This window comes from Pseudotabrizicola alkalilacus (genome assembly GCF_003443995.1).
Classification (GTDB): domain Bacteria; phylum Pseudomonadota; class Alphaproteobacteria; order Rhodobacterales; family Rhodobacteraceae; genus Pseudotabrizicola; species Pseudotabrizicola alkalilacus.
The window spans coordinates 54,965-112,318 of record NZ_QWEY01000004.1 but is presented as its reverse complement, the minus strand read 5'-3'; the positions used below and the strand labels follow the sequence as shown (position 1 = coordinate 112,318).

At 60.6% G+C, this 57,354-nt stretch carries 55 protein-coding genes and 1 tRNA gene (2 of these 56 only partly in view); 31 read left to right on the top strand and 25 right to left on the bottom strand.

Annotated features, from left to right (window positions below):
- Positions 1 to 314: the 3' portion of a L,D-transpeptidase gene (locus tag D1012_RS09305; protein ID WP_118151423.1), read on the top strand. The gene continues 292 nt to the left of window position 1, outside the view; the window shows 314 of its 606 coding nt (coding positions 293–606); its start codon lies beyond the left edge, outside the window; it ends in the stop codon at positions 312 to 314.
- Positions 315 to 461: 147 nt separating this feature from the next.
- Positions 462 to 641, top strand: a complete 180-nt coding sequence (locus tag D1012_RS09300) for a hypothetical protein (RefSeq protein WP_118151421.1) — start codon at positions 462 to 464, stop codon at positions 639 to 641.
- A 94-nt stretch (positions 642 to 735) separates the two neighbouring features.
- Here the strand turns inward: D1012_RS09300 and hemH are convergent, their stop codons facing one another.
- Together hemH and D1012_RS09290 are read right to left on the bottom strand one after the other, a co-directional pair.
- Positions 736 to 1,836: a ferrochelatase gene (hemH, locus tag D1012_RS09295; RefSeq protein ID WP_118151419.1), complete on the bottom strand. Its 1,101-nt coding sequence runs from the start codon at positions 1,834 to 1,836 to the stop codon at positions 736 to 738.
- A 59-nt stretch (positions 1,837 to 1,895) separates the two neighbouring features.
- Positions 1,896 to 2,714: a methyltransferase domain-containing protein gene (locus D1012_RS09290; protein WP_118151417.1), complete on the bottom strand. Its 819-nt coding sequence runs from the start codon at positions 2,712 to 2,714 to the stop codon at positions 1,896 to 1,898.
- 24 nt (positions 2,715 to 2,738) lie between these two features.
- Between D1012_RS09290 and D1012_RS09285 the strand changes: the two genes are divergently transcribed.
- The 13 genes from D1012_RS09285 (at position 2,739) to infB (ending at position 16,717) form a co-directional block, all read left to right on the top strand.
- Positions 2,739 to 3,464 carry a double zinc ribbon domain-containing protein gene (locus tag D1012_RS09285; RefSeq protein WP_118151414.1) on the top strand — a complete coding sequence of 242 codons (726 nt, stop codon included), beginning with the start codon at positions 2,739 to 2,741 and terminating at the stop codon, positions 3,462 to 3,464.
- 45 nt (positions 3,465 to 3,509) lie between these two features.
- Positions 3,510 to 3,767 carry a glutaredoxin 3 gene (gene grxC / locus D1012_RS09280; protein ID WP_118151412.1) on the top strand — a complete coding sequence of 86 codons (258 nt, stop codon included), beginning with the start codon at positions 3,510 to 3,512 and terminating at the stop codon, positions 3,765 to 3,767.
- Positions 3,767 to 4,597, top strand: a complete 831-nt coding sequence (locus D1012_RS09275; RefSeq protein ID WP_118151410.1) for a carbon-nitrogen hydrolase family protein — start codon at positions 3,767 to 3,769, stop codon at positions 4,595 to 4,597. Before grxC ends, D1012_RS09275 begins: the two co-directional genes overlap by 1 nt.
- Positions 4,594 to 5,043 carry a MarR family winged helix-turn-helix transcriptional regulator gene (locus tag D1012_RS09270; protein ID WP_118151408.1) on the top strand — a complete coding sequence of 150 codons (450 nt, stop codon included), beginning with the start codon at positions 4,594 to 4,596 and terminating at the stop codon, positions 5,041 to 5,043. The genes D1012_RS09275 and D1012_RS09270 overlap by 4 nt, the downstream gene beginning before the upstream one ends.
- Positions 5,044 to 5,085: 42 nt before the next feature.
- A complete protein-coding gene (locus D1012_RS09265; RefSeq protein WP_118151406.1) occupies positions 5,086 to 5,718 on the top strand; it encodes a sugar transferase in 633 nt (210 codons plus the stop codon).
- A 166-nt stretch (positions 5,719 to 5,884) separates the two neighbouring features.
- On the top strand, positions 5,885 to 7,741 hold the full coding sequence (locus D1012_RS09260) for a polysaccharide biosynthesis protein (protein WP_435530912.1): 1,857 nt from the start codon (positions 5,885 to 5,887) through the stop codon (positions 7,739 to 7,741).
- A 105-nt stretch (positions 7,742 to 7,846) separates the two neighbouring features.
- Positions 7,847 to 10,069: a YjbH domain-containing protein gene (locus tag D1012_RS09255; protein WP_158569285.1), complete on the top strand. Its 2,223-nt coding sequence runs from the start codon at positions 7,847 to 7,849 to the stop codon at positions 10,067 to 10,069.
- Positions 10,066 to 10,725, top strand: a complete 660-nt coding sequence (locus D1012_RS09250) for a YjbF family lipoprotein (protein ID WP_158569283.1) — start codon at positions 10,066 to 10,068, stop codon at positions 10,723 to 10,725. The genes D1012_RS09255 and D1012_RS09250 overlap by 4 nt, the downstream gene beginning before the upstream one ends.
- A gap of 78 nt (positions 10,726 to 10,803) precedes the next feature.
- Positions 10,804 to 11,025: a hypothetical protein gene (locus D1012_RS22395; protein WP_147335654.1), complete on the top strand. Its 222-nt coding sequence runs from the start codon at positions 10,804 to 10,806 to the stop codon at positions 11,023 to 11,025.
- A 194-nt stretch (positions 11,026 to 11,219) separates the two neighbouring features.
- The gene (gene rimP, locus D1012_RS09245; RefSeq protein WP_118151397.1) at positions 11,220 to 11,825 is read left to right on the top strand and encodes a ribosome maturation factor RimP; all 606 of its coding nucleotides are present in this window, start codon (positions 11,220 to 11,222) and stop codon (positions 11,823 to 11,825) included.
- A 16-nt stretch (positions 11,826 to 11,841) separates the two neighbouring features.
- The gene (nusA, locus tag D1012_RS09240) at positions 11,842 to 13,458 is read left to right on the top strand and encodes a transcription termination factor NusA (protein WP_118151395.1); all 1,617 of its coding nucleotides are present in this window, start codon (positions 11,842 to 11,844) and stop codon (positions 13,456 to 13,458) included.
- 23 nt (positions 13,459 to 13,481) lie between these two features.
- Complete coding sequence (locus D1012_RS09235) at positions 13,482 to 14,126, top strand: RNA-binding protein (RefSeq protein ID WP_118151393.1); 645 nt, start codon at positions 13,482 to 13,484, stop codon at positions 14,124 to 14,126.
- Positions 14,123 to 16,717, top strand: a complete 2,595-nt coding sequence (infB, locus tag D1012_RS09230; RefSeq protein WP_118151391.1) for a translation initiation factor IF-2 — start codon at positions 14,123 to 14,125, stop codon at positions 16,715 to 16,717. Before D1012_RS09235 ends, infB begins: the two co-directional genes overlap by 4 nt.
- 320 nt (positions 16,718 to 17,037) lie before the next feature.
- On the opposite strand, the gene D1012_RS09225 is transcribed toward infB, so the two are convergent.
- Genes D1012_RS09225 through D1012_RS09215 form a run of 3 tightly spaced genes read right to left on the bottom strand, consistent with a single transcriptional unit; the run spans position 17,038 to position 19,685 of the window.
- Positions 17,038 to 17,436, bottom strand: coding sequence for a (deoxy)nucleoside triphosphate pyrophosphohydrolase (locus D1012_RS09225; RefSeq protein WP_118151389.1), 399 nt, complete (start codon positions 17,434 to 17,436; stop codon positions 17,038 to 17,040).
- Positions 17,433 to 18,824 (bottom strand): bifunctional glutamate N-acetyltransferase/amino-acid acetyltransferase ArgJ, encoded by a 1,392-nt coding sequence (gene argJ / locus D1012_RS09220; protein ID WP_118151386.1) that lies wholly within the window; start codon positions 18,822 to 18,824, stop codon positions 17,433 to 17,435. Before argJ ends, D1012_RS09225 begins: the two co-directional genes overlap by 4 nt.
- A gap of 15 nt (positions 18,825 to 18,839) precedes the next feature.
- Positions 18,840 to 19,685, bottom strand: a complete 846-nt coding sequence (locus D1012_RS09215; RefSeq protein WP_118151812.1) for a peptidylprolyl isomerase — start codon at positions 19,683 to 19,685, stop codon at positions 18,840 to 18,842.
- A 184-nt stretch (positions 19,686 to 19,869) separates the two neighbouring features.
- Here D1012_RS09215 and secA point away from each other — a divergent pair, with 184 nt between their 5' ends.
- From secA to D1012_RS09200, 3 genes are all read left to right on the top strand, one after another.
- On the top strand, positions 19,870 to 22,584 hold the full coding sequence (secA, locus tag D1012_RS09210; RefSeq protein WP_118151384.1) for a preprotein translocase subunit SecA: 2,715 nt from the start codon (positions 19,870 to 19,872) through the stop codon (positions 22,582 to 22,584).
- Between the two features lie 143 nt (positions 22,585 to 22,727).
- On the top strand, positions 22,728 to 23,720 hold the full coding sequence (locus D1012_RS09205; RefSeq protein ID WP_147335653.1) for a hypothetical protein: 993 nt from the start codon (positions 22,728 to 22,730) through the stop codon (positions 23,718 to 23,720).
- A gap of 18 nt (positions 23,721 to 23,738) precedes the next feature.
- Entirely contained in the window at positions 23,739 to 25,247 is a 1,509-nt protein-coding gene (locus D1012_RS09200; RefSeq protein WP_118151380.1) for a phosphate ABC transporter substrate-binding/OmpA family protein, read from the top strand.
- Here D1012_RS09200 and radC read toward each other — a convergent pair.
- From radC to dnaK, 3 genes are all read right to left on the bottom strand, one after another.
- Positions 25,219 to 25,986 carry a RadC family protein gene (radC, locus tag D1012_RS09195; protein WP_118151378.1) on the bottom strand — a complete coding sequence of 256 codons (768 nt, stop codon included), beginning with the start codon at positions 25,984 to 25,986 and terminating at the stop codon, positions 25,219 to 25,221. The genes D1012_RS09200 and radC overlap by 29 nt on opposite strands.
- 225 nt (positions 25,987 to 26,211) lie before the next feature.
- Entirely contained in the window at positions 26,212 to 27,363 is a 1,152-nt protein-coding gene (gene dnaJ / locus D1012_RS09190) for a molecular chaperone DnaJ (RefSeq protein WP_118151376.1), read from the bottom strand.
- Positions 27,364 to 27,438: 75 nt separating this feature from the next.
- A complete protein-coding gene (dnaK, locus tag D1012_RS09185; protein WP_118151374.1) occupies positions 27,439 to 29,346 on the bottom strand; it encodes a molecular chaperone DnaK in 1,908 nt (635 codons plus the stop codon).
- Positions 29,347 to 29,633: 287 nt separating this feature from the next.
- Between dnaK and D1012_RS09180 the strand changes: the two genes are divergently transcribed.
- Entirely contained in the window at positions 29,634 to 30,755 is a 1,122-nt protein-coding gene (locus tag D1012_RS09180; protein ID WP_118151371.1) for a baeRF11 domain-containing protein, read from the top strand.
- 45 nt (positions 30,756 to 30,800) lie between these two features.
- On the opposite strand, the gene D1012_RS09175 is transcribed toward D1012_RS09180, so the two are convergent.
- Both D1012_RS09175 and D1012_RS09170 read right to left on the bottom strand, forming a co-directional pair.
- Entirely contained in the window at positions 30,801 to 31,406 is a 606-nt protein-coding gene (locus D1012_RS09175; RefSeq protein ID WP_118151370.1) for a COG3650 family protein, read from the bottom strand.
- Entirely contained in the window at positions 31,403 to 32,224 is an 822-nt protein-coding gene (locus D1012_RS09170) for an ABC transporter permease (protein WP_118151368.1), read from the bottom strand. Before D1012_RS09170 ends, D1012_RS09175 begins: the two co-directional genes overlap by 4 nt.
- Before the next feature lie 143 nt (positions 32,225 to 32,367).
- Between D1012_RS09170 and cysQ the strand changes: the two genes are divergently transcribed.
- The 6 genes from cysQ to D1012_RS09140 all read left to right on the top strand — a co-directional run bounded on the left by cysQ (position 32,368) and on the right by D1012_RS09140 (position 39,595).
- Positions 32,368 to 33,177 carry a 3'(2'),5'-bisphosphate nucleotidase CysQ gene (gene cysQ / locus D1012_RS09165; RefSeq protein WP_118151366.1) on the top strand — a complete coding sequence of 270 codons (810 nt, stop codon included), beginning with the start codon at positions 32,368 to 32,370 and terminating at the stop codon, positions 33,175 to 33,177.
- A 139-nt stretch (positions 33,178 to 33,316) separates the two neighbouring features.
- A complete protein-coding gene (gene galU / locus D1012_RS09160) occupies positions 33,317 to 34,210 on the top strand; it encodes a UTP--glucose-1-phosphate uridylyltransferase GalU (RefSeq protein WP_118151364.1) in 894 nt (297 codons plus the stop codon).
- A gap of 9 nt (positions 34,211 to 34,219) precedes the next feature.
- Entirely contained in the window at positions 34,220 to 35,266 is a 1,047-nt protein-coding gene (locus D1012_RS09155) for a glycosyltransferase family 2 protein (protein WP_233517069.1), read from the top strand.
- A 180-nt stretch (positions 35,267 to 35,446) separates the two neighbouring features.
- Positions 35,447 to 36,457 carry a glycosyltransferase family 2 protein gene (locus tag D1012_RS09150; protein WP_118151362.1) on the top strand — a complete coding sequence of 337 codons (1,011 nt, stop codon included), beginning with the start codon at positions 35,447 to 35,449 and terminating at the stop codon, positions 36,455 to 36,457.
- Between the two features lie 13 nt (positions 36,458 to 36,470).
- Complete coding sequence (locus D1012_RS09145) at positions 36,471 to 38,168, top strand: DUF5927 domain-containing protein (RefSeq protein WP_118151360.1); 1,698 nt, start codon at positions 36,471 to 36,473, stop codon at positions 38,166 to 38,168.
- Between the two features lie 8 nt (positions 38,169 to 38,176).
- A complete protein-coding gene (locus D1012_RS09140) occupies positions 38,177 to 39,595 on the top strand; it encodes a nodulation protein NodH (RefSeq protein ID WP_118151808.1) in 1,419 nt (472 codons plus the stop codon).
- On the opposite strand, the gene D1012_RS09135 is transcribed toward D1012_RS09140, so the two are convergent.
- From D1012_RS09135 to D1012_RS09065, 15 genes are all read right to left on the bottom strand, one after another.
- Positions 39,580 to 41,028 (bottom strand): mannitol dehydrogenase family protein, encoded by a 1,449-nt coding sequence (locus D1012_RS09135; RefSeq protein WP_118151358.1) that lies wholly within the window; start codon positions 41,026 to 41,028, stop codon positions 39,580 to 39,582. The two genes, D1012_RS09140 and D1012_RS09135, sit on opposite strands and share 16 nt — an antisense overlap.
- 1 nt (position 41,029) lies before the next feature.
- Positions 41,030 to 41,800, bottom strand: a complete 771-nt coding sequence (locus D1012_RS09130) for an L-iditol 2-dehydrogenase (protein ID WP_118151356.1) — start codon at positions 41,798 to 41,800, stop codon at positions 41,030 to 41,032.
- Positions 41,797 to 42,795, bottom strand: a complete 999-nt coding sequence (locus D1012_RS09125; RefSeq protein ID WP_118151354.1) for an ABC transporter ATP-binding protein — start codon at positions 42,793 to 42,795, stop codon at positions 41,797 to 41,799. The genes D1012_RS09130 and D1012_RS09125 overlap by 4 nt, the downstream gene beginning before the upstream one ends.
- A 23-nt stretch (positions 42,796 to 42,818) precedes the next feature.
- Positions 42,819 to 43,649, bottom strand: a complete 831-nt coding sequence (locus D1012_RS09120; RefSeq protein ID WP_118151352.1) for a carbohydrate ABC transporter permease — start codon at positions 43,647 to 43,649, stop codon at positions 42,819 to 42,821.
- A 1-nt stretch (position 43,650) separates the two neighbouring features.
- Positions 43,651 to 44,523 (bottom strand): carbohydrate ABC transporter permease, encoded by an 873-nt coding sequence (locus D1012_RS09115; RefSeq protein WP_118151350.1) that lies wholly within the window; start codon positions 44,521 to 44,523, stop codon positions 43,651 to 43,653.
- Positions 44,524 to 44,631: 108 nt separating this feature from the next.
- The gene (locus tag D1012_RS09110) at positions 44,632 to 45,945 is read right to left on the bottom strand and encodes an ABC transporter substrate-binding protein (protein ID WP_118151348.1); all 1,314 of its coding nucleotides are present in this window, start codon (positions 45,943 to 45,945) and stop codon (positions 44,632 to 44,634) included.
- A 106-nt stretch (positions 45,946 to 46,051) separates the two neighbouring features.
- On the bottom strand, positions 46,052 to 47,005 hold the full coding sequence (locus D1012_RS09105) for a sugar-binding transcriptional regulator (RefSeq protein ID WP_118151346.1): 954 nt from the start codon (positions 47,003 to 47,005) through the stop codon (positions 46,052 to 46,054).
- Positions 47,002 to 47,670, bottom strand: a complete 669-nt coding sequence (locus D1012_RS09100; RefSeq protein WP_118151344.1) for an HAD family hydrolase — start codon at positions 47,668 to 47,670, stop codon at positions 47,002 to 47,004. The genes D1012_RS09105 and D1012_RS09100 overlap by 4 nt, the downstream gene beginning before the upstream one ends.
- A gap of 7 nt (positions 47,671 to 47,677) precedes the next feature.
- Positions 47,678 to 48,142 carry a PTS sugar transporter subunit IIA gene (locus D1012_RS09095; protein ID WP_118151342.1) on the bottom strand — a complete coding sequence of 155 codons (465 nt, stop codon included), beginning with the start codon at positions 48,140 to 48,142 and terminating at the stop codon, positions 47,678 to 47,680.
- A 35-nt stretch (positions 48,143 to 48,177) separates the two neighbouring features.
- Positions 48,178 to 48,753, bottom strand: a complete 576-nt coding sequence (gene hpf / locus D1012_RS09090; RefSeq protein WP_118151340.1) for a ribosome hibernation-promoting factor, HPF/YfiA family — start codon at positions 48,751 to 48,753, stop codon at positions 48,178 to 48,180.
- Between the two features lie 231 nt (positions 48,754 to 48,984).
- Complete coding sequence (gene lptB / locus D1012_RS09085; protein ID WP_118151338.1) at positions 48,985 to 49,746, bottom strand: LPS export ABC transporter ATP-binding protein; 762 nt, start codon at positions 49,744 to 49,746, stop codon at positions 48,985 to 48,987.
- Positions 49,743 to 50,231 (bottom strand): lipopolysaccharide transport periplasmic protein LptA, encoded by a 489-nt coding sequence (gene lptA, locus D1012_RS09080; protein WP_118151336.1) that lies wholly within the window; start codon positions 50,229 to 50,231, stop codon positions 49,743 to 49,745. Before lptA ends, lptB begins: the two co-directional genes overlap by 4 nt.
- Positions 50,232 to 50,259: 28 nt before the next feature.
- Positions 50,260 to 50,865: a hypothetical protein gene (locus D1012_RS09075; RefSeq protein ID WP_118151334.1), complete on the bottom strand. Its 606-nt coding sequence runs from the start codon at positions 50,863 to 50,865 to the stop codon at positions 50,260 to 50,262.
- A gap of 84 nt (positions 50,866 to 50,949) precedes the next feature.
- Positions 50,950 to 51,564, bottom strand: a complete 615-nt coding sequence (locus D1012_RS09070) for a ribonuclease D (RefSeq protein WP_118151332.1) — start codon at positions 51,562 to 51,564, stop codon at positions 50,950 to 50,952.
- Positions 51,565 to 51,652: 88 nt separating this feature from the next.
- Positions 51,653 to 51,737: transfer RNA gene (locus tag D1012_RS09065), tRNA-Leu, on the bottom strand.
- A gap of 166 nt (positions 51,738 to 51,903) precedes the next feature.
- On the opposite strand from D1012_RS09065, the gene D1012_RS09060 reads away from it, so the two are divergent.
- The 6 genes from D1012_RS09060 to gltB form a co-directional block, all read left to right on the top strand.
- Entirely contained in the window at positions 51,904 to 52,890 is a 987-nt protein-coding gene (locus D1012_RS09060) for a complex I NDUFA9 subunit family protein (RefSeq protein WP_118151806.1), read from the top strand.
- A gap of 4 nt (positions 52,891 to 52,894) precedes the next feature.
- A complete protein-coding gene (locus D1012_RS09055; RefSeq protein WP_118151330.1) occupies positions 52,895 to 53,695 on the top strand; it encodes an undecaprenyl-diphosphate phosphatase in 801 nt (266 codons plus the stop codon).
- 159 nt (positions 53,696 to 53,854) lie between these two features.
- Positions 53,855 to 55,291, top strand: coding sequence for an NAD(P)-dependent oxidoreductase (locus D1012_RS09050; protein WP_118151804.1), 1,437 nt, complete (start codon positions 53,855 to 53,857; stop codon positions 55,289 to 55,291).
- Between the two features lie 119 nt (positions 55,292 to 55,410).
- Positions 55,411 to 56,124 carry a hypothetical protein gene (locus tag D1012_RS09045; RefSeq protein ID WP_118151328.1) on the top strand — a complete coding sequence of 238 codons (714 nt, stop codon included), beginning with the start codon at positions 55,411 to 55,413 and terminating at the stop codon, positions 56,122 to 56,124.
- Complete coding sequence (locus tag D1012_RS09040; RefSeq protein WP_233517068.1) at positions 56,121 to 56,591, top strand: GFA family protein; 471 nt, start codon at positions 56,121 to 56,123, stop codon at positions 56,589 to 56,591. Before D1012_RS09045 ends, D1012_RS09040 begins: the two co-directional genes overlap by 4 nt.
- A 3-nt stretch (positions 56,592 to 56,594) precedes the next feature.
- Positions 56,595 to 57,354 carry the beginning of a glutamate synthase large subunit gene (gene gltB, locus D1012_RS09035; RefSeq protein WP_118151326.1) on the top strand. It continues 3,779 nt past the right edge of the window, so 760 of the gene's 4,539 nt are visible here — the first part of the coding sequence; its start codon is at positions 56,595 to 56,597; the stop codon falls past the right edge of the window.

Sequence of the window (57,354 nt, the reverse complement as noted above, 5' to 3'; positions counted from 1 at the left end):
CGCTGTCAGAAGATCTGACGCGCCGGGGCCGGACGGAGGTGGTGCAAAAGGTGGTTGCCCCAAGCTGGCGACCGACCCCGTCAATGAAAGAGCGCAACCCGGAATGGCCGGATGTGGTCGAAGGCGGATCGCCTGATAACCCTTTGGGATCACACGCACTTTACCTGTCCTGGACCTATTACCGAATCCACGGCACGCATGATACGCGCAAGATCGGCCGCCGGTCATCGAACGGATGTGTCGGACTTTATAATGAACACATCTCGGAACTGTTCGCGATGACAAAAGTTGGAACTCAGGTGTTGCTAATTTGACGACAAGTCGGTGAAGCGAGACCCGCTTCAACAAGCCAGATTGCAAATACTGCGCCAAGCTGGTTATGAAGTCGATACGAGGTACAGTCTTGGGTGCATGCCGTCGCCTCTGCAACATTCGGCGGTATGCGATAACTGGAGGTTACTATGAAGAAACTTGCGCTCGCTGCCGCTCTGACGGTTGCTGCTTCCACCGCTTTCGCTGGTGGTATGGTTGAACCGGTTATGGAGCCGGTTGTTGTTGCTGCTGAGACATCGTCTTCGGCTGGCGGCATCGTTGTTCCGCTGCTGCTCCTGCTGATCATCGCAGCTGCTGCTTCGAACTGATCTCAGGATCATTTCAAGGAAAGGCGGTGGGTTCTCCCACCGCCTTTTTCTGTTTCTGACGCCCGGCTGTGCCGGGCTTTTTTGTGGCGGCTGCTTAGCGCAGCCAGCCCAAAAGATTCTCTGAAATGACAGCCATCAGCGCGGTGATATGCGCATCATCGTCGTTCAGGCATGGAATATAGGTAAAGCTTTCCCCGCCCGCATGTTCAAATGCTTCGCGGATCTCGCCGTTAATCTCTTCCAGCGTTTCAATGCAGTCGGCGGAAAAGGCCGGGGCCATGACGGCGATGTTCTTTTTGCCCTGCTTTGCCAGTTCTGCCACATGCTCGACCGTATAGGGCTTCAGCCATTCTTCGGGGCCAAAGACCGACTGGAAGGTGGTGTCGATGCTGCCCTGGTCCCAGCCCAGTCGCTCGCGCAGCAGGCGCGAGGTTTTGGCGCATTGGCAGTGATAGGGGTCGCCCTGCATCAGATACCGCTTTGGCATACCGTGATAGCTGGCCACCAGCACATCTGGCTTTGTCTCCAGCGTCGCATAGACCCGTTCCACCGATTGCGCGAGCGCGTCGATATAGAGCGGATGGTCAAAATATTCCGGTACGGTGCGGACCGAAGGCTGGCGCTTTTCCTTCATCAGGGCACGGAAAAATTCGTCATTCGCTGTGGCCGATGTGGCGCCTGCGTAATGCGGGTAAAGCGGGAAAAACAGGATCTTTTCACACCCGGCCTCGACCATCGCGCGGACCTTTGATTCCGTCGACGGGTTGCCATAACGCATGCAGAAATCAACCATGACACCCTCGCCGTATTGTGCGGCGACGCTTTCAGCCAGCTTGCGCGTCTGATCCTTGGTGATGGTCATCAACGGGCTTTCGTTGCGGTCGTGATTCCAGATCAGCTTGTAATTGGCACCCGAGGAAAACGGCCGCTTCGACAGGATCACCAGTTGCAACAGCGGCTGCCAAAGCCATGCGGAATAATCGATCACGCGTTTATCCGACAGAAACTCATTCAGATAGCGACGCATCGACCAGTAGTCGTAATTGTCCGGCGTGCCGAGGTTGGCCACCAGAACGCCGATCTTTGCCTGCCGCACGGGTGGGTGATCCGCCGGTGCATGGGCAAGGCGGCCCTGACCGGGCACAATGACAGAGGCCTGCGGGGCATGGGGCAGTCCGTGCTTGGCATCGAGCATTGCGTGGCATCCTTGGCTGATCAGAAGTTAAGCGGGACATATAGGCTTATGCGCGCGGGTCAACCTTTGCGCAGGTCGGTTGGCAGCGGCATTTCCGCCGCATTCAGCGCATCGGCCAATCTTTGAGCCGCAGAGCCGGGTTTCAGCGGCTTTGGCTGGCTGGCGTCCGGGGCCCAACCGGTCAGGCAGATGATCTCGAACGTGGCGGGAATGCGCCCTTCGGCATCGGCATACTGTGCCTGATAGATCTCTGCGGCGCGCATCAGAACGCTACGTCGCGTCGGACGGCGCAGGCGGGCGGCAAGCGCATTTGCTTCGCCCATCAGGCGCAGGTCGCGCATCAGGTGCAGGGCGTCACGGTAGCGCACGGTTTTGGTAAAGCTGTCGGCGACGGGCAGCGCAAACCCGGCCCGCTGCAACAACCCGCCCAGATCGCGGATTTCCCCCATCGGCAGCACGCGCGGCGACAGGCCGCCCGTAACTTCGGCCTCGGCCTCCGCAAGACAGGCGCGCAGTTCCTGCAGGGTCTGGCCACCGAACATCAGGGCCATAAACAGACCGTCAGGGCGCAGGGCGTGGCGGCATTGCACAAGCTGGCCAACCGGATCATTGGCCCAGTGCAGGCATAGCGCATGGATCACCAGATCATGCGCAGCGGGAGTCAGCGGCAGCAGGTCGTCATCGGCGACAGGGGGGCCGATATCCTGCCAGGTGTCAGGAAAACCGGTGACAACAGCGGGCGACGTAAACCGTCTGTTAACCTCGATCAGTCTTTCCTGAACCTCGGCATGCGCTTCATCGTGCAAAAAGTACTCGGTGGCCCGGTTGCGGTTGCGCAACAGGGCAGGGCGGTCGGTCAGGATGGGCGGGGTTTGCATGACGCGGAAGATGGTGCGATGCGGATGAGAATGCAAGCTGCCCTGCTGCACATGGTCTATCCACCGCAATGCGTGGCCTGTGATGCGATGGTTTCCACCGATTTCGGGCTGTGTGGCGCGTGCTGGCGTGAGACGCCGTTTGTAACCGGGCTGGTCTGTGACACATGCGGTGTCCCCTTGCCCGGGCAGGACCCCGGCCATCCGGTGCATTGTGATGAATGCCTGACCATAGCGCGCCCATGGTCTCGCGGGCGGGCGGCGATGCTGTACCGCGACCGGGCGCGGAGCATGGTTCTGCAGCTGAAACACGCCGACCGGATTGATCTGGCACGGCCTGCCGGCGGTTGGTTGATGCGGGCGGCGCAGCCGATTCTGCAGCCCGATATGCTGATCGCTCCGGTGCCGCTGCACTGGCTGCGGTTGCTGCGACGACGCTACAACCAGTCCGCCCTGCTGTCAGCGCAACTGGCGCGGCTGTCGGGGCTGGCGCATTGCCCTGACCTTTTGCAACGCCAGAGGAACACCCAGAGTCAGGAGGGCAGGAATCGCGACGGGCGCTTTGCCAATCTGGCCGAGAGTATCCGCGTGCATCCGCGTCGCAGGGCGCTCGTTGACGGGCGGCATGTCTTGCTGGTCGATGATGTGATGACCTCCGGTGCCACATTGGCTGCTGCGGCAGAAGCGTGCCTTGCAACAGGGGCCGCCGAGATCTCGGTGCTGGTGCTGTGTCGCGTTGCGAAGGAGGGCTAAATCCGTATAGTCCGGCGCAACGCCACGATCTGCGCAGGAAGTGCCATGAAGCCCGTCGAAATCTACACCACACCTTCTTGCCCCTATTGCATCGCTGCCAAGCGGTTGCTGGACAAAAAGGGCGTGGCCTATGCCGAAACCGATGTCAGCCGCGACCCCGCATTGCGTCAGGCAATGACCGTGCGGGCGGGTGGTTCGCGCACAGTGCCGCAGATCTTTATTGACGGGCAGCATGTCGGCGGCTGTGATGATCTGCATGCGCTGGACCATCGCGGCGCGCTTGATCCCCTGCTGGCCGGCTGATGCGCGCGGGATTGGTGCAACTGACGGTCAGCGATGACCCGGCCACGAACCTGCCCGAGACGCTTGCGCTGGTGCGGGCGGCGGCGGCGGGCGGGGCCGGTTTCGTGCTGACGCCGGAATGCACCAATGCGCTGTCGTCCAGCCGCGACCATCAGCAGACCGTACTCCATCATGAAACAGATGACCCGACGCTTGCCGCTTTGCGGGCCGAAGCAAAAGCTCTGGGTATATGGCTGCTGATCGGCTCTCTGGGGTTAAAGACCACTGACCCGGATGGCCGCTTTGCCAACCGTTCGTTTCTGGTGGGGCCAGATGGCGGCGTGGCGGCGCGCTATGACAAGATCCACATGTTTGACGTGACCGTGTCAGAGACGGAGTCTTACCGAGAGTCGGCTGGCTATCGTCCGGGCGCGCAGGCTGTGGTGGCGGAAACAGCCTTTGGCAGGGTGGGAATGTCAGTCTGCTACGATGTGCGGTTTGCCTATCTGTACCGCGCTCTGGCGCAGGCGGGGGCTGATATTCTGACGGTTCCGGCCGCGTTCAACCACATCACGGGTGCAGCGCATTGGGAGGTACTGCTGCGCGCGCGGGCGATTGAGACCGGGTGCTTTGTGCTGGCTCCGGCGCAGACCGGTTTTCACCCCGAGGCGGCAGGCAAAGGGCGGCGGACGCATGGGCATTCGCTGGCAATCGCACCCTGGGGGGAGGTACTGGCCGATGGCGGCGACAAACCGGGTGTAGTCTTTGCCGATCTTGATCTGTCGCGGGTGCCTTCGGCGCGGGGGCGGGTGCCGTCGCTGACGCATGACCGGGAGTTTGTCGCGCCATGAGTGAGAAAGAGCGCGTCGAAGAAATTGCTGTGGCGCTGTTCGGCGAGCTGTTCATGGCCGATCAGCTGGCGCGCAACCGGATATCCAAGGTGCTGCCCAAAGGGATGGAACTGTCGCACTTCGGCGTGCTGAACCATCTGGCACGGCTGAATGAGGAACGCACACCGGCGCAACTCGCGCGGTCTTTTCACGTGACGCGGGGGGCGATGACCAACACGCTAGCCAAGCTGGAGTGGGCGGGACATGTGCATATCCGCCCCGACTGGGATGATGCGCGGCGCAAGTTTGTGGCGATCAGCCCGTCGGGCCGGGCTGCACGGGATGCTGCGGTGCAGGCGGTCGCCCCGTTGATCGGAGAGGTGGTGCAGGCTTTGGGGGCAGAACGGGTCCGGGCACTGGTGCCTGTGTTGCGCGAAATGCGGACGCGGCTGGAAGCTGATGGCTGAAACAGCTCGCCCGATGATGGCTGGCGCAGACGGAGTACGCGCATGACACCGGCAAAACGCCTGTTCGACATTGCGGGCGCCTTGGTTCTGGGCGTGCTGCTGGCTCTGCCATTCGGGCTGTTGCTGATCTACCTGCTGCTGCGCGAAGGGCGCCCGGTTTTCTATGTCTCGGAACGGATGCGTGCGCCGGGACGTCCGTTCATGCTGTGGAAGTTGCGGACAATGCGGGTGGTCGAGGCAGATTCCGGCGTCTCGGGCGGCGACAAGGCTGATCGTGTGACACCGATGGGAAAATGGCTGCGCAAGTACCGTGCGGACGAAATCCCCCAGCTGTGGAATGTCCTGAAAGGCGACATGAGCTTTGTTGGGCCGAGGCCACCTTTGCGCAGCTATGTAGAGCGGTTTCCCGAAATTTATGCCAGAGTGCTGACATCGCGGCCCGGTGTGACAGGGCTTGCGACGCTGCATTTTCACAAACGTGAAGAGCAGCTTTTGCGCGCGTGCGTCACGGCCGAGCAGACGGATGAGGTCTATGTCAGGCGCTGCATCCCGCGAAAGGCGCATCTGGATGAGATTTATAGCAAGCACCGGAATATTTGCACAGATGTTAAGCTCATGGTCGATACGGTGCGTGGCGTGACCCGTCGGGAGCAGAAAGGCGTAAAGGTTGATTGATGGTGTGGTTCGGTCTATGCAGCAACCATTCAATAGAGAATTGTTCCAGCCGTCGCCTTGTGAGATAGTTTTTGAACTCCCGGAGTAGTCAGATTTGACGAAAAGAACTTCAAAGTTTTTGCTTTGGTTTGTCGGGCGACTCTCCCGACATCAGAAGCAGGCGATTTTGTTGAGCGTGGATGTGGTTCTGGCCCCGCTCTCGCTTCTGGCCTGCTATTTCCTTTTATACCCGGCATCCATTGCCTCTGACATGGCCACCCGAAGCGCCTATGGCTTTCTGGTGGTGACACTGTTCACCGCCGTCGGCTCACCGTTGCTGGGCATTCCGCTGATCAAGCTCAAGGCTTATGAAGCTGTCGGAGCAATCAAGACCGGATTACTGGCCCTGTTTGCGGCGATGGGGCTCTGGCTGGCGAAAAGCTATACCGGGTTTTCCCTGCCTGTCGCTGGTATCCCGCTGTTTTTGCTGATTTTTGTGCTTTCAATGGTGCTGACGCGCTTTGCGCTTCTCAGTTTGTTGCTGTCTGTTTTGCGTCAGGGTCAGATCCGGCGCAATGTGGTGATTTATGGTGCAGGCAACACCGGCACCATGCTCGCCTCTGCGCTGCGCTCGCATGAGAGCATTCATGTGGTTGCCTTTGTCGATGACAGCACCTCGGTTCAGGGGATGACCCTGATGGGGCTGAAGGTCTATCCGGCCAATCAGCTGGAGCGTATCGTGAAGCGTTTTGATGTGGAGCGTGTGTTGCTGGCCATGCCCTCTGCGTCGATGGCACGGCAGGCAGCCATCGCGCGTGATCTGGTGTCGCGGGGGCTCGATGTTCATGCGCTGCCCTCTTTTGCCCAGCTGGTCGGGACCGAGGTGATTCTCGATACGCTGGCTCCGGTGTCGCCCGGAGTGTTTCTGGGGCGCGATCCGGTCAATGATCTGCGGCCCGAGGCGAGCGACGCCTATGGCGGTAAAAGCATTCTGGTCACAGGAGCCGGGGGCTCGGTCGGGTCTGAACTGTGCCGTCAGCTGATTCGCTATCGGCCCGCACGGATCGTGTTGTTCGAGGTCAGCGAAATTGCGCTTTACACGATTGAGCGCGAGATGGCGGGCCGTGTCGATGCCGAAGGGATCTGCTTTGTCCCCGTTCTGGGCACGGTAACGGAATCGCGGCAGGTCCGGGCGGTTCTGGCTGAGTACAAGGTTGATGTGATTCTGCACGCCGCCGCCTACAAGCATGTGCCACTGGTCGAGGCGAATCCGATTGCCGGTCTGGTCAACAATGTGCTGGGCACGCGGACACTGGCCGAAGCCGCGCTGGAAGAAGGCGTAAAGCGGTTCATTCTGATCTCGACCGACAAGGCCGTGCGCCCGACCAATGTGATGGGCGCGTCAAAGCGTATGGCAGAGTTTGTCGTGCAGGATATGGCCCGACGCTCGACCAGCACCGATTTTTCGATCGTGCGGTTCGGGAATGTGTTGGGCAGCTCCGGCTCTGTGGTGCCGCTGTTCCGTGAACAGATCAAGAGGGGCGGGCCGGTCACGCTCACGCATGAAGATGTGACCCGTTACTTCATGACCATATCAGAGGCGGCGTGTCTGGTGCTTATCGCCGGAGGGCTTTCGATGTCACGCGGCCCGCATGAGGGCGATCTTTTTGTGCTCGACATGGGGCAGCCGATCAGGATCCGTGATCTTGCAGAACGCATGATCAAGGCGGCCGGATACACTGTCAAATCGCCGGAGAATCCGGATGGTCATATCGAGGTGGCGGTGATCGGCCTTCGCCCCGGTGAAAAGTTGCACGAAGAACTGTTGATCCAGCCGGGAATGCTGACCACGCCACATGAGAAAATCCTGCGCGTGCAGGAGCGTGGCCTGACCAGTATGGAGATGACATCGGCCTTGCGCGAATTGCGCAACGCGGTTGCGGTGGGCAATGCTGCTGCCGCCCGGAGGGTGATCGAAGCCTATGTCGAAGGCTATGGCAGCTCGGAAACCTCGGCCAATCGCCGGGAACGGATCGGAGCCTGAATGTGCAGCTTTGCACCATCTTCAAAGCAAAGTATGCTGTGCCATTGCGAGGGCATACAGCCCGTATATGATGCACAAAACCTGCGCAAAGAGGACGGTAGCCGGATGATCAGGCCAAAGATGTCAACGGCTCTTGCGGCACTGGTGTCGATCGGTGTTCTTGGGGCTGGTCCCGCCACGCCAGAAACCCGCCCTACCCTGAATATGTATGGGGCGACCGGCCTGATCGACATGCCCTCGGCAGAGATGCAGCCGGATGGTATCCTGTCGGGCACCACCAGCCATTTCGGACCCATCAGCCGCACAACTCTGAGCTTTCAGATCTCGCCACGTCTGTCAGGCAGCTTCCGCTTTCTGGGCGTCCGCGACTGGAACAAACGCTTTTGCCCACCGAATTGCGGTGGCGTGAACCAGTTCGACACCTATTTCGACCGGTCTTTTGATCTGCGCTATCAGATCCTGGATGAAGGGCGCTATATGCCGGCCCTCGCCATTGGTCTGCAGGATTTCGTGGGAACCGGCGTGATCGCAGGCGAATATGTCGTTGCGACCAAGCACGTTACCCCTGACTTGAAGGTAACAGCGGGTGTGGGATGGGGCCGGCTGGGCAGCCACAAATCCATTGGCAGCCCGTTTGGCGACCGCCCCCCGCTTGAGGTGGGCGAGGGCGGGAATTTCAACTTTGGCCAGTGGTTCCGCGGCCCGGCCGCTCCCTTTGCTGGGGTTGAATGGCAGATCAACGATCAGTGGACGGCCAAGGCCGAGTACTCGTCGGATTCTTACCGCGAAGAGGCAGGCAAACGCGGCACCTTTGACAAGCGTAGCCCGCTGAATTTCGGGATCGAGTATCAGCGCAGCGAATCGATGCGGCTGGGTGCCTATTACATGTATGGCAGCGAGGTCGGCATCGCCGCCCATTTCATCCTGAACCCGAAGCGGCGTCCGGGCGGTGGCATGGTGACCTCGGCGCCCGATGCGGTCAAACCGCGCCCTTCGCGCGGGGCCGATCCCGAGGCATGGTCAACAACCTGGCTTGGCGAACCCCAGACGCAGGATGCGCTGCGCGCGCGGCTCGCCCGGCGGCTGGCAAAAGATGGCGTTCAGGTCGAATCCGTGCGGTTTGACGGGGCGACGGCCCATGTCCGCATCCGCAACCTGACCGTCGATGCCGAAGCGCAGGCGGTTGGCCGTACAGCGCGCGCCATGACCAGAGTGATCCCCGCCTCAGTCGAGCAGTTTGTGATCGTGCCGATGGTCAATGGTATGCCGGTATCGCAGGTCAGCCTGCGCCGGTCAGACATCGAGGCGCTGGAGTTCGACACCGAGGCCGGTGAAAAGATCCTCTCGCGGGCACAGATCCTGTCGGCCCCCACGGTGCTGAATGACGGCTATCGCGATGCAGATGCCTATCCGAAATTCACCTGGGCGCTTGCGCCAACCGCGCGGCTGCGGGTGTTTGATCAGAATGCGCCGTTCAAGATCGGTGCCGGGCTGGAACTGAGCGGGCGGTATGAAGTGACGCCCGGACTGGTTCTGTCGGGTGCAATCTCGAAATACCTGTTCAGCAATCTTGATGACCGCCCCCCTCTGCCGGACCGAAACGGTCTGCATCCGACCCGGTCGGCAAGTTATTTCTATGATCGCGATGGCGACCCGGCGCTTGAGACACTGGCACTGACCTATTATCGCAAGTTGGCGCCCGAGTTGTATGGCCGCGTCTCTCTGGGCTACCTGGAGCGGATGTATGGCGGCGTCTCGACCGAGGTGTTGTGGATGCCGACAAATCGCCGTTGGGCGATCGGGGCCGAAGCGAATTATGCCGCGCAACGGTCGCCGGATCAGCGGTTCGGTTTCTCGCTGCCGGTCGATATGTATGAAACGGATGGTTGTACGCCTAACCTGTCCACCGGTGCTTGCGGCGCGCGGGGCAGCTATCGGGTCGTGACGGGGCATGTGTCGGGATATTACAAGTTTGACAACAACTTCCACGCACAGGTCGATGTGGGCCGCTACCTTGCCGGTGACGTGGGGGCCACGCTGTCGCTCAAGCGTGAATTTGACAACGGCTGGAAGGTCGGGGCGTTTGTGACCAAAACCAATGTGTCAGCCGAAGAATTCGGCAGCGGATCGTTTGACAAGGGCATCACGGTCGAGATTCCCTTTGCCTCGCTGCTGGGCAAGCCCAGCACAAAGAGCCAGGAGGCAACGATTCGCCCCTTTGGTCGTGACGGGGGGCAGCGGCTCGATGTGGATGGTCGTCTGTATGAAACGGTGCGCGGCTACCGTGCCGATGGGCTGACTGAGCAATGGGGACGGTTCTGGAAATGAAATACGCCCCTGGTCTTGGCCTGATATCATTGCTGGCCCTCGCGGCTTGCGGATCGGATACCGATCCCGCTTCAAATACCGCAGTTGTACGATCCTTTGCCGCTTCGGCGCTGGGTTCGGTGAAGGCGTCTGCGCCTGCATCTGAGCGGATGACGCGCGCGCGTCTGGCCGAAGTTGTGACGCCGGTGATGCTGACAACGATCGAAAACACCGGCCATCAGGCACTGATCGCCGAGATTGAAACGAATGGCCCGGTGGCAACCTGGTCGTCGGTCGACGACATCACAATTTCTCTGCGCAATGGTGTGATTGTTGCCACACGTGGATTCGGCGCAGATCTGATGGCGGCAACGGTTCCTGCTGTTTCACGCAGCAGCGGCGGCGGACAAACGTATACGCGCGTTCACACTTTGCTGAATGGCGAGGATCAGGCCGTGCGGACGCAGTTTGCCTGCACACTGCAGAATGATGGGGCAAAAACTGTTGATATCGTTGAGATATCTTATCAGACTTCGCATGTCATCGAATCCTGTACGGCGGATGGCGTCAGCTTTCGGAACGAGTACTGGATTTCAGGTGATCAAAAAATGCGCAAATCCAGACAGTGGATCAGCCCGGATGTCGGTTTCCTGACCATAGAAGACGTGCGCCGCTGATTGCTGGACGAATATCTTTCACCCCCCCCGCAAATATGCTATTCCTTCCCCAAGATTCAAACAAACTGGAGAGTTCCAATGTCTCGCATTACCGCTTTCGTCGCCGCTCTGGCTTTTGCCGCTTCCGCTACCGTTGCTTCCGCTGGCGGCTTGGGTGCACCTGAAGAAGATAATGAAGTGATCGCCGTTGTTGCCGGCGCTGCTCCGGCTGCTGGTATGGGTGCCGGCGCTGCCGCCGCTGCTGCCGCCGCTGCACTGCTGCTGATTGCTGCTACGAAAAGCGGCTCGGGCAGCCACTGATTTCTGACCTTTGGATCAGGGCTCGCTTCGGCGGGCCCTGTTTCATTTTGTGAGCCTGTCTTTGCGCGGCATTCGCCCTTGCAAGAATCGGGATTGCGGACTAAGTAGAGGTCAACAGCGGTTTCGGGGTCCACACCCGAAGCTACCGAATTAAGTTCGCGGGCCGCTTGGCCCGTTTTTTGTTTTTGGAACCCATGACCGATCTTATCGCCAAAACCGCCATCGACCGCCGACTTGCCGGCATCATCGGCCCCGTGATCGAGGGGCTGGGATTTGAACTGGTGCGCGTGCGCCTGATGGGCGGCAAGACGCGCATTTTGCAGATCATGGCTGACCGCCCCGATGGCGGCATTGTGGTCGAAGACTGCGCCACGATCTCGACCGCCGTGTCGGCGGTGCTGGATGTCGAAGACCCGGTCGAGGACAATTATGTGCTTGAGGTGTCGTCGCCCGGCATTGACCGCCCGCTGACCCGTCTCAAGGATTTCGAGATGTGGAAAGGCTGGGAAGCCCGGATCGAGACCACCGAACTGATCGACGGGCGTCGCCGGTTCAAGGGCACGCTGGCCGGGGTCGAGGATGAGGAAGTTCTTGTCCAGATCGAGGAACACGGCGAAGAAGTGACCATCGGCCTGCGGTTCGACTGGTTGTCTGATGCCAAGCTGATGCTGACCGATGACCTGATCGCCGAAATGCTGCGCCAGAAAAAGGCCAGCGGCACCTTCGACGAAGCGGATTTCGACGAGATTGAGCAATCCGAAGGCGAGGAAGAAGATCCCGCCGAAGAAACCAAACACTAAGACCGGGAGTTGACCGATGGCGATTACCTCTGCCAACCAGCTTGAACTTCTCCAGACCGCCGAAGCGGTGGCCCGTGAGAAGATGATCGACCCGGATCTGGTGATCCAGGCCATGGAAGAAACCCTCGCCCGTGCCGCTAAGTCGCGCTACGGGTCGGAGCTGGATATCCGCGTCAACATCGACCGCAAGACCGGGCGTGCCACCTTTGCCCGCGTGCGGACCGTGATGGAAGACGATCTGATCGAGAACCACCACGCACAGCTGACTGTGAAGCAGGCCAAGAACTACCTTGCCGATCCGCAGATCGGCGATGAAGTGATTGACGAAGTTCCCCCGGTCGATCTGGGCCGGATCGCGGCGCAGTCGGGCAAGCAGGTGCTGCTGCAGCGTGTGCGCGAAGCCGAGCGCGACCGTCAGTATGACGAATTCAAGGACCGCAAGGGCACCATCATCAACGGTGTGGTCAAGCGCGAAGAATATGGCAACGTCATCGTCGACGTGGGCCGCGGCGAGGGCATTCTGCGCCGCAATGAAAAGATTGGCCGCGAAGCGTATCGCATCGGCGACCGCATCCGCTGCTTTATCAAGGATGTGCGCCGCGAAGCGCGCGGCCCGCAGGTTTTCCTGTCGCGGACCGACCCGCAGTTCATGGCTGAACTGTTCAAGATGGAAGTGCCGGAAATCTACGACGGCATCATTGAGATCAAGGCCGTGGCCCGTGACCCCGGTTCGCGCGCCAAGATTGCCGTGATTTCCTATGACAACTCGATCGACCCGGTCGGTGCCTGCGTCGGTATGCGCGGCAGCCGGGTTCAGGCGGTGGTTAACGAGCTGCAAGGCGAAAAGATCGACATCATTCCGTGGAATCAGGATCAGGCGACCTTCCTTGTGAACGCGCTGCAACCTGCTGAAGTGTCGAAAGTTGTGATCGACGAAGAGGCCGGCAAGATCGAAGTCGTGGTGCCTGATGAACAGCTGTCGCTGGCCATCGGCCGTCGCGGTCAGAACGTGCGTCTGGCCAGCCAGCTGACCGGACTCGACATCGACATCATGACCGAGGCCGAAGAATCGGCCCGTCGTCAGGCCGAATTCGCAGAGCGCACCAAGCTGTTCATGGATACGCTGGATGTGGACGAGATGATGGCCCAACTTCTGGTTTCCGAAGGTTTCGGCAATCTGGAAGAGGTCGCCTATGTCGAGGCAGACGAACTGCTGTCCATCGACGGGTTCGACGAAGGCACCGCCGCCGAATTGCAGGCCCGTGCCCGCGATTATCTGGAAGAACAGGCCCGCAAGGCGCTGGAAAATGCCCGTGGCATGGGTGTTGAAGAGAGCCTGATCAACTTTGAGGGTCTGACCCCGCAGATGTTGGAAGCACTCGCCAAGGACGGCATCAAGACGCTGGAAGACTTTGCCACCTGTGCCGACTGGGAGCTTGCGGGCGGCTGGACCACCGAAAACGGACAACGCAAAAAGGACGACGGTATTCTGGAGACGTTCGACGTCAGCCTGGAAGAGGCTCAGACCATGGTCATGACGGCACGCGTCATGCTTGGCTGGGTGGACCCGACCGAAATGGAACCGGCAGCAGGCGACGCTGAAGATTCCGAGCCCGAGGAGGCCGAGGCCTGATCTCAGGCCTCGGAGCAACGCGCATGACGCGCGGCGGGCAAAAGACATCGCGTGAAGAACCGGAACGCAAGTGCATCGTTTCCGGGGAAAGCCAGCCAAAAGCGGGGTTGATCCGCTTTGTGCTGGGGCCGGAAGACGTGATTGTGCCGGATATTCAAGGGCGGCTTCCGGGCCGCGGGATCTATGTTTCGGCAGATCGGGAGGCATTGGCCAAGGCGGTGAAGAAAAACCTCTTCTCGCGTGCGGCCCGGCAGCCCGTGAAAGTGGCAGACGATCTGCCCGAACTGGTCGAGCGGCTCTTGGTGCAGCGGGTCATTGATCTTATATCACTGGGACGCAAAGCCGGAGACGCGATTTGCGGCTATGAAAAGGTAAAAGACTGGCTCATCAAGGGTCAGGCACGAACGCTGATTCAGGCCAGCGACGGTTCTGAACGCGGAAAAGAAAAGCTTCGCCCGCCAAATGGGCCAGATTCCCTCATTTCCTGCCTTACCGCAGGGGAAATGGGTTTGGCATTCAGTCGCGAACGTGCGATACACGCCGCGCTTGCGGCTGGTGGACTCAACAACCGTGTTGTAGAGGAAGCGGCAAGGCTTGTCGGGCTGCGTGGGGCAGAGGACAAGCAGGTCGGCGACATGATCGCCGGGAAGGATACGAAGGACGCATGAGCGATACAGACGGCAAAAAACCCCTCGGTTTGGGTGGCGCACCTCGTTCCGGTCAGGTGAAGCAAAGCTTCAGCCATGGTCGGACGAAAAGCGTCGTGGTTGAAACGAAGCGCAAGCGCGTGGTCGTTCCCACAAAGCCGGGCGCAGCCGGAGCAGCAGGCACGGGCGGAGGGTCACCAAATCTGGGTGATCCGGCCAAGCGGCCTGCGGGGATTTCCGACGCCGAGATGGAGCGTCGCCTGACCGCTTTGCGTGCCGCCAAGGCGCGTGAGATTGCGGACAACGAACGCCGCGCTGAGGAGGAACGGCAGCGTGAGGAAGATCGTCAGCGTCGCCGCGAAGAAATCGAGACCAAAGAGCGCGAAGAGCGTGAGCGTCTTGAGGCCCTGCGCGCGAAGGCGGAAGAAGAAGAGCGCGCCGCGCGTGCCGAAGCCGATGCGCGTGTCGCAGCGGCGGCTCAGCGCAAGGCGGATGTTCTGGGCACGCGCCCCCGGTCGGCTGAAAAGCCTGCCGAGGCAAAGCCCGGACCAGCCACGCCGGCCCCGGCCGATGCGCCGACCAACCGCAATCAGGATGCGACCGGACCGCGCGGCGTTGCCGCAAAGGCTCCGCTGGCGCCTGCACCGCAGCGCAAAACCGACCGCGAGCGTGAAGAGCGCGAACGCAGCGCCAAAGCCAAGGGCGACGACAACCGCCGTGGCGGCAAGCTGACCCTGTCGGCCGCGCTGAACGGCGAAGGCGGACGCACCCGCAGCCTTGCCGCGATGAAGCGCAAGCAGGAAAAGGCCCGTCAAAAGGCCATGGGCTTCGGTTCGAAGCCCGAAAAGCAGGTGCGCGACGTGCAGCTGCCCGAGACGATTGTTATCTCGGAACTGGCCAACCGTATGGCCGAACGCGCGGCAGATGTGGTGAAATCGCTCATGAAAATGGGCATGATGGTCACCATGAATCAGGCGATCGACGCCGATACCGCAGAGCTTGTGATCGAGGAATTCGGCCACAAAGCGGTACGGGTGTCTGATTCGGACGTGGAACAGGTCATCGACTCGGTCAAGGACCGCGACGAAGATCTGCAGTCACGCCCGCCGATCGTCACGATCATGGGCCACGTCGACCACGGAAAAACCTCGCTTCTGGATGCAATCCGCAAGGCGAACGTGGTGTCGGGCGAAGCCGGTGGCATCACCCAGCACATCGGTGCCTATCAGGTGAAAACGCCAAGTGGTGCGTTGGTTTCGTTCCTCGACACCCCCGGCCACGCGGCCTTTACCAGCATGCGCGCCCGTGGCGCGAGCGTGACCGATATCGTCATCCTGGTGGTTGCGGCAGATGATGCCGTGATGCCGCAGACGATCGAGGCAATCCACCACGCCAAGGCTGCCAAGGTTCCGCTGATTGTTGCCATCAACAAGATGGACAAGCACGGCGCGGATGCAACCAAGGTGCGGACGGATCTGCTGCAGCATGACATCGTTGTTGAAGCAATGTCGGGCGATGTGCAGGATGTCGAGCTTTCGGCCAAGACCGGCATGGGCATCGACAACCTGCTGGAAGCCATCGCGCTGCAGGCCGAAATCCTTGAGCTGAAGGCGAACCCAAAGCGGGCAGCCTCTGGCGCGGTGATCGAAGCCAAGCTGGATGTGGGTCGTGGCCCGGTTGCGACGGTTCTGGTGCAGAACGGCACGCTGCGCAAAGGCGATATCTTTGTCGTCGGCGAGCAGTGGGGCAAGGTGCGGGCGCTGATCAACGATCAGGGCGAAACCGTGCTCGAAGCCGGGCCGTCGGTTCCGGTCGAAGTGCTGGGCCTGTCGGGTACGCCTTCGGCTGGTGATACGCTGAACGTTGTGGAAACCGAAGCGCAGGCGCGTGAAATCGCAGATTACCGTGAGAAAGCCGCCAAAGACAAACGCGCTGCCGCCGGTGCCGCGACCACGCTGGAACAGCTGATGGCCAAGGCCAAGGCCGACCAGTCGGTTGCCGAACTGCCGGTTCTGGTCAAGGCCGATGTGCAAGGCTCGGCCGAAGCCATCGTGCAGGCGCTGGAGAAGATCGGCAACGACGAGGTGCGCGTGCGTATCCTGCATTACGGTGTGGGTGCCATCACCGATACCGATGTGGGTCTGGCCGAAGCAAGCGGAGCGCCGATCATCGGGTTCAACGTGCGGGCCAATGCGTCTGCCCGTCAGTCGGCGAACCAGAAGGGTGTCGAGATCCGGTATTACTCGATCATCTATGATCTGGTTGACGATATCAAAGCCGCTGCCTCTGGCCTGCTGAAAGCCGAAGTGCGCGAAACCTTTATCGGTTATGCGCAGATCAAAGAGGTGTTCAAAGTCACCGGCGTTGGCCAGGTGGCTGGCTGTCTGGTCACCGAAGGCGTGGCACGCCGGTCGGCAGGCGTTCGCCTGCTGCGCGACAGTGTCGTGATCCACGAGGGCACGCTGAAGACACTGAAGCGCTTCAAGGACGAGGTGAAAGAAGTCATCTCGGGTCAGGAATGCGGTATGGCGTTCGAGCGTTACGAAGATATCCGCCCCGGCGATGTCATCGAGATTTTCGAACGCGAGGAAGTGCAGCGCACGCTGGCCTGATCTTCCGGAACAGAGAAATGAAAAAGCCGGGGGAAACCCCGGCTTTTTCATTTACTGGTGGTCTACATCAGGCCGCGTAAGAGCGTGCTACGGGAAACCCCACAAACAGCTTTTCGTCGACTTTGATCACAAGCTTCCCATCAGACAGGGTTCTGACCAGCAGCCCCTGAATGGAAACACAACTTCCGACAGCGATCGTTCTCAGCATCCACCAATCCCCCATTAGCGCCGCATGTTTAGAATTAACGCAAAAAATTCAGAAAACCATTAATAAAATGTCGTATTGCCAAAGATTTCGACAACATACGAACGATAGACGGCTACAGCCAGTCGCGCAGGATGGGAATCAGGGGAATGTCGGCAGGTGGCATCGGGTAATCCCGCAGGTTTTCGGCCTTTACCCAAGCCAGTCTTTGCCCTTCCTGGCCGTGAACGATCCCCTCCCACTTTCGGCAGGCGAACAGCGGCATCAGCAGGTGGAAATCCTCATAGCTGTGGCTGGCAAAGGTCAGCGGGGCCAGACAGCTTTTCCAGGTGTCGATGCCCAGCTCTTCTTTCAACTCGCGGATCAAGGCCAGTTCAGGTGATTCGCCCGGTTCAACCTTGCCGCCGGGAAATTCCCACAACCCGGCGAGCGACTTTCCCTCGGGCCGCTGTGCCAGAAGCACGCGGCCGTCGGGGTCAATCAGGGCAACAGCCGAAACAAGAACGATTTTCAAGAGCGGTAATCTGCGTTGATCTCGATGTAGCGGTTGGTCAGATCGCAGGTCCAGACTGTGCGGGCGGATTTGCCAAGGCCCAGATCCACACGGATCAGAATCTCATCCTGCTTGAAATGGGCTGCGCCGTCTTCTTCCAGATACTCCGGATTCCGCCAGCCATTCTTGGCCACCAGCACATCGCCAAAGCGGATGGTCAGGCGATCACGATCCGCCTCGGCCCCCGATTTACCAATCGCGGCAACGATGCGGCCCCAGTTCGGATCTTCACCCGCGAGGGCGGTTTTGACCAAGGGCGAATTGGCGATGGCAAAGGCAACCTTCGCGGCATCGTCATCACTGGTGGCCCCCGTCACGCGGATCTCGACCAGCTTGGTCGCGCCCTCGCCGTCACGGATGACCTGCAGCGCCAGATCCTGCATCACGCCTTGCAGAGCCGTCTCAAACGCCTTGGCAACCGGGCCCTTGACCGCCGCAGCATCGCTTTGCCCGGTTGCGGCCAGCAACAGCGTGTCTGAGGTCGAGGTATCGCTGTCGACGGTGATGGAGTTAAAGGTCGCATCCACATTGCGCGACAGCATGCGTTGCAACATCACGGGCGAGATTTTCGCATCGGTAAAGATGTAGACCAGCATCGTCGCCATATCCGGCGCGATCATGCCCGACCCTTTGGCGATACCCGCGATATGGATGGTGCCGCCGTCGCCCTGTATGGTTGCCGCAGCACCCTTGGCAAACGTGTCGGTGGTCATCATGGCATGGGCTGCCATCTCGATAGCATCTTCGCGCAGGTTGGCGACCAGATCGGGCAGAACGGCGGTGATCTTTTCATGCGGCAGCGGCTCGCCGATCACCCCGGTCGAGGAGGAGAATACCCGCTCTGCCGGCAACTCAAGCGCCGCCGCGACGCCGCCCGTTACGGCGGCAACCGCTTTGTCGCCGACTTTGCCGGTAAAGGCATTGGAGTTGCCCGAATTGACGATGATCGCCGCACCGGACCCGGCAGGCACCTTGGCGGCCAGCTTGTCCTGACAATCCCGCACACAGCCTGATCGGGTGGACGACCGCGTAAAGACGCCCGCCATTGCCGTGCCGGGGGTAAGGCGGATCAGCATCACATCCTTGCGGTTGGCATATTTGATCCCTGCCTCGGCGGCGGAAAATTCCACCCCCTTGATCACGGGAAGTGTGGGGAAGCCATCCTTTGGCGCCAGTGTCGAAACAGGTTTGGCCGATTTCAGCTTGGCGCTGATCCTGCCCGCAACCTCTGCAACCTCATGACCGACATCAACCGCCACGTCAGAAACGGTTTCGGTAACCTGCGATTTCAGCTTGCGCAGACGCTTTTTCAGCGTCTTTGCTTCGGCCTTCCAATCGGTTTTTGCCATGGCTTCCCCCTGGGACTATTTGTCCAGCAGCGTTGCATCACGCAGCAGGGTCGGGTCAAGCCCTTCTCCGGGCCGGGTCACATCGGCCGCGTCGGTCAAGGTCTTGATATGTGCGTCGACAGCCTGACGCTCGATCTCGGCAGCCAACTCGTCGCGGGTTTCATCAAGGGTCGGGGCCGCAGCAAGACGGGTTTCCTTGACCAGAATCAGGTGGTAGCCGAAATCTGACTTGACCGGAGCGGAGACCTTGCCGATTTCGGCCGCGATGACGGCATCTTCAAACGGTTTGACCATCATGCCGGGGCCAAACCAGCCCAGATCGCCGCCATTGGCACCAGAACCCGTGTCAGACGAATTGGCGCGTGCCAGTTCGGCAAAATCTGCGCCGCCATCCAGCTGCGTTTTCAGCTCGTTCGCTTTTTCTTCGGAATCGACGAGGATATGCGCTGCATTGTACTCGGTCGAGGGCGCAAACCCTTTGAATTTTTCATCATAGGCGGCCTGAAGCGACTCGTCGGTCACGGCAGCGGCGATCACAGCCTTGAGGGCGACACCAGAGATGTAGCCACGGCGATCATTCTCCAGCGCCAGTTGATCACGCTTAGCGAGATCATCGACTGATTGCTCCAGTGCCGTCTGCTGGATCAACTGGTCGAGAATGCCTTTGAACAGCACATCATCAGGCAGGGCCTGATACTGTTGCGGCAGGCCTTCGCGCAGGGCGATCATATGGCCAAGGGTAATTTCGGTGCCATTGACCGAAGCCACGACCGTATCGGCCGTGGTATCCTGAGCGAGCGCGGGCGCAGACAACGCGCCCAATACGGCACAGCTGGCCAACAACCTGGTCCATTTCGTCATATTCACACCCTCCTGATCGGGCTGCGAGCCCGCCAAACATTGACTATGGCGGGCCTGTCCCTTAAATCGCGGGGGTCGCGTGCGACGGGGCCGGCCGGCCTTCTTGGGCTTTCTATGGAAGGCATTGGGGGCGGGCAAGGCCCTTGGCTCACACGATCCTGTCAGGAATACCCACGGAGAACATATGCTGGGTCTGGGTTCGCTAACGCGCAAGGTCTTTGGGACACCAAATGACCGCAAGGTCAAATCGGTTCGTCCGTTGGTCGCACAGATCAACGCGCTGGAGCCGGAGTTCGCCGCGCTCAGCGACGAAGGCCTGAAACAGAAAACGGAGGCGCTGGCCAAGCGTGCGCAATCGGGCGAAAGCCTGGATGCGCTGCTGCCCGAAGCTTTTGCCAACTGCCGCGAAGGGGCAAGACGGGCGCTTGGCCTGCGCGCCTTTGACGTGCAGCTCAAGGGCGGGATCTTCCTGCACCAAGGCAACATCGCCGAGATGAAGACCGGCGAGGGCAAGACGCTGATGGCGACCTTCCCCGCCTATCTGAACGCGCTTGCCGGCAAGGGCGTGCATATCGTTACGGTCAACGACTATCTGGCCAAGCGCGACGCCGAATGGATGAGCAAGGTCTACGGCGCATTGGGCATGACCACGGGCGTGGTCTACCCTTATCAGCCGGACGCCGAGAAAAAGGCCGCCTATCGCTGCGACATCACCTATGCCACCAACAATGAGCTGGGTTTCGATTATCTGCGCGACAACATGAAGGGCAGCATCGAAGACATGTCGCAACGCGGGCATTTCTTTGCCATCGTCGACGAGGTCGACTCGATTCTGGTGGATGAGGCGCGCACGCCGCTGATCATTTCCGGCCCGTCGCAGGACCGGTCAGAGCTTTACATCTCGGTGGACGCGCTGATCCCGCAACTGACCGACGCGCATTTCAAGCTGGACGAGAAAACCCGCAGCGTGACCTATACCGACGAGGGCAACGAGTTCATCGAAGGTCTGGTGCGCGCCGCAGGGATTCTGCCTGACGGCCAGAACCTGTATGACCCCGAAAGCACCACCATCGTTCACCACGTCACGCAGGCGCTGCGGGCGCACAAGCTGTTCACCAAGGATCAGCAGTATATCGTGCGCGACGGCGAGGTGATGCTGATCGACGAATTCACCGGGCGCATGATGCGCGGCCGCCGCTTGTCGGACGGGCTGCATCAGGCGATCGAGGCGAAAGAGGGCGTGCAGATCCAGCCGGAAAACGTCACGCTGGCATCTGTGACTTTCCAGAACTACTTCCGCCTGTACAACAAACTGGCCGGGATGACCGGCACGGCTGCCACCGAAGCCGAAGAGTTCATGGAAATCTACGGCCTTGGCGTGGTCGAGGTACCGACCAACCGCCCGGTGGCCCGCAAAGACGACCATGATCAGGTCTACCGCACCGCCCGCGAGAAGTACGAAGGCGTGGTCAAGTCGATTCAGGAAGCGCATGAAAAGGGTCAGCCGATCCTCGTCGGCACCACCAGCATTGAAAAGTCCGAGTTCCTGTCCGGGCTGCTGCAGGCCGCAGGCGTGCCGCACAATGTGCTCAACGCCCGCCAGCACGAGCAAGAGGCGCAGATCGTCGCCGACGCAGGCCGCTTTGGCGCGGTGACCATCGCCACCAACATGGCCGGTCGCGGCACCGATATTCAGCTCGGCGGCAACATTGAAATGCAGGTCATGGCCGCTATCGCGGCTGATCCGCATCTGAACCCCGATGAAGTGCGCCGCCGGATCGAAGCGGAGCACGCCGAAGAAAAGGCCAAAGTGCTGGCTGCCGGGGGCCTGTTCGTTCTGGGCACCGAACGCCACGAATCCCGACGGATTGACAACCAGCTGCGGGGCCGCTCCGGTCGGCAGGGCGATCCGGGGCGGTCCTCGTTCTTTCTGTCGCTCGAAGACGATCTGATGCGGATTTTCGGGTCGGAAAAGCTGGATGCCGTCTTGTCCAAGCTGGGCATGAAAGAGGGCGAAGCGATCATTCACCCTTGGGTCAACAAATCGCTGGAGCGGGCGCAGGCCAAGGTCGAAGGCCGCAACTTTGACATCCGCAAGCAGTTGCTGAAGTTCGACGACGTGATGAACGACCAGCGCAAGGCGATTTTCGGCCAGCGGCTGGAGATCATGGAGGCCGAAGATGTGGCCGAAATCGCCGAGGATATGCGGGTTCAGGTGATCGAAGATCTGGTCAACCTGCACATGCCGCCCAAAACCTATCCCGATGCCTGGGATGTCGACGGGCTGGTCGCGGCGGTGCGCGAAAAGCTGAATGTCGATGTGCCGCTGACCGATTGGGCGGCCGCAGAGGGTGTTGATCAGGAAGTGATCAAGGAACGGTTGGAGGAAGCCACCGCGACAGCGATGGCCGCCAAGACCGAAGCTTTTGGCGCAGACACCATGCGCTCGATCGAAAAGCAGATCCTGCTGCAATCCATCGACGGCAAATGGCGCGAACATCTGCTGACACTGGAGCATTTGCGCTCGGTCGTCGGCTTCCGCGGCTATGCGCAGCGCGACCCGCTGAATGAGTACAAGACCGAAAGCTTTGCCCTCTTCGAATCCCTGCTCAACTCGCTGCGGCAGGAGGTTACGCAAAAGCTGGCGGCAATCCGCCCGCTGACCCAGGAAGAGCAGGAGTCGATGATGGCGCAGGTTCTGGCGCAACAGCGCGCCGCAGCCGCCCCGGCAGAGGCTGAACCTGCCCTCGCAGGAGCCGAGTCCGAGGCTGCCCCGACAAGCCGCCGCCCCGGCTTTGACGAGACGGACCCGGCCACCTGGGGCAACCCAAGCCGGAATGATCTGTGCCCTTGTGGTTCGGGAGAGAAATTCAAGCATTGCCACGGTCGGCTTGTCTGAACCTTAAACCGCTATAGACTTTAGTGGGGCAGCTTCGGCTGCCCCATTTTTGACATCTATGATGGAAACATTCCCTGAATCTGCCACTGATTGGCCCGGTTTGATCGACATGGTAGCCTCTGACTGTATGGGTGGAGGCGATGATGATCCTGCAACGCAAACTGACATTGGTGGTGGCCACGGGTGCCATTGCCCTTGGGGCAGGGCATTACGTGCAGGAAAAAGCTGGTGATCGCGCCACGGCAGAACCCTTGGATATGATCGTTTCTGATGTGGTTCCGGTTGCCGCTGGTCCCGCTGATGTTGCCGTGACACCCACTATCATCGAGCCTCCGGCGCTTCCCGGCGAAACGGCACCGATCGTCAAGGTGCCTGCGCCAGTGACAGATGCGCCGTCGCCAGAACGCTTTGCCGCTGCCGATCCGGCAACCGATCTGGTGCAGGAAGCGCAACCGATGCCTGCCCCAGCCATGGCGCCTACCCCTGATTGCACTGTCAAAATGGATCTGCTGCCGCAGCCGGATGCTATGATTGGTCTTTCGCTTCTGGCACCTTGTCAGGCGGATCAACGCGTGGTGCTGAAACATGCGGGCCTTGCCGTCACGGCCCGCACCTCTGCCAGTGGGGCGCTGATTGCCTCGCTCCCCGCCTTGACAGCCGTTGCCGATGTCGAAGTCATTCTGACCGGTGGAGAAAAGGTGCGCGCCTCTGTGCCGATGCCCGATTTTGCAGGGGTTCAACGCTTTGCCGTGCAGTGGCAGGACGCAGACGCCTTTCAGCTTCACGCCTTTGAAAATGGCGCAGGGTATAATCAGCCCGGTCATATATCGGCATCCTATACCGGCACATCGGGCGAAAGCGGTGTGGTCACCTTATTGGGCGATGCCACAGTCAACCTGCCCTTGCTGGCCGAAGTCTACACCTTTGGCCCGGCCCAAAAGACCGAACTTGTATTGGAGGCTGAGGTCACCAAGACCACCTGCGGGCGTGAGATTCTGGGTGAGGCCATTCTGGCCACCGGCGGGTCGGTCGAAATCACCGATCTGACCCTGTCTATGCCCGGATGTGAGGCTGTCGGCGATATTCTGGTATTGAAAAACCTGCTGCAGGACATGACACTGGCCATTGCAAACTAGCGGGGCGGCACAGGGTTTATGCGGGCAGGTTTCTGGCGCGCGGCGGTTTTCGCCGCGCTTTTTGCCCCTTCGATTGCCGGGGCGCAGGATGTGACCCTGTCCGCCCGTGAAGGCGGGCTGGAGATTTCCGGCATGCTGCAAGGCTATGATGGCGAGTTCTATCGGATCGACAGTGCCTATGGCCTGCTGACCGTCGATGCAGCGGGGGTCATCTGTGATGGGCCGGCCTGCCCTGACCTGACCGCGCCACGGGCGCGAGTACGGATTGTGGGGCTGGCAGGCGTGGGTGAGACGCTGCTGCCACCGCTGCTGCAGGCGTTTGCCGAGGCGCGGGGGTTGAGCTATGCCGAGACCGGGCAAGACGGCTACACCGCGGTTGTGAGCGATCCAAAAAGTGGCAAGCCCTTGGCCGACATCAGTTTTGGCGCTGCTGCGCCTGATCTGGCGCGGGCAGAGCTGCTGGCCGGACAGGCCGAGATGATCCTTGCCGCTGCGACCGAGCCGGATCTGGGGGCGCGTGTTCTGGCGCTCGATGCGATGGTGCCCATTGTGGCAACCGACAACCCGCTGCCGCAGATCAGCACCGGCGATCTGGCGCGCGTGCTGGCGGGAGAGGTGGCGAACTGGGCCGAGATTGGCGGCCCTGACATGCCCTTGGTGCTACATGGGCTGGCAGCCGACGCGGCCTTGCAACGCGCCCTTGCAGCGCGGCTGGGGCGTGATGTGGTGGCCAGCGTCATTCACGACGACATTGCCGCACTGGGCAATGCGGTGCAGCGTGACCCTTGGGCTGTGGCGATGACGGTGCGGGCGGGGGTCAGGGGCGCGCGCGTCTTGCCGCTGACCGACAGCTGTGGTTTTCCGCTACTGTCGTCGGCTCTGGCGGTAAAGGCCGAAGATTATCCGCTGTCGCTGCCGATCTTTCTGCTGACGCCAAAGCGCCGTTTACCCTTGTTTGTGCGCGAATTTCTGACGTTTCTGGAAACCCCGCAGGCACAGGCTGTGGTTGCCGCTGCTGGCTGGATAGACCGCCAGCCCGAACGTCAGCCGCTGACCGGCGACGGGCTGCGCCTGATCAACGCCATTCAGGGCGCGGGAGAGGAAACGACTCTGGCCGACCTCAAACGCCTCGCCGATGCGATGGATGGTGCGGATCGGTTGTCACTGACCTTTCGGTTTCAGGATGGGTCAAGCCAGCTGGACGCGCACTCACGAAACAACCTTGATGACCTGGCGCGGCTGATCGAGGTGGGGGTGTTTCGGGATCAGGCCATTGTTCTGGCAGGGTTTTCTGACGGGTCTGGGCCTGCTGCGACCAACCTGGCGCTCAGCCAGTCGCGCGCAGAAGGGTTACGGGCGGGGCTGGCGCTGGCGGGGGTGGCAGAGGACGATTTGCCGGAGGTGATCGCCTTTGGCGAGGCGATGCCGATGGCCTGTGATGAGACCGGCGCGGGGCGGCGGCTGAACCGGCGGGTAGAGGTGTGGATGAAGCCAGTGTTTACAGATACCCGCCCGATCGAAAACTAAGCTCCCGACTTTTGCCGATGATCAGGTGATCGTGCAGGGTGATGCCAAGTACCTGACATGCGTCAACAATCTGGTGAGTCATGCTGATGTCGGCCTGACTGGGCGTAGGGTCGCCAGACGGGTGGTTGTGGACCAGAATCAGCGCCGATGCGTTCAGTTCCAGCGCGCGTTTGACCACCTCACGTGGGTAGACCGGCACATGATCGACAGTGCCCTTGGCCTGTTCCTCATCGGCAATCAGGGTGTTTTTGCGATCAAGAAACAGGATGCGGAATTGTTCGGTTTCACGGTGCGCCATGGTGGTGTGGCAGTAGTCCAGCAGGGCATCCCATGAGGTTAGAACGGGTTTGTGCATGACCCGTGCGCGCATCATGCGTTGTGAGACGGATTCAAACAATTTCAGTTCACAAACAACGGCTTCGCCCACACCTTTGATCGCATTCAGGCGCGAAACCGGCGCTGTGATCACCCGGTTCAGGTCGCCGAATGTGTCGATCAGCGCCCGCGCGAGGGGTTTGACATCCTGCCTTGGAATGGCGCGGAACAGCAGGAGTTCCAGCAGTTCATAGTCCGGCATCGACGCGCCGCCACCGGCCATGAATCGGTCGCGGAGGCGTTTGCGGTGGTCGGCGATGTAGGACGGCAGCTTTTGCGGCAGCGGTGTTGGCGAGGCTTCATCCTCATCCCCAGTCGGGGTGAAAAGGGGGAGGGTGCCATCATGAAAGCCGCGCTTTGCCATGAGGGGCAGTCTGGCATTGGTTGGTAAATCAACCGTTAATGACGGTACGATGGTGACCGGGTGGAGCGCGGAATTTGGGGTGGGATCTGTGTCTGCTTCACGTAGGGCGGACGTATGGTTTGCGTCATGACGTTGATGCGCAGGCGACGCGTTGCGGACAAAGAAAAACCCCGCCGGTTGCCCGGCGGGGTCTGAAGCATTGAAGTCCGCTTCGCGGAGTCCTGGTCAGCTTTTCATGCCGTCCCAGAAGCCTTTGACCTTGGAAAAGAATGACGACCCCTCGGGGTTGTTTTCCTCGGAGAGCTTTTCAAACTCGCGCAGCAGTTCTTTTTGCCGCGTGGTCAGGTTCACCGGGGTTTCCACGGCCAATTCGATCAGCATGTCGCCAGTGCCGCCGCCGCGCAGGGCGGGCATGCCCTTGGCGCGCAGGCGCAGCTGCTTGCCGGACTGCGCCCCGGCGGGCACCTTGACCCGGCTGCGGCCGCCGTCGATCGTGGGCACTTCCACTTCGCCACCGATGGCGGCGGTGGTCATGCTGACTGGCACCCGGCAGAACAGATGCGCGCCGTCACGTTGGAACAGCGCGTGTTCGCGCACCTCGATGAAGATATAGAGGTCGCCGGACGGCCCGCCGCGCAGACCGGCCTCGCCCTCACCCGCCAGACGGATGCGGGTTCCGGTTTCCACCCCGGCGGGGATATTGACCGACAGGGCGCGCTCTTTTTCCACCCGACCCTGACCGCCACAGGCGCGGCAGGGGTTTTTGATGATCTGGCCCATGCCGTTACAGGTTGGGCAGGTGCGTTCGACGGTGAAAAAGCCCTGCTGGGCCCGGACCTTGCCCATGCCGGAACAGGTGGGGCAGGTGGTGGGCTCGGCGCCGCCTTCGGCCCCGGTGCCACGACAAACTTCGCAGACCGAAGAGGTCGGCACGTTGATGGTTTTCTGAATGCCCTTGAACGCCTCTTCCAGCGAAATGCGCAGGTTGTAGCGCAGGTCAGACCCGCGTTGCGCGCGGGACCGGCCACCACCGCCGCCACGTCCGCCCATGAAATCGCCGAACAGGTCTTCGAACACATCCGAAAAGGCCGAGGCGAAATCGCCGTTGGCCCCGGCACCCGGATGCCCGCCACGCCCGCCGCCCATGCCGCCCTCAAACGCGGCGTGGCCATAGCGGTCATAGGCCGCCTTTTTGTCAGCGTCTTTCAACACCTCGTAGGCCTCGTTCACTTCTTTGAACTGGGCTTCGGCGTTGGGGTTGTCAGAGTTGCGATCCGGGTGCAGCTCTTTGGCCTTTGAGCGGTAGGCTTTTTTCAAATCCTCCGCCGAAGAGCCCTTGGGCACGCCCAGAACATCGTAAAAGTCGCGTTTTGCCATGGGTATGAACCCCTTTCCCGAACCGGACAGGGGCGGCCCGTTGCCAGACCGCCCCCTCTTCCGTGTCGTGCGGTCTTACTTCCGCTTGTTTTCGCCCAGATCCTCGAAGTCGGCATCGACGATGTCTTCGTCAACATCGCGCGGACGGTCCGGATCGGCCCCTTCACCTTCGGTCTGGGTGGCTTTGTAGATCGCCTCGCCCAGCTTCATCGCGGCTTCGGTCAGGTTCTGGATGCCCGAGCGGATCTTGCCCGGGTCATTGCCTTTCAGTGCTTCTTCAAGCGGCTGCATGGCAAGCTCGATGGCCTCAATCGTGGTGGGGTCAACCTTGTCGGAATGCTCTTTGATCGACTTCTGCGTGGAATGCAGCAGGCTTTCGCCCTGGTTGCGGGTTTCCACCAGTTCGCGGCGTTCCTTGTCGGCTTCGGCATTGGCTTCGGCGTCGCGGACCATCTTTTCGATGTCCTCATCCGACAGGCCGCCCGAGGCCTGAATGGTGATCGCCTGTTCCTTGTTGGTGCCTTTGTCCTTGGCTTTCACCGACACGATGCCGTTGGCGTCGATGTCGAAGGTCACCTCGATCTGCGGCAGGCCGCGTGGCGCTGGCGGGATGTTTTCAAGGTTGAACTGGCCCAGCATCTTGTTGTCTGCGGCCATCTCACGCTCACCCTGGAACACCCGGATCGTCACGGCGTTCTGGTTGTCTTCGGCGGTCGAGAAGATCTGCGACTTCTTGGTCGGGATCGTGGTGTTGCGGTCGATCAGACGGGTGAACACGCCACCGAGGGTTTCGATGCCCAAGGACAGCGGGGTCACGTCCAAGAGGACCACATCCTTGACGTCGCCTTGCAGAACGCCGGCCTGAATCGCGGCACCGGCGGCGACGACTTCATCAGGGTTCACGCCCTTGTTCGGCTCTTTGCCAAAGAACTTGGTCACTTCTTCGATCACGCGGGGCATACGGGTCATGCCGCCGACCAGAACCACTTCGTCAATGTCGCCGACCGACAGGCCCGCATCTTTCAGCGCATCCTTGCAAGGCTTCATCGAGCGTTTGACCAGATCGTCGACCAGGCTTTCCAGCTTGGCACGGGTCAGCTTGACCACAAGGTGCAGCGGCTGGCCGGTGTTCTTGTCCATCGAGATGAACGGCTGGTTGATTTCGGTCTGCGACGACGAGGACAGTTCGATCTTGGCCTTTTCAGCCGCCTCTTTCAGGCGCTGGAGGGCCATTTTGTCCAGCGTCAGGTCAACGCCGTGTTCCTTTTTGAACTCGTCGGCGAGGTAATTGACGATGCGCATGTCAAAGTCTTCACCGCCAAGGAAGGTATCTCCATTGGTGGATTTCACTTCGAACAGGCCGTCGTCAATCTCCAGAATGGTGATGTCGAACGTACCGCCACCAAGGTCATAGACCGCGATGGTTTTGGTTTCTTTCTTGTCCAGACCATAGGCCAGTGCGGCCGCGGTCGGTTCGTTGATGATGCGCAGCACCTCAAGACCGGCGATCTTGCCCGCGTCCTTGGTGGCCTGTCGCTGGGCGTCGTTGAAGTAGGCGGGCACGGTGATGACGGCCTGCGTCACGGTCTCGCCAAGGTACGACTCGGCGGTTTCCTTCATCTTTTGCAGAATGATGGCCGACACCTGGCTGGGCGAATACTTTTCGCCGCGCACTTCAACCCATGCGTCGCCGTTGCCGCCGTTCACGACCTTGTACGGCATGTTTTTCTGATCCTTGAGGATCACCGGGTCATCATAGCGGCGGCCGATCAGGCGCTTGACCGCAAAAATGGTGTTGCTGGCGTTGGTGACAGCCTGCCGCTTTGCAGCCTGACCCACAAGACGCTCAGTCTCTGTGAAGGCGACGATCGACGGCGTGGTGCGCGCGCCTTCGGAGTTTTCAATCACGCGAGGTTGCGACCCATCCATGATGGCGACGCAGGAGTTGGTTGTTCCAAGGTCGATACCGATGACTTTGGCCATGTTTTGATCCCTTTCTACAGGCGATGGTCTTGGCGCGGGCCCGATGCGGCACCCTTGCCCATGGAGCGTGCGGTGAAACCGGTTCATACCGGGTTACCGTTGCGTGCTGTATATAGGTGGCGGTCATTTTGCCTGCAACGGGGTCACTGCGCCCTGTGTTGCGAATTTTTCACATCCGTTGCACTTCATTGCGCCAAACTGCCGCAGGCCGTCCTGCTGGGCACGGGGGAACCTGCACCGCTGGCGGGCGTTGTCTTGTGACAGTTTCAAAGAAAAAGGACGTGCTGATGCTTTATGTGGACATTCCGACCAAGGCGCAAATCGACAGGCTGATTGCGGCGAGGGGGGATGCGCTGGTGTCTTTCTTCATTCCGACCACACCGGAAACACAGCACATTGGTCAGGCGCGCACCACGTTGGGGAACCTGCTGAAAGATGCTGAGGCGCAGCTGGAGGCTGTCGGCACTGCAAAGCGCACGATCTGGCCGATTTCCGAACAGGTCAATGACCTGCTGGATGACGATGATTTCTGGTCAAAACAGGCCAATAGCCTGGCGATCTTTGTCAGCCCCGACCGGCTGCGCACCTTTCGTCTGCCGAACCATCTGACCGAAATGGTGCAGGTCGGGGACCGTTATTTCATCAAGCCGCTGCTGCGCTCGGTCTCGGGACAAAACCATGCCTTTGTGCTGGCGCTGGCCGAAAACGAAGTGCGGCTGATCGAGGTGTTTGCCGATCTGCCGCCACAAGAGGTGCGCGTGCCCGACATGCCGAAGGATGCGGCTTCGGCCAGCGGAACATCGAATGTGAATTCGCGCAGCTATTCCAAGCGGATTGGCGGCGCTGAAGGACAGAATATGCTGCTCCGCGCCTATTGCCGAAAGATCGACGATGCCCTGCGCCCGGTGCTGGCCGGCCGGGACCAGCCGCTGATTCTGGCTGCCACCGACCCGCTGTTGTCAATGTTCCGCTCCGTGACAACCCATGACACGGTCGCGGATGAGGCGATCAAGACCAGCCCGGTGCGGATGACGCCTGCGGAACTGGCGACCGAGGCGCGCCCGGTCCTTGATGCGTTGCAGGCAAAGGCGATTTCGGTGCTGCACGAGCGCTTTGACTCTCTGACCGGCGAAGGCCGGGCGCTTACAGATGTGTCAGATGTTGCCAAGGCTGCAACCTTTGGTGCCGTGGAGACCCTGCTGGTTGACATCGACGGTGTTGTGCCGGGGTCGGTGGACGAAACCACCGGCGCTGTGAGCTTTGCCGAAGAGTCGACAGCGGCCAACCTTGGCATCGTTGACGAAATCGCAGGGCGCGTAATTGCGTCCGGCGGTTCAGTGGTTGCGGTGCGTCAGGGGGACATCCCCGGCAACGGATCACTCGCCGCTATTTTGCGTTACGCGCTGTAGTGATCTAAAAAAATCAGGGGTCGGGTTTCCGGCCCCTGGTGAATATCAACGATGGTCCAGTGTGCAGCATCCGTGCAGCACGTCATTGCCATCGGGGGCCTCTGTAAACATCCGGGTGACAAAGCCAAAGGCCCGGTCAGACATGCCGTCAGAACAGGCTTCGCGCGTGACGACCAGCGTACGGTGCAGCGTTGGTCCCTCTTCCAGCTGGATCAGAAAACCTTGCGTCGCCACGGCTTCATGCGTGACGGCCATCGGCACCGCGCCGGTATCTGGCGAATTATACTCCGCCCCGCGCGGATACAGGCTGACCGACCAGAACGGCTCTGTTCCCATGCACGACAGCGGGCGCGGCACCAGAAAAGGGTCCATCGGCTCGATCACCTCCAGGTAGGCCATCGACACCCAGCCATTGCCTTCTGGCACCCCAACCTTGCCCCATTTGCCATCAGGCGACAGCGCCAGCACCTCGATGTTCATGCTATAAGGGCCGATTTCACCCATGATCCCGGCCTTGGCCGACGGTTCTGCACGGATGTTCAGCACATCACTGGCCGCAACACCCCTGACCGAATAGCTGGCCGGAAGGTTTTGGCCCAAGGTCAGCGTGGGCCAAAGCCCCATCAGGAAAAACACGAAACCGCGGGTCATCGCTTGGCCCCCCAACTGCTGGATGCGTGTTTGCGGGTGAAGAACTCACCCATCAGCCCGATCACCACGCAGATGATCATGATCGTCACGGGATACCGGATCGAACTGTAATGCGGGTTGTAGTTCAGAAAGATGAAGCCGCGGGCCTGATCAATCACATGGAACAGCGGATTCCAGTCAAAATAGGCCAGAATGTAGGTCGGCATCGCGTTGGCAAGAAACATCTTGCCCGATGCAATCATGTTTGCCCGCTGGTAAAGCGTTGAGACAATACCAAAAAACTCTGGCTGCCATGGCAGTGCTGCCTTAAACACCATGCCGATTGCAACGCCTGTGCCCCAAGCAAGCAACAACATGGCAAAGGTGCCGACAGGATCGAAAAGGGTGATCGGGGTAAAGGCGGCATGATAGATGAACAGCACAACCCCGGCTGACAGGATCTGGGTGTAAAGACAGCCAAGGGCGGCGGCGGCAATGGCGATGATCGGGTTCATCGGCGAGTGTTTCATCATTGCCGAGGTCGGACCATCAGAGCCGACAACAGCCCCCAGCGCCTTTGTGTGGGTCATGAACATGAAGATGCCTGACATCACATACAGCAGGAAATCGCCGCGAACTGCATTTCCGCGCAGTCCCAGCAGGTCGAACATGATGTAAAACACCACCACCAGCATGACCGTTTGCATGATGTTCAGCAGCAGGCCGATGACAGCATTGCCATGCGTCCGCCGGATTGACCGGACGGTGGCATGAAAAATCAGCTCAAGCATCGCCAATGCGCTGCGCGCCGGTGTTTTTCTGACCACGGGTCGGAACATTTCTGCCCAGTCCTCTTGAGGGTTTCAGCGGGAACCCATTACCATGCCACAGGAAATCTTGATGTTTCCTTTGCGGCAATGATAAGGCCAGCTTGATCTTTAAGCAACTGTCGTGCCCAGGCAGGCATGAAATTGGAGGCGACGTGGATTTTGACCATCTGACACAGCTGATGCGACGTCTGGCACTGGAGGCGGGTGACAAGATCATGGCCGTCTATGAGGGGCCGGATTTCGATGTAAAATCGAAAAGCGATGCCAGCCCGGTGACAGAGGCGGATGAGGCGGCAGATGCCATTATCTCGGCCGGATTGCGGGCAGCCTATCCTGATGTGACCCTGATCACCGAAGAACAGGCTGACAGCCATAGCCTGACCGCAAGCACGTTTCTGATCGTCGATCCGCTGGACGGCACCAAGGAATTTGTGCAGCGGCGCGGCGATTTTACCGTTAACATTGCCTATGTCGAAAACGGTGTGCCGTTGCGCGGCGTGGTCTATGCACCCGCCAAGCGCCGGCTGTTCTACACGCAGCCCGACGGTCAGGCGGTAGAAGAGGCCGGGCCGTTTGCCAAGGATGTAGCTGGGGCGATCACCCCGCTTTCGGTGGCGACACCAGACAATGCGGCGTTGATGGTGGTGGCGTCAAAATCGCATCGCGATGCAGCGACCGACGCCTATATCGCGCGCTACAGCGTCAGGGACATGACCAGCGCTGGCAGCAGTCTGAAATTCTGTCTGGTCGCCACCGGCGAGGCCGATCTTTACCCACGGCTGGGCCGCACAATGGAATGGGACACCGCTGCCGGAGATGCCGTTCTGCGCGGTGCAGGTGGTCATGTCGTGCGGTTCGATGACCATTCGCCGCTGGCCTATGGCAAACCCGGCTGGGATAATCCGTTCTTTATTGCCTACGCCCCTGGCGTGGTGTTGCACAAAGACGGGGCAAAAGCGTAGGATCGGGCTGACCCCTTCGGCGTCAGTGCGCCGATGGGATCAGTCGACCATAGTTTTGCCATTCTTTGGAACATTGTTTGTTGTATAAAGTTTTAAACGGACCGTTGGCACAACGGGCCAATAAAATAGAGTGAGTGGGATGAAGCATAAGAAGGTTTCGAAAGCGGTCTTTCCGGTCGCAGGTCTTGGGACACGATTTTTGCCCGCAACCAAGTCGATCCCGAAAGAGATCATGACGCTGGTTGACCGCCCTCTGATCCAGTACGCAATCGACGAAGCGCGGGCGGCGGGGATCAAGGAATTCATCTTTGTGACCAGCCGTGGCAAATCCGCGCTGGAAGATTACTTTGACGTCGCCCCCGAACTGGAATCGGCTCTGCGCAAAGCGGGCAAGGACCAGTTGCTGGAGGTGTTGAAAGACACCAACATGGACAGCGGGGCGATTGCCTATATCCGCCAGAACCGGCCGCAAGGGCTGGGGCATGCGGTCTGGTGCGCGCGCCGGCTGATCGGCAACGAACCCTTTGCCGTGCTGCTGCCCGATGACGTGATCGCGGCAGAAAAACCCTGTTTGCAACAGATGGTCGAGGCTTATGCCGAAACCGGCGGCAACATGGTGGCGGCGATGGAAGTGGCCCCGGAAAAGGCCTCATCCTATGGCGTGCTGGACATCGGCAATGACATGGGCTCGATCGTCGAGGCCAAGGGCATGGTGGAAAAGCCACCCGTAGGCACCGCGCCGTCGAATCTGGCGGTGATCGGGCGCTATATCCTGTCGCCGGACGTGCTGACCAACCTGAACAAGATCAAGCAAGGTGTTGGCGGTGAGATTCAGCTGACCGACGCGATTGCCGAGGAAATCGGCAAGAGCAAGGTCTATGGCTACCGCTTCCGGGGGCAGCGCTATGATTGCGGTTCCAAGGCCGGGTTCCTGCAGGCTACGGTTGCCTTTGGTCTGGCGCGCCCTGATCTGCGCGATGAATTCGGGGCCTATCTGAACGATATGGTCGCGCTTCAGAAAGCCGCCCAATAAGGCTTGGCGGTGAAAGGCCCTGTCCAGACGCTGTTGGCGCTTTTGTCTGCGGCTGGGCGGGCCTATGGCCTGCGCATCAGGCGCAGGCGACATCTGTGGCGATCCTTTCGCAGCCGTCACGCGCTGCGCGGGGAGATAGACCGCAGCGGAACCATTCAATCCGGTGACATCCTGTGTTTCATGACGGTCCGGAATGAGGTGCTGCGGCTTCCGCATTTTCTGAGTCATCACCGGAAGCTGGGTGTCGATCATTTCCTGATCGTCGACAATGACAGTGATGACGGCACAGCCGACTATCTGGCCGCCCAGCCGGATGTGTCGCTTTGGCACACAAAGGCCAGTTACAAGCTGTCGCGCTTTGGTATCGATTGGGTGACATGGCTGCAGATGCGGTACGGCCATGGCCATTGGTGCCTGACGCTCGATGCCGACGAGCTGCTGATCTACCCCTATTGGGAAACCCGCAACCTGCCCGCTCTGACCAGCTGGCTGAACGATCAGGGGCTGGCGGCGTTGGGAACAATGATGCTGGACCTCTACCCTGATGGCGCGCTCTCACAAGCGCAGATCGCGCCCGGCGATGACCCTCTGTCGGTGCTGCGCTGGTTCGATCCGGGGAATTACGTGGTGCAAGTGCAGGAGCGTATGGGCAATCTGTGGATACAGGGCGGCCCCCGCGCCCGCTTGTTTTTCACGGATGAGCCACGCCGGGCGCCGACGCTCAACAAAATCCCCCTGGTGCGGTGGGACCGACGCTTTGCCTATGTCAACTCCACCCATTCCATGCTGCCGCCCCGGATGAACGCGGTCTATGCCACGGATGGGGGCGAGCAGATTTCGGGTCTCTTGCTGCACACGAAATTCCTGCCTGAGATCATCAGCAAATCTGCCGAGGAAAAGGCCCGCCGCCAGCATTTCGCCAATTCTGCCTTGTACGACGGATACTATGATACCGTCATTGCCGATCCGGTCCTGCGCTGCCCCACGTCCGAGCGTCTGACCGGATGGCGACGGCTGGAGTCGCTGGGGCTGATGTCACGGGGTGGCTGGATCTGACGCCGCGGCACCGTGGCAGGCGCATGCCAGTCGGGTGAAATTGTTTACTATTTGGCATCAATTAGCTAGCGTGGTGGTCGGAATGCAGGCAAATGAGGGGAAGCAGACACGCGCGGTCAGCTTTCTTTAATCCGCGTTTGCTGTTGTGATCTTCGAGTAGTCAGGGAACGGGTCTCGATCTTGGGTTTGCTGTCGTCATATCGGCTACGTTGGCACCGCAGGCGCTTGCTGATCCGGGCGTGGCTCAGCCGGCGTGACATGACGCTGGTGGCCGACCGCTCTGCCGGGCAAGCCGAAGATGCGATCTTTGCCTTTACCACGCTGCGCAACGAAAAGATCCGGCTGCCCTATTTTCTGCGCTACTATCGTGATCTGGGCGTGAACCACTTTTTCATGGTCGATAATGGCTCCACCGATGGCTCGCTGGAGTATCTTCGTGATCAGCCCGATGTGTCACTCTGGCAAACCGGGGCGAGCTATAAGAAAAGCCGCTTTGGCATGGACTGGCTGAGCCATCTGCTGCGCCGGTATGGTCATGGCCACTGGTGCCTGACGGTCGACCCGGATGAATTTTTTGTCTACCCGTTCTGCGAAACCCGGCCGATCCGGGCGCTGACCGACTGGCTGGACACAACGCAGATCCGCACCTTTGCGGCGATGCTGCTGGATATGTATCCCAAAGGACCGATCACCGATCAGGCGTATCGTGAGGGACAAGATCCGTTCGAGATTGCGCAGTGGTTTGACAGCGGCAATTATCAGATCAGCCGCAACCGCGCCTATGGCAATCTGTGGATTCAGGGTGGCCCGCGCACACGCATCTTTTTTGACGAGACACCGAAAAAGGCGCCGGCGCTCAACAAGATTCCGCTAGTGAAATGGCATCGCTCCTATGCCTATATCAGCTCTACCCACATGATGCTGCCGCGCGGGCTGAACCTTGCCTTTGATGAGTGGGGCGGCGAAAAGGCCTCTGGCGTGCTGCTGCACGCCAAGTTTCTCGACACATTCGCCGCCAAAGCCGTTGAAGAGCTGACGCGCGGCCAACATTACGCCGCAAGTGCGGAATACAAGGCCTATCAGGAGGGGCTGTCCAACCACCCCGAGGTGTGGTGCAAGTGGAGCGAGAAATATATCAACTGGCGCCAGCTGGAGATTTTGGGTCTGATGTCCAAAGGAAACTGGGCGTGAGGGGTTTGGTGGCATGACGGTCGGCTTTGTGATGCTGTGCCACACGGCATTGGATCGTGCTGCTCAGGTCGCGCGCCACTGGGCTGTGCGGGATTGTCCCGTTGTCATTCACGTTGATCGCCGGGTCGGAGCAAAGCCCTATGGCCAGCTGGTCGCTGATCTGGCCGATCTGCCCAATGTGCGGTTTTCGGGCCGCCACGCCTGTGAATGGGGCACATGGGGCATTGTTGCCGCCAGCCAGGAAGCCGCCACGGTCATGTTGCGCGATTTTCCGCAGGTTCGTCACGTCTACCTCGCCTCCGGTTCCTGCCTGCCCCTGCGCCCGGTCGAAGAGTTGCGCGCCTATCTGGATGAGCGGCCAAAGACCGATTTCATCGAAAGCGTCACCACCGAAGATGTCGGCTGGACCATCGGGGGGCTGGATTTCGAGCGGTTTACGCTGCGCTTTCCGTTCAGCTGGCGCAAACAGAAGTGGTGGTTTGATACCTATGTCAAACTGCAGCGCATGGTCGGCTTCCGGCGCAAAATTCCTGCCGAACTGGTACCGCATCTGGGCAGCCAATGGTGGTGCCTGACCCGGCAGACCCTGTCGGCCATTCTGGAACACCCCGAGCGCGGCAAGATCGACCGCTATTTCCAAAAGGTCTGGATTCCCGATGAAAGCTATTTCCAGACTCTGGTGCGTCAGGTCTCCAGCACGGTGGAAAGCCGGTCGCTGACGCTGTCAAAATTCGATTTTCAGGGCAAGCCGCATATCTTTTACGACGATCACCTGCAGCTCTTGCGGCGGTCAGATTGCTTTGTCGCCCGCAAGATCTGGCCCGATGCGGTCAAGCTTTATGCCGCGTTTCTGTCAGATGACCGCAGCCGCCAAGCCGCCGCCGAGCCGAATCCCGGCAAGATTGACCGCTTGTTCGCCAAAGCGGTGGAACGGCGGACAAAGGGGCGGCCGGGCCTATATATGCAAAGCCGGTTTCCGAATGAGAACTTTGAAAACGGGCGCACGGCAGGGCCCTATTCGGTGTTCTGCGGCTTTGCCGATGTGTTTGAGAACTTTGAAATCTGGCTGTCAAAGGCCAGCGGAACCCGGGTGCATGGCCATTTGTTTGCGCCGGACCGTGTGCATTTTGCCGGGGGGGAAACGGTCTATAACGGCGCTTTGTGCGACAGTGCAAAGGTGCGCGACTATAACCCGAAAAGCTTTCTCACCAGCCTGATCTGGAACACGCGGGGCGAACGCCAGTGCTTTCAGTTCGGCCCGGCTGATACCCAGGAATTGAACTGGTTCCTGACGCTCGACGGCAATGCGCAGATCTCGGTGATCTCGGGCGGCTGGGCGGTGCCCTTGTTCCATTCCAACCAGAACTTTGGCGATATCCGGCGCGAGGCGGCGCGTTTGCAAAAGATCGAGCAGGAGTTTCTGAATGTTCTGCGCTCGCCCTATACCAAGGCGCGGGTGCGGGTGTGGTCGCTGGCCGATTTCATCGAAAACCCGATGGAGCCCTTGCAGACCATCATCGACGAGATCGGCCCGCGTCAGGGCCGCCGGCTGAGCGAGGCGCCGCGCATGGCGGACCTGACCGGATTTGGCCAGTTCTTGCAAAATCTGCGCAATCAAGGGATGCAGCCGGTGCTGATGGGTGATTTCCCGGTCGGAGATGACCCGACCCCCAAATCCACGCGCCGCGGGCGCCCCTATCTGGTGAAATGATTGAGCTGATGAAGGACGGGCGTGGGCGGTTTGACAGTTTCGTGATGTTCGCGGAAATGCGGACGGGGTCGAATTTTCTCGAATCCAATCTGAATGCAATGCCGGGCGTCACCTGCCACGGGGAAGTGTTCAACCCGTATTTCATTGGCAAGAAAGATCAGCTGACCTTGTTCGGATACAACCTGGCGGATCGTGAGGCTGACCCGATTGCGCTGATCCGCGCCATGCGGGTGCAAACCACCGGGCTGGCGGGCTTTCGCTATTTTCACGATCACGATCCGCGCGTTTTGCAGCCGGTGCTTGACGATCCGCGTTGTGCGAAAATCATCCTGACCCGCAATCCGGTTGAAAGCTACGTCAGCTGGAAAATCGCGCAGCAGACCGGGCAATGGAAGCTGACCAATGCGAAGAACCTGAAAACTGCGCAGGTCCGCTTTGATGCGGCCGAGTTTGAGACGCATGTCGCATCGCTGCAAGAGTTTCAGGTACAGCTGATGTACGCCCTGCAAGTCAGCGGGCAGACCGCGTTCTACATTGATTACGAAGACATCAATGATCTGGACGTGCTGAACGGGCTGGCCGCGTTTCTGGGGGCCGAGGGGCTGGCTGGGCTTGATGGCAGTCTGAAAAAGCAAAACCCGGAAGAGATCGCGCAAAAGGTGCTGAACCCGGACGAGATGGAACGGGGGTTGGCCCGGCTAGACCGGTTCAATCTGGCGCGGACCCCGAATTTTGAGCCCCGCCGCGCGCCGATGGTGCCGCAGTTTATCGCGGCGCGCACGGCGGGCTTGCTCTATATGCCGGTCCGGGGTGGCCCGGTGGCGCAGGTGACCGGCTGGCTGCAACGCTTTGGCGCGGTTGAGAGCGACTTTACGCAAAAGTCGCTGCGGCAGTGGAAAAAGGCGCGGGTGGGCCATCGGTCGTTTACCGTTCTGGGTCATCCGGTGGCACGGGCGCATGATGCGTTCTGCAGTCAGATCCTGATGGGAGGGTTTGGCCAGATCCGCGAGCAGCTGGTCAAGATCCACAAGCTGGACCTGCCAGCACCGGGCAAGGATTATGCCGATGTGGCGTCGCATCGCGCCGGGTTCATCGGGTTTCTGAAATGGATAAAGCTGAACCTGTCGGGCCAGACCAGCGCCCGTGTCGATGCACATTGGGCCAGCCAGGCGGCGGTGCTGCAGGGCTTTGCCACGTTTCAGGGCCCCGATATCGTGCTGCGGGAGGAGCGTCTGGCAGAAGGGCTTGCCTTTCTGGCGGCAGAGGTTGGGCAAGAGCCCCCCGCCGTGCCCCCTGCGTCCGTACATGATTTCACCCTACTGGCCGAAATCTACGATGCTGAGGTTGAGGCCGTCGCGCGCGAGGCTTACGCGCGCGACTATGTGGCATTTGGCTTTTCGGATTGGCAGGGTCAGCTGCTCAGATAGCGCGTCAGAGTTTTCGCCGTGCCATCTGCCCACAGTGAAGCCAGCGCTAAGGCAAAGGCGGCGGCAAAGCGCGGGTCTTGCCCGGTGTCGCCGTAAATCGCTTTCTGACCGATCCACGCCGAAGGGTCGGACCTGGCCGCCAGTGCCAGAGTCTGCAGGTTGCCCCAATCCGGGTCGTTGGGTTCGATCACCGCACCGCTGTCGGTTGTGCCTGCGCAGTACCGGCACCACAGCGCCGACACCAGCGCCAGACCGTCAATCTTTGCCCCCGCAGCAAGAGCATCGCGCAGCGATGGGATGATGAATTTCGGCTGGCGGTTCGATCCGTCAAAACACAGGCGGCGTTCGGTATCGGCCACCTCTGGGTTGCTAAACCGCTCGCGGATCAGGCTGTAATAGTCGCCCAGATCGGTATCGGGTACCGGCGCGACGTAAGGAATGATCTCTTCGCGCTCGACCTTGTCCAGAAACCCGCTGATCAGCGGATCGGCCATCGCCTCATGCACGTATTCAATATCCATCAGCCCGCCGGGATAGGCGATGGTGGCATGGCCCCCGTTCAGAATACGGATCTTCATCGCCTCATAGGCGTGGACATCATCGGTAAACGTCACCCCGACCTGCTCCAGCGCGGGGCGGCCCATCGGGAAATGATCTTCCAGCACCCATTGACGAAACGGCTCGCAGGTCACGGGAACCGGGTCATCGCCAAGGCCGAACTCTGCCGCCATCGCGCGCTCTCGCGGGCCGGTGGCAGGGGTAATGCGGTCTACCATACCGTTGGGAAAGGCGACATTGGCCTGCACCCAATCCGCAAAGCCGGGGTCCGACAGACGGGCAAGACCCACAATGGCCGATTGCGTGACGTGACCATTGCCGGGCAGGTTATCACAGCTCATCACCGTAAACGGAGCGATACCCGCTGCTTTGCGCGCCCTGAGCGCGGCAAGAAGTGCACCAAAAGCGGTCTGAGGCGCGGCAGGATTGGCGGCATCATGGATGATCTCTGCGGCATCAGGATCGAACTGACCTGTGGCCGCGTTGATGAAATACCCGCCTTCGGTCACGGTCAGGCTGACAATGCGGATGGCGGGGTCGGTCATCGCGGCGATCAGTGCGGCATTGTCCGGCTGCACTTCGATAAACCCGGTCATCGCACCGACCCGACGTGCAGTTCTGCCCTTTGGGTCCAGCTCGATGATCGTCGACAGGCAATCCTGCGCCAGCATCGCATCGCGCATCCGGGCATCGCCGATCCGCACCCCGGCGCCCAGAATGGCCCAATCCTGTGCCAGTCCCATGGTCATCAGATCGTCCAGATACACTGCCATATGCGCGCGGTGAAAGTTGCCCAGACCGATATGCACGATGCCGTGCGTCAGGCTGTGGCGGTCATAGGCGGGCATGGCGACGGGGGAAGCTTTGGTGTTCATCTCAAGCCATCCAGTTTCCGCCATCGACGCCAAAGCACTGGGCGACGATGTAGTTTGCCTCATCAGTGGCGAGGAAAACCGCCATTCCGGTCAGATCAGCGGCTGTGCCCATCCGGCCAAACGGCACCGCGCCCCCCACTTCGTGTTTTTTCTGCCCCGGCGCTTTGCCTTCATATTTCGCAAAGAAGGCATCCACCCCGTCCCAATGTTCGCCATCCACCACACCGGGCGCGATGGCGTTGACGTTGATGCCGTGGGAAATCAGGTTCAGCCCCGCGCTCTGGGTCAGCGAAATCACGGCGGCCTTGCTGGCACAATACACCGCCACCAGCGACTCCCCGCGCCGCCCTGCCTGCGACGCCATGTTGATGATGGTGCCGCCCTGCCCGCGCGCGATCATGTGGCGGGCGGCGGCCTGAGTGCAGAACAGCGTGCCGGAGACATTCACGGCGAACAGATGTTCATAATCGGCCCGGCTGATCTCGGCAATCGGCGCAGCGTTGAACAGGGCCGCGTTGTTGATCAGAATGTCCAGCTTGCCCATCCCGGCAATTGCCGCTGCAAAGCCCGCGTCGATGCTGTCCTGCCGCGTCACATCCATCTGCACCGCCATCGCCTGCGGGCCGAGGCTTTCTGCTGCCTGCGCCACCGCCTCGGCGTTGATGTCGGCCAGAGCCACCCTCGCGCCTTCGGCAATGTAAGCGCGGGCAAACTCCAGCCCGATGCCCCGTGCGGCCCCGGTGATCAGGGCGGTCTTTCCTTGCAATCTCATGCCATTGCCTTTCCATCGGCGCCAAAGCGCAGGATCTTGCCCGGCTGTGGGGACATGCGGATGCTGTCGCCGTGGTGCATCATCACCTCGCCACTGGCGCGCACGGTCAGCGTGCCAAGCGTGCCCGCGTTGACCTTGAGAAAAGTGTCCGAGCCAAGATGTTCGGACAGACCCACCACCCCTTCCCACGGACCATCGCCGCCGATGTCGATATGTTCGGGCCGGATGCCGATGGTGGTGGCGCCATGCTTATCCGCCTCGGCCCCGTCGATCAGGTTCATTTTGGGGCTGCCGATAAAGCCCGCCACGAACAGGTTGGCGGGGCTGCGGTACAATTCCATCGGGCTGCCGACCTGTTCGATACGGCCTGCGTTCAGCACCACGATCTTGTCGGCCATGGTCATCGCCTCGACCTGATCATGGGTCACATAGATCATCGTGGTCTTCAGGGTCTGGTGCAGTTCGCTGATCTCTTGCCGCATCGACACCCGCAGCGCGGCATCGAGGTTCGACAGCGGTTCGTCGAACAGAAACGCCGCCGGTTCGCGCACAATCGCGCGGCCAATCGCCACCCGCTGCCGCTGCCCGCCTGACAACTGGCCGGGGCGGCGGTCGAGGTAAGCCCCGAGGTTCAGGATTTTTGCGGCGTGGCTTACCCGCTTCTCCTGCTCGGCCGGGTCCATCCCGGCCATCTTCAGCGGAAAGGCGATGTTCTTACGCACCGACATATGCGGGTAGAGCGCGTAAGACTGGAACACCATCGCCAGCCGCCGTTTGGCGGGGGGCAGGTCGGTGGCATCCATGCCGTCAATCGAGATGATGCCGCCGGAGGTATCTTCCAACCCGGCAATCAGCCGCAACAGGGTGGATTTGCCGCAGCCCGAGGGGCCGACAAAGACCACGAACTCGCCGTCTTCGACCGACAGGTCGATGCCGGGAATGACATCTACCTCGCCAAAGGACTTGCGCACTTGATTGAGAGTTATCTTGCCCATGATTTTTCCATTTCGCGTCGTCCTCACTTCACCGCGCCAAAGGTCAGGCCGCGCACGAGTTGCTTTTGACTGAACCAGCCAAGGATCAGGATCGGAGCGATGGCCATGGTGCTGGCCGCGCTGAGTTTTGCGTAGAACAAGCCTTCGGGGCTGGAATAGCTGGCGATGAATTGCGTCAGCGGGGCCGCCTGCGATGTGGTCAGTTGCAGCGTCCAGAACGCCTCATTCCAGGCAAGAATGATGTTCAACAGCATGGTCGAGGCGATGCCGGGCACCGCCATCGGCGTCAGAACATACAGGATTTCCGACTTCAGGCTGGCCCCATCCATCCGCGCGGCTTCCAGAATCTCGCCGGGGATTTCCTTAAAATAGGTGTAGAGCATCCAGACCACGATCGGCAGGTTGATCAGGGTCAGCACGCCGACCAGCCCGATCCGACTGTCCAAGAGGCCAAAGTCGCGGAACAGCAGATACATCGGCACCAGCACGCCAACGGCGGGCATCATCTTGGTCGACAGCATCCACATCAGCAGATCTTTGGTCCGCCGACCTGGCACAAAGGCCATCGACCATGCCGCCGGAATGGCAATGGCCAGAGCGATCACGGTCGACCCGACCGACAGGATCACCGAATTCCAGAAGTGGCGGCCATAGTTCGACCGTGCCTGCACATCGTGGTAGCTTTGCAGCGTCCAGTCGCTGAACAGCACCTGCAGCGGAGTCTTGATCGCATCGCCTTCGGATTTGAAGCCAAGGATGATGATCCACAGGATCGGGAAGAAGATCAGGAACCCGATGCTCCACGCAGCTATGGTGACAACGGCCTTGCGGGTGTTTGAGGCTTTGCGGGCCATGTCATGCCTCCAGATTCTTGCCGATCATCCGCATCAGGAAGATCGCAACGATATTGGCCAGAATGACCGCGATGATGCCGCCCGCCGATCCACCGCCCACGTCGTAATTCAGCAGGGATTGCGCATAGACGAGGTAGGTCAGGTTGGTCGATGCCGTGCCGGGGCCGCCATTGGTGGTCACCAGAATTTCAGCAAAGACCGACAGCAGGAAAATGGTCTGGATCAGGATGACAACGGTGATCGAGCGGGTCAGATGCGGCACAGTCAGATAGACAAACCGCTGCATCCAGCCTGCGCCATCCATTTCGGCTGCCTCTTGCTGTTCGCGGTCCAGCGATTGCAGCGCGGTCAGCAGGATCAGCGTGGCAAAGGGCAGCCATTGCCAGGCCACGATCAGGATGATCGAGGCCAGCGGCGCATGTGACAGGAAATCAAACGGTTGCAGGCCAAGCGATTTGGCGATGTGGGCGAAGATGCCGTTCACCGGGTTCATGAACATGTTCTTCCACACCAGCGCCGATACGGTGGGCATGACAAAGAACGGTGCAATCACCAGCACCCGCACGATGCCCTGACCCCAGAACGGCTGATCCAGCAGCAGCGCCAGCAGGATGCCACCGACCACGGTGATGCACAGGACCCCCAGCACAAGGATCAGCGTGTTCGACAGGGCCGACCAGAACGCGGGCTGGTTGATAAAGTAGTAGTAATTTTCAAAGCCAACGAACGTCTCCATCCCCGGCATCAACAGGTTGTAGCGCAGGAAGCTGAAGTACAGCGTCATCCCCAGCGGGACGATCATCCACAAAAGCAGCAGGATGACGGCGGGAGACAGCATCAGACGCGCAGCAGTCCGGGAATGGGCGGTTGCCATCGGCTTGGTCCTTGGTCGGGAATTGCGGGGAAGGGGGTGCCGGGTGGAGGCACCCGGCACCAGTCTGTGATGCCGGGCTTGCAGCCCCGGCACCACGGGAGAGGCTGGTTACTTGATGTAGCCAGACCGCGTCATTTCCGTCGTCACCAGCGTCTGTGCCGCGGCGAGGGCGGCTTCGGCTGTCATCGTGCCAGCAAGGGCGGCACTGAACTGTTGGCCAACGGCGGTGCCCAGCCCCTGAAACTCGGGGATGGCGACGAATTGCACGCCGACATACGGCACCGGGTCAACCGTCGGGCTGTTCGGATCCGCCGAGTTGATGCTGTCCAGCGTCATCTGCGCAAACGGCACCTTCTGGTATTCCGGGTTGGCATAGAGCGACGACCGGGTTCCCGGCGGTACATTGGCCCAGCCTTCTTTGGCTGCAACAACTTCCAGATACTCTTTCGATGTGGCCCAGGCGACAAACGCCTTGGCTGCATCAACCTTTTGCGTGCCGGCTGGAACGCCCAGCGACCAGGCCCAAAGCCAGTTGCCGCGCTTGCCTTTGCGGGTATCGGGGGCGAGGGCAAAGCCGACCTTGTCGGCCACGGTCGAATCCGTCGGGTTGGTCACAAAGGAAGCGGCCACAGTGGCGTCAATCCACATGCCGCATTTGCCTTGCTGGAACAGCGACAGGTTTTCGTTAAAGCCGTTGTTCGCGGCACCCGGAGGGCCGTAATCGTTCAGCAGCGCCAGATAGTCGGTCAGCGTTGCTTTCCATGCCTCGCCATCGAACTGTGGTTTCCAGTTTTCATCAAACCAGCGCGCGCCGTAGCTGTTCGACATCGCGGTCAGGAACGCCATGTTCTCGCCCCAACCGGCCTTGCCGCGCAGACAGATGCCGTATTGCTCGGCCGATTTGTCGGTCATTGCGGCGGCGGCGGTCTTGATCTCGTCCCAGGTCGGGGCGTCCGGCATGGTCAGGCCCGCCGCTTCCATCAGGTCTTTGCGATACATGACCATCGACGACTCGCCGTAGAACGGTGCTGCATACAGCTCGCCATCGACGGTCAGCCCGCCCCGGATTGCGGGCAGCAGGTCGTCCACGTCATATTCGGCGGGCAGATCGTTCAGGCTGACCAGCCAGCCTTGCTTGCCCCAGATCGGCACTTCATAGGTGCCGATGGTCAGCACGTCGAACTGGCCGCCCTTGGTGGCGATATCTGTGGTCACCCGCTGGCGCAGAGCGTTTTCTTCCAGCGTCACCCATTCCACCTTGATGTCGGGGTGTTTGGCATAAAAGTCATCCATCAGACCTTGCATGCGGATCATGTCGCCGTTGTTCACGGTGGCCACGGTGATGGTGGTTTCGCTCATGGCGGCTCCCGCCAGGGTCAGCGAAACCGTCGCGCCAAGCAGCGCGCGGAGTGTGAGTGTCATTGGTATCCTCCCTGTCAGCGAATGAGCAAATCATCGCTTGATGGGCAATTACTCACATCTAGCCCCGATCCGTCAAGCCCCCTCATCCGCCGCAGATGCAAAGCGGTCAAAGTGCCAGTATTGTCCGAGCAGTGACCTCGTCAGTGATCAGACCATTGATAATGCGCGACTTCAAAGCGGCGCAGATCGCCGGAACCTTGGATGCACCCGCAGCAATGCCAATCGCCGGGCGATCAAGTTTCTGCTCCACCCGCACCCCGCCGGTTCGGGTATTGGTGCCGACATCCAGATACTGACCGTCCGAATCAAACACCCAGCCCGCCACCTCGCCCGCAGCGCCAGCGGCGCGCATCTGGTCCAGCTCGGCGCGGGTCACGAACCCGTCAGCCAGCAGTGGCGCATCGTCAGACATCTGCCCGACGCCGACAAAGACCACATCGGCGCTGCGGGCCAGATCAGCCACCCGCTTGACCGGACCCAGCGCGCGGAACGCGTCACGCTCGGCACTGGTGGGGGAAATCACCGGCACCAGCATCGGGTAATGCGGGGCGCGGACCTTGTCAGACACCCGCATGATCACATCGAAAAAGCTGGCCGATCCGTCGGGCGCAATATTGCCGATCAGCGACACCAGACGGTGATGGGCCGCATCCAACGGGGCGACGGCATCCACCATGCCGCGCAGCGCCCGCCCGGTTCCCAGCGCGATGGTCAGCGGCTCGGGCAGGCGCAGCACCCGCTCCAACTCGGCGGCGGCGGCGGGCGCGATGGACAGCACCGGGTCAGCCCCACCCAGCGACGGCGATACCCGGCAGCGGCCCAGACCAAAACGGTCGCGCAAAGCCGATTCCAGATCAAGGCACGCCCCGATCCGGTGGTTCAGCCGCACGTGGATCAACCCATCCGCCATCGCCTTGGCCACCAGCCGCTGCGCTCGCTGGCGGCTGATGCCCAGTTCAGCCGCGATCTGATCCTGGGTCATGCCGCCGACATAATACAGCCAGCCGGCCCGGGCGGCGTCATCCTGTGGGGTAGGGTCGCTGTGCTCGATCCGGCTCATTGCTTCTGCGCCTCCGGGGCCATCTGAAAGAACTCCGCAAATGAGGTAAAGCGCAGATCCGGGCGGGCGCTGGCACTATCTGCCAGATCAAGCCCGGTCATATGGCTGCCGCCGGTAAACTGCCAGACCTCCATACCCGCTGCACGGGCTGCGGTCACACCAGTCAAACTGTCCTCGATCACCAGACATTGCTCTGGCGCAAAGCCCATGCGCTCGGCGGCAAACAGGAACAGATCGGGCGCCGGTTTGCCACGCGCCACCTGACTCGCGGTAAAGATCCGTGCGCCCAGCCGGTCCCACAATCCCACCAGCCGCAACGACATCTCTGCCCGGCGCGGGCTGGATGAGGTGGCCACACAGCAGGGCACCGCAAGCTGCTCGATCACCTCAGCCACATGCGGCATGATCTTGAGTCCGGCCCGAAAGCCTTCGAGCAGCCGGTCGCGGTAATCGTCTTCAAAACTGGGGGGCAGGTCCAACCCGAACTCGGCCCTGATCTGCGCCATCACCACCGGATAGCTGCGGCCCAGAAAGTGCCGCGCGACATAGGGCAGATCAATCACCACGCCGCGCGCGGCCAAAGCCTCGATCAGCATCCGTGCGCTGATGATCTCGCTGTCGATCAGCACGCCATCACAGTCAAAGATGACAAGACCGCGGCTCATACGGGAGTCAGGCCGCTTGAGGGGCGCGGGATTCGGTCAGGATCGCATGCAGCTTTGCCGGGTCTGTGTTGGCGCGCAGCTTGGTAACTACGCTTTGATCACGCATCGTGCGGCTGACCAGCGCCAGCGCCTTGAGGTGATCGACACCCGAATCCTTTGGCGCAAACAACCCAAAGATCAGATCGACCGGCTGGCGATCCACGCTGTCATAATCCAGCGGCTTTTCCAGACGAATGAAGACGCCCACGATCCGGTCAAGATCTTCCAGCCGCGCATGCGGCAGCGCGATGCCATGGCCCACACCGGTCGGGCCAAGGCTTTCGCGTTCCTGCAAACCGTCCACCGCAATGGCCGCCGTCAGCCCGTAGCTGGAGGCGACCATCTCTCCCAACTCCTGAAAGAGACGCTTCTTGCTGGTGATCTGCCCGACGACGCGAACGGCGCCGGGCGTGAGTAGCTTTGCTAGTTCCATGGACGGTCGTGTTCCCGAACAGCCCTTGGCTGCCCTTACTTGCTGTTACGCGGGTCGATCCAGCCTATGTTGCCGTCATCACGACGATAGACCACATTCACCCCGCCGTGCCCTTCGTTGCGGAACACCACCATGCGTTGCCCGCCAATCTCCAGCTGCATCACGGCTTCACCGACGGTGATCGAAGGAATCTTCGTCTCCATCTCGGCGATCACGATCGGCTGGAGGCTGTCCGGCTCCACATCTTCGGCGTCCTCAGTCGGGGCGAGGATATACGAGGATGCCCCGCCAAATTCAACAGGTGTCGTACGGGCAGAGTGGTGGTTGCGGATCCGGCGCTTGTAGCGGCGCAACTGCTTGTCCATCTTTTCGCGGCAGGACTCAAAAGCCGCATAGATTTCAGTGGCATGGCCCTTGGCCTGTGCGGTCAGTCCGGTGGAAAGATGGATCACGGTTTCGCACACATATTCATGTGCCACGCGGGAAAAGACGATAACGGCCTCGGTCGGGCGTTGGGCATATTTCTCGACCACTTCACCAAGTTCCGACTTTACGTGAGTCTGAAGGGCTTCTCCGATGTCGATCTGTTTTCCACTGATCTGATAGCGCATGATGTCTCCTCCGCGCGGCTTCTTGCTCTGGCACCGGGCAGAGTGCCCGTGACCAAAGGTCTTCTCTCTCTGACATGGGGGCCTGTGGCGCATCTGCAAGGTGGCGGGGCCGGAAGGCGGCCGCAGGGCAGGCTTGGCACAGGGCGGGTCTTTGCACGCATCACGGGTATTTGGCGACAGGCGGGCCCGGCTTGTCAACCGAAACGTCACTCAAATGTCATCTGACAAAGGTCACGAGATGCGGAAATTCTGTCCCAGATAGACGCGGCGTACCGTTTCGTCGCGTACCACCTCATCCGTGGTGCCGCTCATCAGTACATGACCATCGTGCAGAATATAGGCACGATCCACAATTTCCAGCGTTTCCCGGACGTTGTGATCGGTGATCAGCACCCCGATGCCACGCGATTTCAGATCATGCACCAGACTGCGGATTTCTCCCACCGCGATCGGGTCCACCCCGGCAAAGGGTTCATCCAGCAGCAGATATTTCGGGTTGGCCGCCAGACAGCGGGCAATCTCTACCCGGCGCCGCTCTCCGCCCGAGAGCGCCAGCGCGGGCGCGCGGCGCAGGTGGGTGATCGAAAACTCGCTCAGCAGCTCTTCGAGCCGTTCGCGTTGCTTGTGGTGGTCAAGATCGGTGATCTCCAGCACCGCAAGGATATTGTCTTCGACCGACAGTCCCCGGAAAATGCTGACTTCCTGCGGCAGATAGCCGATGCCAAGCCGGGCGCGCCGATACATCGGCAGGGCGGTCACATCCTTGCCGTCGATGATGACCTGTCCGCCCTCGGGCGTGACCAGACCGGCAATGGCGTAAAAGCACGTGGTCTTGCCCGAACCGTTCGGACCCAGCAGCGCCACGACCTCGCCCCGGCTCAGATGCATCGACACGTCGCGGATGACCGGACGCTTCTTGTAGCTCTTGCGCAGTGACCGGATCACAAGACCCGCACTGCCCTGGGTGACGGAAAGCGACGGGCTGGGGGTCAAGGCGCTTCACCGGGCTGAAAGACGGTCTTGACCCCGCCGGTCATGGTGCCGGTTCCGTCTTGCAGGTTCACGGTCAGTTCCTGGCCTGAAATCGCAGCACGACCCTGGGTCAGCAAGACATCGCCGGTCATCACCACAGTGCCGCTGGCAATGGTATACACCGCCTCTGACGCCTCGGCGGCATCAGTCGGGCTGACAAGGGTGACATTCCCGGTCGCGATCAAACGGTCAATGCCATCGCCATCGCTGGTGTATTCCACCCGGATATTCTCTGCGGTCAGACGCATATCCCCCTGTTTTGCCATCACATTGCCGGTAAACACCGCCGCCCCGCTGCCCTGATCTACCGACAGCGAGTCAGAGGTCACCTCGACCGGCAGCGAGCTGTCCTGTTGCAATCCGCCAAAGCGGATATTGGCCTGTTGCGCAACGGCGGGAAGCGCAAAGACTGCGGCAAGACAAAGGGCGCGCAAGAACTGGTACATGTGTTGCCTGTGGGAAAGGGGCGTGTGATCAATTTGCCGGTTGGTATATCAGCTTCACGTCGCCATTGAAAACCAGAAGATAGCGGCCCTCGGTCCCCGCCTCTTTTGTCAGCCGCATACTGTCGGCGGTGACAATGCCGGCGGGCCCGGTGGCGGTGACATCGCTGGGCAGCAAAATGTCGGTGGCATCCATCGCCGCGCTCAGCGTGTCCCCCTGAACTTGCCAGCCCGAAGATGACGTTACCGTCACCCCGCCCGATAGCAGGATCTGCCGGGTCGCGGAGTCGATCCGGCCCGCCCCTGCCACAAGTTCGGTCCGTGCGCCGTCCGGGGTTTCCAGCACGCCGTTCAGCACCGTCGCGCTGGCCCCCGCGCCATCGGTCACAGCAGGCCGCGCCTCTTCGCCGGTCACCGTCAGCGCTGCGCCGTCATTGGTCAGTCCTGCATAGGTAGGGGCGGTCATGCGGGGTTCGCGCAGGCGCTCTTCCACATCGACCTCTGCATAGGGAATAGCATCATCAGGGTTGATCGTGCGGGCCACCAGAAACAGCGTCGACAGGATGACAAGCGCCAGCAACGGCAGCACAATCTTGAGCCAGCCGATCAGCCGCGAATGGATGTCCGTTTCGATCATGGGGGCTCTGCTCATTCAGTCCAAGGCTACAGGCAGCGGCGGATTCGGCCAACCGCCAGCTTTGCCCCTTCGGCGGCAGCCCGCTTAGTGGTGAAAGATATCGGCAGGTTCCGCCCAGCCCATCAGGTCCAGCTCTGCCCGCGTTGGCAAAAATGCAAACAGCCGGTTGGCCAGATCGGTGCGGCCTTCACGTTCCAGCCGCTTTTCCAACTCGGCTTTCAGCGCATGCAGGTACAGCACATCCGATGCCGCATAATCCTTTTGCGCTTCGGTCAGGGTCTGTGCGCCCCAGTCGCTGGTCTGCTGCTGTTTGGACACATCCACGCCGACCAGTTCCAGCAGCAGGTACTTCAGACCATGCCGGTCAGTAAAGGTGCGGATCAGCCGCGAGGCGATCTTGGTGCACCACACCGGCTGAGTCGTCACGCCAAACGCATTTTTCAGCGCGGCGATGTCAAAACGGCCAAAGTGGAACAGTTTCACCGTGTTGGGGTCGGTCAGCAAACGCTCCAGATTGGGGGCGCTGGTCTGGCCAAGCGCGATCTGCACCAGATGCGCATCGCCGTTGCCATCCGACAGTTGCACGACACACAGCCGGTCCCGCCGGGGATCAAGGCCCATGGTTTCGGTATCAATCGCCACCACCGGGCCAAGGGAAAGGCCATCGGGAAGGTCGTTCTTGTGCAGGTGAATCGTCACGCGGTGGCCCCTTTGAACATGATGTGCCGCCTTAGCAGGCCGCGGCACAAATGAAAACGGCCGTCCCGAAGGACGGCCGTTTTGAATTTGGTGCCCAGAAGAGGACTCGAACCTCCACGCCTTGCAGCGCTGGTACCTGAAACCAGTGCGTCTACCAATTCCGCCATCTGGGCGATGGTGTAGGCGGCTTCTATGCGGCCAGTGCGGGGGTGTCAACGGGGAGAAAAGCGGTTTGTTGTAAAAAACTCAAACCAGATGCGACGGCCTTTCATCTTGCCCGTGAAGGGTGTGAAAGCTATGGAAGTTGCAGGTTTCGTCAGGCCAAAAGGGGTCGCGCGCATGAGCAAGCTTGTCACCATCTACGGCGGTTCGGGTTTCGTCGGTCGCTATATCGCACGCCGCATGGCCAAAGAGGGCTGGCGCGTGCGCGTGGCGGTGCGCCGTCCCAATGACGCGCTGTTCGTCCGCCCCTACGGTGTGCCCGGTCAGGTCGAACCTGTGCTGTGCAACATCCGTGATGATTCCTCGGTGCAATCGGTGATGACCGGCGCGGATGCCGTGATCAACTGCGTCGGCATCCTGAACCGGTCTGGCAAGAACACCTTTGATTCGGTTCAGACGCAGGGGGCCGCCCGCGTGGCCCGCATCGCGACTGAATTGGGTGTGCCGCATCTGGTGCAGTTGTCTGCCATCGGGGCCGACACGGCCAGCCCAAGCGACTACGCCCGCAGCAAGGCCAAGGGCGAGGCGGCGGTTCTGGCCGCCTATCCGTCAGCTGTGATACTGCGCCCTTCGGTGATCTTCGGCACCGAGGACCAGTTCTTCAATCGCTTTGCCGGCATGTCTACCCTGACGCCGATCCTGCCGGTTGTTGGTGCCAATACCCGCTTTCAGCCGGTTTATGTCGATGATGTCGCCCAGGCCGCTGTGCTGGCAGCCAATGGTCAGGCCACGCCCGGTATCTACGAGTTGGGTGGCCCCGATGTCGCCACCTTCCGCGATCTGATGGCAAAAATGCTGGGCGTGATCCAGCGTCGCCGTCTTGTGGTGAACATTCCGTTCTTTGCCGCCCGATTGATGGGCGGCACGTTTGATCTGTTGCAGACGCTGACCGCAGGCCTGTTCGAAAACAAGATGCTGACCCGCGATCAGGTCAGAAACCTCGCGCGCGACAATGTGGTGGCCGATGGGGCAAAGGGCTTTGCCGATCTGGGCATTGCGCCAACCTCCATCGATTCTGTTCTGCCCGAATATCTGTGGCCCTACCGCCCGTCGGGCCAATATGCGGCCATCAAGCGGTCAGCAAAGAACCTGAAGAAAGCCTGATACTGTGGACAATATCTTTCTCGCTGCCCTTCTTGGTCTGCTCGAAGGGCTGACCGAGTTTATTCCGGTGTCTTCGACCGGGCATCTGCTGCTGGCCGGTCATTTTCTGGGCTTTGACAGCCCCGGCAATACCTTTGAGGTGGTGATCCAGCTCGGGGCGGTGCTGGCGCTGATCTCGCTTTATGCGGTGAAGCTGACCGGGCTGGCGCTGCGGGCGCGGACCGATCCGGCGGCGTTGCGCGCGCTGATGTCGCTGCTGATCGCGTTCCTGCCCGCCGTCTTTATCGGCCTGCTGGCGCATGACTTTATCAAGACGGTGCTGTTTGAATCGCCGATGCTGATTGCCGTGATGCTGATTGTCGGCGGGGTTATCCTGCTGGTCATCGACCGCATTGCGCCGCCGCCTGTGCATTTCGACGCAATGGAACTGCCGCTGCGCAAGGCGCTCATTGTCGGGTTTTGCCAGTGTCTGGCCATGGTGCCGGGGGTGTCGCGCTCGGGGGCGACGATTGTGGGCGCTTTGATGCTTGGTGTGGAAAAGCGGGCAGCGGCAGAGTTTTCCTTTCTGCTCAGCTTGCCCACGATGGGGGCAGCCGTTGCCTACGATCTGTTCAAATCCCGCGATTTGCTGGATTTTTCGGCGGTTGCCGATATCGCCGTGGGTTTTGCCGTGGCCTTTCTCACCGCGATCATTGTCGTGCGCTCGGTGTTGGGGTTCATTGGAAAACACGGTTACGCGGTGTTTGGCTGGTGGCGAATCACTGTCGGAACACTTGCGTTGATCGGGCTTTGGGCGGGGGCGTAACGGATTGGGTATCACTTACTGACCTAATTTTTGAAAAAAATGTCAACACGGCTGACCAAAGTGATGAAAAAGCGCAAATAAGGTCAGCATTGCTGACTTTTATTCCATCCGGGCCTTGGGTATGAAAGCGAACCCGATATCCGCATGGGAGACGCAGCCTTGGCCACGCAGAAAATGCTCAAATTCGTGACCGTCGCCAAAGAGACGCCGGAAAAGCGCCCGCCTACGTTGCGCAATCAGGATTTCCATGAGATTTACCGCGAGTTCGCGGCAGAGAAGGCGGCAGAGCAGGCCGGGCGGTGCAGCCAGTGTGGTGTGCCCTATTGCCAGTCGCATTGCCCGTTGCACAACAACATCCCCGACTGGCTCCGCCTGACCGCCGAGGGTCGTCTGGAAGAGGCTTATGAGCTGTCGCAGGCCACCAACACATTCCCCGAGATCTGCGGTCGGATCTGCCCGCAAGACCGGCTGTGCGAAGGCAATTGCGTGATCGAACAATCGGGCCATGGCACCGTGACCATCGGCTCGGTCGAGAAATACATCACCGATACCGCCTGGGAAAATGGCTGGGTCAAGCCGATCAAACCCGCTGTGGAGCGCGCCGAAAGCGTCGCCATCATAGGCGCAGGCCCCGGCGGTCTGGCCGCGGCTGACGTGCTGCGGCGCAAGGGCTATCAGGTCACCGTCTATGACCGCTATGACCGCGCGGGGGGGCTGATGACCTATGGCATCCCCGGTTTCAAACTGGAAAAGCCGGTTGTCATGCAGCGCATCGAACAGCTGGAGCTGGGCGGCGTGAATTTTGTGCTCAACTGCTCGGTTGGCGTTGATATCAGCTTTGACGCGATCCGGGGCCAGCACGATGCGGTGCTGATCGCGACCGGCGTGTATAAATCGCGCGACATCGAGGCCCCCGGCGTGGGTGCGCGTGGCGTGGTCAAGGCGCTGGATTACCTGACCGCCAGCAACCGCAAAAGCTTTGGCGACGACGTGCCGGAGTTCGACTCGGGCGAGCTGAACGCGACCGGCAAGCGTGTGGTGGTCATCGGCGGTGGCGACACGGCGATGGATTGCGTGCGCACCGCGATACGGCAGGGCGCCACATCGGTCAAATGCCTGTATCGCCGCGACCGTGCCAATATGCCCGGCAGCCAGCGCGAAGTGCAGAACGCCGAGGAAGAAGGCGTTGAATTCGTGTGGCTTTCCGCACCCAAGGGCTTTACCGGCGGTGAGGTGGTTGAGGGCGTGATGGTGCAGAAAATGCGCCTTGGCCTGCCCGATGCCACCGGCCGTCAGATGCCTGAACTGATTGAAGGTGCCGACTATGTTGAAGGCGCTGATCTGGTGGTGCAGGCGCTGGGGTTTGAGCCCGAGGACGTCCCGACGCTTTGGGGCGTGCCGGATCTGGCCGTGACCCGCTGGGGTACCATCAAGGCCGATTTCCGCACCCATGCCACCAGCCTGCCGGGCGTTTACGCGGCGGGCGACATCGTGCGCGGGGCGTCGCTGGTGGTCTGGGCGATCCGTGACGGGCGTGAAGCGGCGGATGCGATCATGGGGTATCTGGCGCAAACCGGGGCTGTGGCTGCTGAATAGGCGGGTATGGTTGGCGTATGATCCGTGTTTGGCAGACGTATGGCAGGCATATGGCAAGCAAAACCGTCAGGGAAATGGACGCAGGTCAGCATGGCTGACCTGATCGGAGGGCTGGATTGATGTTGAAACACGTTCTGATCGTCGCGGTCTTGCTGCCGGTCCCTGCCTTTGCCGGGTCATTCAGCCCGCCCGAAGGCTGTACCACATTCATGACCGTGCAGGCGCGGCAGTGCCGGGTGTCGAACCACTACAAATGCAGCGCCGATGCCCCCGGCGATCAGTGGCGCGCTGACTTTGACCAGCAGGGGCCGTTCTTTCTGAGCCGGATCAACCATGAGGCCGAATGGGTCGAAAGCTATGATCTGGGCCAGACCGCCGTGCGCCAGACGCTGGACCCTGATCCGTCGGATCCGGCGTCATTCTCTGAGCTGCTGGCGTCGGGCACCGATACCTTTGCCTTCAACCTCAGCCGCGACAATGGCGAACAAACGCGGGTCAACGGCTTTGACACACTGACCGGGCGCACCTTTACCATTGATGGCGTAACGCTGTCGGAAACCCAGTTCGAATTCACCGAAAGTGATCAGAACGGTGTGATCCTGCGGCAGTCGCGCGGCAATGAATACATTCACCCCGAGATGCGCCTGTTCTTTTCCGGCCCGTCGGAATGGCGCGGTCCCGAGGGGGATTTCCTGCCGATGGATGGCAGCCCGGTCAAATTCCTGTTTCCGGATGATCCCGGCTTTGCCGCGACCGAGCCGCTGTTTGACTGCGACCCGCTGATGACGCAGGCCGCCCCGGAGGCAGCCCCCATTCCGGTGGCTTTCAAATGAGCGCGCAGGCTGAGATGCCGGTGGCAGACAGCCGCACCGGTGGCTGTCTGTGCGGTGCCGTCCGCTTTACCGCCAAGCTGGAAACCCACATCTTTGGCGCCTGTCATTGCGAGATGTGCCGCCGTTGGGCCGGCTCTGCCCTGTTGGCGATCACCGTGCCATCGGCCAATATCGACTGGCAGGGTGCAGAGCATATCGCCACGTTGCAAACATCCGACTGGGCCAAACGCGCCTGGTGCGCGCGCTGCGGATCGGGGCTGTATTACATGGTCACTGCCGAAGGCCCTTACTTCGGCAATACCGAACTTCTCATCGGTCTGTTCGATGACGCGAACGGCCTCACGATGCAGTCTGAAATCTTCTTCGATCAAAAGCCCGACAGCTTTGCCTATACGGGCGAGACCAAAAAAATCAGCCGTGCCGAAACGCTTGCGATGTTCGGCGCTGACGCCAACCCAGAGGAGTGAGCCATGACGATCTATGATGAAGCCTGGGTAAAAGCAGAAGAGACCAAGCGCGCCTGGATGGATGCCAACGGCTTGTATAAAGCCGACGACGAACATTCATCCTGCGGCGTCGGTCTGGTGGTGGCGATCTCTGGCAAGCCCAGCCGCAAGGTGGTGCAATCCGGCATCGACGCGCTGAAGGCGATCTGGCACCGCGGCGCTGTGGATGCCGATGGCAAGACCGGCGACGGTGCGGGCATTCATGTGCAGATCCCGGTCAAGTTCTTTTACGACGTGATCCGCCGCACCGGGCACGAGCCCGACATTCACAAGCTGGTTGCCGTCGGGCAGGTGTTTCTGCCGCGCACTGATTTTGGCGCGCAGGAGCGCTGCCGCACCATCGTCGAAGCCGAAGTGCTGCGGATGGGCCATTACATCTATGGCTGGCGGCATGTGCCGGTGGATACCACCGTGCTGGGCGAAAAGGCCAACGCGACCCGGCCCGAGATTGAGCAGATCCTGATCCGCTGCGAAAAGGACATTGATCAGGAGCAGTTTGAACGCGAGCTGTACATCATCCGCCGCCGCATCGAAAAAGCGGCCCTCGCGGCGCAGATTCAGGGGCTGTATCTGTGCAGCCTGTCGTGCCGCAGCATCATCTACAAAGGCATGATGCTGGCTGAACAGGTCGCCACCTTCTACCCCGACCTGATGGATGAGCGGTTTGAATCCGCTTTTGCGATCTATCATCAGCGCTATTCGACCAATACGTTCCCGCAGTGGT

Coding starts and splice junctions, on each gene's coding strand:
- D1012_RS09300 (WP_118151421.1), top strand. CDS start 462: ATGAAGAAACTTGCGCTCGCTGCCGCTCTGACGGTTGCTGCTTCCACC.
- hemH (WP_118151419.1), bottom strand. CDS start 1,836: ATGCTCGATGCCAAGCACGGACTGCCCCATGCCCCGCAGGCCTCTGTC.
- D1012_RS09290 (WP_118151417.1), bottom strand. CDS start 2,714: ATGCAAACCCCGCCCATCCTGACCGACCGCCCTGCCCTGTTGCGCAAC.
- D1012_RS09285 (WP_118151414.1), top strand. CDS start 2,739: ATGAGAATGCAAGCTGCCCTGCTGCACATGGTCTATCCACCGCAATGC.
- grxC (WP_118151412.1), top strand. CDS start 3,510: ATGAAGCCCGTCGAAATCTACACCACACCTTCTTGCCCCTATTGCATC.
- D1012_RS09275 (WP_118151410.1), top strand. CDS start 3,767: ATGCGCGCGGGATTGGTGCAACTGACGGTCAGCGATGACCCGGCCACG.
- D1012_RS09270 (WP_118151408.1), top strand. CDS start 4,594: ATGAGTGAGAAAGAGCGCGTCGAAGAAATTGCTGTGGCGCTGTTCGGC.
- D1012_RS09265 (WP_118151406.1), top strand. CDS start 5,086: ATGACACCGGCAAAACGCCTGTTCGACATTGCGGGCGCCTTGGTTCTG.
- D1012_RS09255 (WP_158569285.1), top strand. CDS start 7,847: ATGATCAGGCCAAAGATGTCAACGGCTCTTGCGGCACTGGTGTCGATC.
- D1012_RS09250 (WP_158569283.1), top strand. CDS start 10,066: ATGAAATACGCCCCTGGTCTTGGCCTGATATCATTGCTGGCCCTCGCG.
- D1012_RS22395 (WP_147335654.1), top strand. CDS start 10,804: ATGTCTCGCATTACCGCTTTCGTCGCCGCTCTGGCTTTTGCCGCTTCC.
- rimP (WP_118151397.1), top strand. CDS start 11,220: ATGACCGATCTTATCGCCAAAACCGCCATCGACCGCCGACTTGCCGGC.
- nusA (WP_118151395.1), top strand. CDS start 11,842: ATGGCGATTACCTCTGCCAACCAGCTTGAACTTCTCCAGACCGCCGAA.
- D1012_RS09235 (WP_118151393.1), top strand. CDS start 13,482: ATGACGCGCGGCGGGCAAAAGACATCGCGTGAAGAACCGGAACGCAAG.
- infB (WP_118151391.1), top strand. CDS start 14,123: ATGAGCGATACAGACGGCAAAAAACCCCTCGGTTTGGGTGGCGCACCT.
- argJ (WP_118151386.1), bottom strand. CDS start 18,824: ATGGCAAAAACCGATTGGAAGGCCGAAGCAAAGACGCTGAAAAAGCGT.
- D1012_RS09215 (WP_118151812.1), bottom strand. CDS start 19,685: ATGACGAAATGGACCAGGTTGTTGGCCAGCTGTGCCGTATTGGGCGCG.
- secA (WP_118151384.1), top strand. CDS start 19,870: ATGCTGGGTCTGGGTTCGCTAACGCGCAAGGTCTTTGGGACACCAAAT.
- D1012_RS09205 (WP_147335653.1), top strand. CDS start 22,728: ATGATCCTGCAACGCAAACTGACATTGGTGGTGGCCACGGGTGCCATT.
- D1012_RS09200 (WP_118151380.1), top strand. CDS start 23,739: ATGCGGGCAGGTTTCTGGCGCGCGGCGGTTTTCGCCGCGCTTTTTGCC.
- radC (WP_118151378.1), bottom strand. CDS start 25,986: ATGGCAAAGCGCGGCTTTCATGATGGCACCCTCCCCCTTTTCACCCCG.
- dnaJ (WP_118151376.1), bottom strand. CDS start 27,363: ATGGCAAAACGCGACTTTTACGATGTTCTGGGCGTGCCCAAGGGCTCT.
- dnaK (WP_118151374.1), bottom strand. CDS start 29,346: ATGGCCAAAGTCATCGGTATCGACCTTGGAACAACCAACTCCTGCGTC.
- D1012_RS09180 (WP_118151371.1), top strand. CDS start 29,634: ATGCTTTATGTGGACATTCCGACCAAGGCGCAAATCGACAGGCTGATT.
- D1012_RS09175 (WP_118151370.1), bottom strand. CDS start 31,406: ATGACCCGCGGTTTCGTGTTTTTCCTGATGGGGCTTTGGCCCACGCTG.
- D1012_RS09170 (WP_118151368.1), bottom strand. CDS start 32,224: ATGTTCCGACCCGTGGTCAGAAAAACACCGGCGCGCAGCGCATTGGCG.
- galU (WP_118151364.1), top strand. CDS start 33,317: ATGAAGCATAAGAAGGTTTCGAAAGCGGTCTTTCCGGTCGCAGGTCTT.
- D1012_RS09145 (WP_118151360.1), top strand. CDS start 36,471: ATGACGGTCGGCTTTGTGATGCTGTGCCACACGGCATTGGATCGTGCT.
- D1012_RS09140 (WP_118151808.1), top strand. CDS start 38,177: ATGAAGGACGGGCGTGGGCGGTTTGACAGTTTCGTGATGTTCGCGGAA.
- D1012_RS09135 (WP_118151358.1), bottom strand. CDS start 41,028: ATGAACACCAAAGCTTCCCCCGTCGCCATGCCCGCCTATGACCGCCAC.
- D1012_RS09130 (WP_118151356.1), bottom strand. CDS start 41,800: ATGAGATTGCAAGGAAAGACCGCCCTGATCACCGGGGCCGCACGGGGC.
- D1012_RS09125 (WP_118151354.1), bottom strand. CDS start 42,795: ATGGGCAAGATAACTCTCAATCAAGTGCGCAAGTCCTTTGGCGAGGTA.
- D1012_RS09120 (WP_118151352.1), bottom strand. CDS start 43,649: ATGGCCCGCAAAGCCTCAAACACCCGCAAGGCCGTTGTCACCATAGCT.
- D1012_RS09115 (WP_118151350.1), bottom strand. CDS start 44,523: ATGGCAACCGCCCATTCCCGGACTGCTGCGCGTCTGATGCTGTCTCCC.
- D1012_RS09110 (WP_118151348.1), bottom strand. CDS start 45,945: ATGACACTCACACTCCGCGCGCTGCTTGGCGCGACGGTTTCGCTGACC.
- D1012_RS09105 (WP_118151346.1), bottom strand. CDS start 47,005: ATGAGCCGGATCGAGCACAGCGACCCTACCCCACAGGATGACGCCGCC.
- D1012_RS09100 (WP_118151344.1), bottom strand. CDS start 47,670: ATGAGCCGCGGTCTTGTCATCTTTGACTGTGATGGCGTGCTGATCGAC.
- D1012_RS09095 (WP_118151342.1), bottom strand. CDS start 48,142: ATGGAACTAGCAAAGCTACTCACGCCCGGCGCCGTTCGCGTCGTCGGG.
- hpf (WP_118151340.1), bottom strand. CDS start 48,753: ATGCGCTATCAGATCAGTGGAAAACAGATCGACATCGGAGAAGCCCTT.
- lptA (WP_118151336.1), bottom strand. CDS start 50,231: ATGTACCAGTTCTTGCGCGCCCTTTGTCTTGCCGCAGTCTTTGCGCTT.
- D1012_RS09075 (WP_118151334.1), bottom strand. CDS start 50,865: ATGATCGAAACGGACATCCATTCGCGGCTGATCGGCTGGCTCAAGATT.
- D1012_RS09060 (WP_118151806.1), top strand. CDS start 51,904: ATGAGCAAGCTTGTCACCATCTACGGCGGTTCGGGTTTCGTCGGTCGC.
- D1012_RS09045 (WP_118151328.1), top strand. CDS start 55,411: ATGTTGAAACACGTTCTGATCGTCGCGGTCTTGCTGCCGGTCCCTGCC.
- D1012_RS09040 (WP_233517068.1), top strand. CDS start 56,121: ATGAGCGCGCAGGCTGAGATGCCGGTGGCAGACAGCCGCACCGGTGGC.